Genomic DNA, 48,701 nt, shown 5'->3' on the forward strand with positions numbered 1-48,701 from the left:
GGAGGACACCGCGATGGCCCGCGACATGTCCACCCGGCCATGGCCCTCGCGACGCCAGTCGCGATAGCGCCGCTCGTGCCCCGGTAGCTGGTAGTAGCCACGGGCGAACATCTCGCGCTCGGCAGTGGTGACGTCCTCGTTCAGGGCGGCCAGCCCGACCAGTGGCTTGATCGTCGAGCCTGGCGGGTACTGGCCACTCAGCGCGCGGTTGAACAGCGGGCGGCGCTTGTCATCGCGCACCGCGGCAAAGTCGCCCTGCGATATCCCGTGAACAAAGGCCTCGGGGTCGAAACCGGGGGCGCTGACCAGTGCCAACACCTCGCCGTTGTTGGGGTCAATGGCCACGATGGCGCCGTCCCGCCCGGCCAGCGCGCGGTAGGCGGCCTGCTGCAGGTTCACATCCAGGGTCAGGGTCAGGTCCGTGCCGGGTTGCGGCGGCGTCACCGAGAGCTCGCGGATCACGCGCCCCTGGGCATTCACCTCCACCTGGCGGTAACCCGGCCGGCCGTGCAGCAGCTCCTCGTAATAGCGTTCGACACCGCTCTTGCCGATATGCGAGGTACCGGCGTAGGCACGTCCGTCCACGCGCTGCAGATCCTGCTGGTTGATGCGCCCGACGTAGCCGACCGCATGCGAGAACTTGGAGCCCAGGGGATAGAAACGCAGCGGCCGTGCCTCGATTTCGACCCCCGGCAGTTCATGGCGCGAGACCGCGATGCGCGCCACCGTCTCGTCGTCCAGCCCGGCCTTCAGCAGCACCGGCTGGAACGGACGGCGCTGGCGAACGCCCCGGCGGAAGCGTTCGACATCCGCCTCGCTCAGCTCCACGTAGCCACGCAGCCGGGCCAGCAGGGAATCGAGATCCCCGGCCTGCTCCACCGTGACCTCCAGCTGGTAGGAAGCGCGGTTGCCCGCCAGCAGCACGCCGTTGCGGTCCCGGATCACGCCGCGGGTCGGGGCGATCGGCTCCACCCGCAGGCGATTGTTCTCCGACAGCGTGGTGAAATGCGAATGCGCGCCGACCTGCAGGCCCGACAACCGCCAGCCAAGCGCCAGCAGGATCGCCGCCAGGATCACCAGTGCCAGCAGGATGCGCACCACGAAACGCTCGCGATCCTGCTGTTCCTCGCCATAGGCGTCGCGTTCGGCCATCTCAGCGGGTCACCACGCCACGACCCGGCCGGTCGCCCGCCCACACGAAAACCGAACCGTCCCACAGGGACGGCCCGGCCCTTGCCGACCGCTGCATGCAGCGGGTCGCGGCGTCAGATCTTGCTTTTCTGGTAACGCTTGTAGCTGGCAACAATCTCCGCCTTGGCTTCCTCGGCGCCAACCCAGCCTTCCACCTTGACCCACTTGCCCTTCTCCAGCTCCTTGTAGCGCTCGAAGAAGTGCTTGATCGAGTCGAGCAATTCCTGCGGCACGTCTTCCGGGCCCTGGAATCTCGCGGACTGCGTGCACAGCTTGTCGACCGGTACCGCAAGGATCTTCGCGTCCACGCCAGCCTCGTCGGTCATCTTCAGCATGCCAATCGGGCGCGAGCGCACGACCGAGCCCGGCAGAAGCGGCACCGGGGTGATCACCAGCACGTCCACCGGGTCATCGTCTTCCGACTCCGTGTTCGGGATGAATCCGTAGTTGCACGGGTAGAACATCGAGACCGCCATGAAGCGATCGACCACCAGGGCCCCGCTGTCCTTGTCCATCTCGTATTTGACGGGCTGGCCCTGGGTGGGGATCTCGATCACCACGTTGATGTCGTTGGGGAGATCCTTGCCGGCTTCGATCTGGTTAAGGTCCATGCTTGAGTAGTTTCCGATTGCTTTGAAGAGCGGGGGATTATACAGGGGAGAGCACCCGCAATGGCACCCGTCATCCCACAGCCCCGAGAACACGAATCAAACCCGGCGGTTGCGGCGCATCGGCCTCAGGCGGTATAAGACCGCGCTCGGGGAACGGTTTGCGTTTGTCTGCTGCAACCCGTTCACCAAAGCCATTCACCGCGCCGCTCGATACCCGGCTTGTGCTGCGGTTCGGCGACGCACCGGGCAGCAGGAGTCAGTCATGCGTATCGTCCTGATGGGCGCACCGGGGTCCGGCAAGGGCACCCAGGCCAAGAAGATGGTGGCCACCTTCGGCATTCCCCAGATCTCCACCGGCGACCTGCTGCGCGCCGCGGTCGCCGCCCAGACCGAACTCGGGAAGAAAGTCGAGAACGCAATGGAATCCGGCAATCTGGTACCGGACGACCTGGTCCTCGGCCTGATCCGCGACCGCCTGCAGGAACCCGATGCGCAGAAGGGCTTCATCCTCGATGGCTTCCCGCGCAATGTCGCCCAGGCCGAGGCCCTAGACACCATGCTGGCCGACATCGAGTCGCCGCTGGACCGCGCGATCCAGATCGACGTCCCGTTCGAGGAGCTCAAGCAGCGTCTCACCGGCCGCGTTTCCTGCGGGGACTGCGGCGCGGTCTTCAACACGCATACGTTCCCGCCACAGAAAGAGGGCGTGTGCGACCTGTGTGGCGGCGAACTGATCCACCGCGCGGACGACAACGAAGAAACCGTGGTCAACCGTCTGAAAGTCTACGAGGAACAGACCCAGCCGCTGATCGAATACTACGATCGCCACGGTCTGCTCAGGCACATCAACGGCACCCGCGACATCGAGCTGATCTTCGACGAGATCCGCCAGCTGCTGTCCTGAACCCCGGATGAGCCACCGGCCCGCAAGCCCCGTGCCGCGCCGTCGCCCGATCGCGCGGCAGGCCGCGGTGGGCCTTGGCCTGGTGACGGCCAGCCTGGCCCCAGTGACCGTGCCCGCTGACGACCGCCCGTCGGGATGCGAGTTCGCCCCGGGGGTTGAATGGCCCGAGCTGCGCACCCTCGAGGACGGCCTGACCGAAATTGACGCGGATTACGTCCGTCGGGAAGGCGAACGCGTCTCGGCCTCGGGCGATGTCCAGCTGTTCGAGGCGGGCCAGCGGGTGGATGCCGAATTCCTGGAATACGACCGCGCCTCCGGCACCGCCCGCACCGAGGGCGACACCCGGCTGTTCGACGGCGACCTGCTGCTGCACACCGAGGGCGGCGAGTACCGCCTGGACGCGGAGACCGGCGAATTCCGCAGGATCGACTTCCTGGTGCAGTCCATCCCGGCCCGGGGCAGCGCCGCGCTGGGCGTCCAGCAGGCCCCGCACCTCCACGACTTCGAGGATGCGGAATACACCACCTGCCCGGTCGGCAACGACTCCTGGTGGCTGCGCACCCGCGACCTGGAGCTGAATCGCGAGACCGGCGTCGGCGTGGCCCGCAACGCGACCATCCGCTTCAAGGGCGTACCCATCGCCTACACCCCGTATATCAACTTTCCGCTGGACGACCGCCGCAAGAGCGGCTTCCTGCTACCCAGTGCGGGCACCGGCGGGCGCACCGGGTTCGATCTCGCGACGCCCTGGTACTGGAATATCGCGCCCAACTACGATGCCACCTTCACCCCGCGCATCATGGCCGACCGCGGCGTGATGCTCGGCGCCGAATTCCGCTATCTGCAACCCCGGCACAATGGCGTGCTCGACGTGCGCTACCTGCCGGATGACCGCGAGACCGGGGAGGACCGGCACTTCGCCCAGTGGCGCCACCAGACCCGGATCACCTCCAACCTGAACCTGCGCCTCGACGTCGCGGATGTCTCCGATCGGGAATACTTCTTCGATTTCGGCAACTCCGACCGCTACGCCGGTTCCACGCCCTATCTGCGGCGCTCCGCCGACCTGACCTGGAACCAGCCGGCCTATCGCCTGCGCACGCGTATCGAGGACTACCAGATCGTCGACCCCGAGCTGAGTGCCGCCGGCGAGCCCTACCAGCGCCTGCCGCAGATCACGCTGGAAGCCGGGGAATACCTGGGCCACGGCCTCTCCTGGGACCTCGACACCGAACTGGTGCGCTTCGAGCGCAGTGAAGATCAGTCCGGGCGCCCGCTGGGCACTCGGCTCGACCTGAACCCCGAGGTGCGCTGGCGCCATGACACCGGCGGCTTCTTCTTCGAGCCTGCCGTGGGCATCCGTCACACCCGCTACGAACTGGACCGCCGCGGCCAGGACAACCGTCCCGAATCGATCAACCGCACTGTGCCTCGTGCCTCCATCGACACCGGGCTGATCTTCGAGCGCCCGATGGCCAACGGCCGGCGCCTGCAGACCCTGGAACCGCGCATCTTCTACGGCTACGTGCCCTACCGGGACCAGGACGCCATCCCGATCTTCGATACCGGCGAGGCCGACTTCAGCTTCGACAACCTGTTCAGCCTGGACCGCTTTGTCGGCGCCGACCGGGTGGGCGACACCCACCAGGTCACCACCGCCCTGACCACACGCATCTTCGACCAGCAGACCGGCCGCGAACGCCTGAGCCTGTCCGCCGGTCAGATCCACTATCTCGAAGACCGCGAGGTCCGCCGGCGCCCGGGAGAGGACCCACTATCCGAGTCACGCTCCGATCTCGCGCTGGAAGGCCGGGTCCGCATCGGCGATGCCTGGGACGGCCGCGGATCCATCCTGTACAACCAGGATGCCGGCGAGACCACTCTGGCGGCGGTCTCGGTCGGCTACAGCCCGCGCGAACGCGCCCGGATCAACGTCGGCTACCGCCAGCGCGAGGCCGGCGCCCGCTCCATCGACCAGACCGATGTCTCCGTGATGTGGCCGGTCACCGAGCGCATCGACGCCATCGGGCGCTGGAACTACAGCCTGCAAGAGGAACGCGATCTCGAACTTCTGGCCGGGCTTCAGTATCGTAGTTGCTGCTATGGTATCCGTGTGGTTGCGCGCCGCGCGTACTCCTTCGATGAGACCTACGACAACTCGATCTACTTCCAACTCACGCTGGACGGCCTGGCACGGTTCGATTCCGGCGTGGATTCGCTATTGCGCGAGGGTATTGCCGGATATGACGCACGTCCCTGAACAACGCCGCCGCGGCGGGGTCCGCGCCCTGCTGCTGCTGGCCGCCCTGGTCTACGGCCTCGGCCTGCCGGCGATGGCCCAGACGACCGGGCCCGCGGCCGGCGACCTCTCGCAGGGCGCGGTCGAGGCCCCGGTCACCCCCGGAGCTGCCCGCGACAGCGGCGCCCCGGCCGCCCCCATCACCCCCGAGGGCGACCGTTTCACCGACCGCATCCTGGCCGTAGTGGGCGACGATGTGATCACCCAGCGCGAGCTGGTGGAACGCATGAACCTGGTCGCTCAGCAGATGGTCGAGCGCGGCAACCGCCCCCCGGACCAGGACACCCTGGCACGCCAGGTGATGGAGCGCCTGATCGTCGAGCGCGTGCAGCTGCAGGAGGCCGAGCGCGTCGGCGTCAACATCGACGAGATGACCCTGAACCGCGCGATGGAGAATATCGCCCGCGAAAACCGCATGACGCTGCCGCAACTGCGCCGGGCGCTGATGCAGGACGGGGTGGACTTCAACGCCTTTCGCGAACAGATCCGCCACGAACTGACCGTCAACCAGCTGCAGCGCCGCCAGGTCGATCAGCGCATCCGCGTCTCCGACCAGGAGATCGCCGACCTGATCACCTCCGAGAGCGGTGCCATTGACCGCGGGGTGCGCTATCGCATCGCGCAGATCATGGTCGCCCTGCCGCAAGGAGCCGACGCCCGGCAGATCGCCGAGGCACGCGAGAAGGCCGAATCGCTGCGCGAGCGTGTGCGCGAGGGCGAGGACTTCGCCACCGTCGCGGTCAGTGAATCCGAAGGGCCACATGCCCTGGAGGGCGGCGATCTCGGCTGGCGCTCGGCGGGCGAGATCCCCACCGTGTTCGCGCGCGAAGCCGTGCTGATGCGTACCGGCGAGGTCAGTGACGTCCTGCGCTCGCCCAGCGGCTTCCACATCATGAAGCTGCTGGACCGCGAGGGCGGTGACCAGACCCGCGTGCAGCAGACCCGCGTGCGCCACATCCTGATCAGTCCGGACCAGGTCCGCAGCGACGAGGACGCCCGCCGCCAGGCCCAGTCCCTGTACAACCGCATCCGCGAGGGCGCGAGCTTCGAGGACCTGGCACGCGCCAACTCGGATGACCCCGGATCGGCCGCCCAGGGCGGCACCCTCGGCTGGGTCAGCCCGGGCGAACTGGTGCCCGGCTTCGAGGAGGCCATGGACGCCCTGGAACCGGGCGTGGTGAGCGAACCGGTGGAGAGCCAGTTCGGCTGGCACATCATCGAGGTCCTGGAGCGCCGCGAGGTCGACACCTCGCGCGAGCAGATCCGGGCCCGTGCCCGCGAGATCCTGCAAAACCGCAAGCGCGAGGAAGAACTCGAGTTGTGGCTGCGCCGCCTGCGGGACGAGGCCTATGTCGAATACCGGGTCGACGGCTTCGGCTCCTGATCCGCGCGGGGCCCCTCCGGTCCCGCGCCTGGCCCTGACCGCCGGCGACCCGGCCGGGATCGGGCCGGACCTGCTGATTGCCATGGCCCGGCAGCGCGGCCAGGCTCAGCGTGTCGCGATCGCCGATCCCGGCGTCCTGGAGGCCCGTGCCCGCCAGCTCGGCGAGCCCCTGCGCCTGGTGCACTTCGATCCGGAACGCCCACGCGAGGTCACCCCGGCCCACACCCTCGAGATCCTGCCCGTGCCAGTGGCCCGCCCGGTGGTCGCCGGAACCCTGGACCCGGCCAACGCCGAACACGTGCTGGCCCTGCTCGCCACGGCCGCCGACGGCTGCCTGGACGGACGCTTCGAGGCGATCGTCACCGGGCCGGTCCACAAGGGCGTAATCAATCGTGCCGGGATTACCTTCAGCGGGCACACCGAGTGGCTGGCCGAACGCGCCGGGGCCCCGATGCCAGTGATGATGCTGGCGACCGAGACCCTCCGGGTCGCGCTGGTGACCACCCACCTGCCGCTGCGCGCGGTCCCCGATGCCATCACCGCCGAACGCCTGGAGACCGTAACCCGCGTCCTGCACCACGACCTGCGGCGCGACTTCGGCATCGAGGAACCCGTGATCGCGGTCTGCGGCCTGAACCCGCACGCCGGCGAGGATGGCGTGCTCGGACGCGAGGAAATCGAGATCATCACCCCTACCCTGGACCGCCTGCGGGATACCGGCATGCAACTGCGCGGCCCCCTCCCGGCCGACACTGCGTTCACCCCGCGCGCCCTGGAGGGCGTCGATGCCGTGCTCGCCATGTATCACGACCAGGGGCTCCCGGTCCTCAAGCACTCCGGTTTCGGCGGCGCCATCAACGTCACCCTGGGCCTGCCCTTCATCCGCACATCGGTGGACCACGGCACCGCGCTGGACCTGGCCGGCACCGGGCGCGCCGAGGTCGGCAGCTTCCAGGCCGCCGAACGCCTGGCCGAAACCCTCGCGGCCCGCGCCGCCGCCCGCCGGAGCACCACCAGGGCATGACCCGCATCAAGACCTCGTCGCCGATCCGCAAGCGCTTCGGCCAGAACTTCCTCCACGACGCCAGCATCCTCGGTCGCATCGTCGCGGCCATCGACCCGCAACCGGGCGACGCCGTGCTGGAAATTGGCCCCGGCCGGGGCGCCCTGACCGCTGCCCTGCTGGAACGCCTCGACCACCTCGTCGCCGTGGAGATCGACCGCGACCTCGCAGCCGGCCTGCGTGCGGGTTTCCCGCCCGAACGCCTGGAACTGCACGTGGGGGACGCCCTGGACATGCATCTGACCGAGCTCGGCACGCTGCCCGAACGGGGCTGGCGCGTGGTCGGCAACCTGCCCTACAACATCTCCACCCCGCTGATGTTCCACCTGCTGGAGCAGGTCGGCGCGATCCGCGACATGCACTTCCTGCTGCAACGCGAGGTGGTGGAACGCATGACCGCCGCCCCCGGCAGCAAGCGCTACGGACGCCTGACCGTGATGCTGGCTGCCCGCGCCTCGGCGACCGCCCTGTTCACCGTACCCCCCGGGGCCTTCCACCCCCCGCCCAAGGTCTACTCCAGCGTGGTGCGCATCACGCCCCTGGCCGAGCCACGGGTCGCGCCCGCGCTGTACCCGACCTTCGCCCGGGTGGTGAACCAGGCGTTCTCCAGCCGCCGCAAGACGCTACGCCGCGGACTCTCCGGCCTGGCGGCGATCGCCGATCTCGAGGCCGCCGGCCTGGATCCGGGAGAACGCCCCGAGAACATCGACATCGGCGGGTTCGAGGCCCTGGCCCGACGCCTCCACGACGCCGTCGGCTGAACAGTCGGCGCCCACGATCCGCTACCATGCACCCATGGACCTGATCGTTGCCGATGTCGGCGGGACCAACACCCGCGTTGCCCGCGCCCGCCGCGACGCGGACGGCTGGTCGTTGCACGAGATCCAGCGCTACCCCAGTCGCGAACACCCCGACCTCGCCAGCATCCTCGAATACTGGCGCCAAGAGCAGGCCACGGTGGATACCTTCGCCGCGGCCGGCCTAGCGGTCGCCGGCCCCGCGCATCACGGCCGGGCCCGCGTCACCAACCTGACCTGGCCACCACTGGACGCGGCCGCCCTGGGCGAGCGCCTGGACATGCCGGTCACCCTGCTGAACGACTTTGCCGCCATCGGCGCCAGCCTCGACGCGCTGCAACCCGGGGACACCGCGACCCTGCAGGAGGCCACCCCCGACCCGGCCGGGCTGCGCCTGGTCGCGGGGGCCGGAACCGGCCTGGGCACCTGCCTGGTGGGGCCGCCCGGTACCGCCACCATCTACCCCGGGGAGGGCGGGCATGCCCGATTTTCGCCCAGCGGGCAGGAAGAGGCCGCGCTGGGCGACTTCGTGGCCCGCGAACTGGGATACTGCACCCGCGAGCACCTGCTGAGCGGGCGCGGGATCGCCCGCATCGGACGTTTCGAACTCGACCGGCAACCCGACCCGGACCTGGAGCAGGCCCTGGCCACCCCGGACCCGGCCGCCGCCATCGGCGACCTGGCGCAGGCGGGAAACCCCGCCGCCGGGACCGTGATCGACCGCTTCGTGAGCCTCTATGCCGGTCAACTGGCCGACATGGCCCTGACCGCGCTCCCCACCGGCGGGGTCTATCTGTCCGGCGGCATCGCCCCGCGCTGGGTCGACACCTTTCGCGGGCCCCACTTTCGCAGCGCCTTTCGCAATCGCCCACCGATGACCCACCTGCTTGAGCAATTGCCCGTGGCCCTTATCATGCATCCCGAACCGGGCCTGCTCGGCGCAGCCGTCTGCGCGAGTCGGTCCGTGAAACCCTGAGCCGGGGCTGCCCCGCGCACAGGCGTTTCCCGCTCACGAACCTGGAGCCACAACCGCATGAACCAGCCCCAAGAGCACGACGCCGAAGACCACACCATCGAGATCGAGGTCTCCACTGCCTATGTGGAAGACCAGTCCGAACCCGATGACGACCGCTATGTCTTCGCCTATCACGTGGTGATCCGCAACGCGGGGGCGCTGACCGTGCAGTTGCTCAACCGCCACTGGATCATCCGCGACGGCCGTGACCAGACCCAGGAGGTCCGCGGCGAGGGCGTGGTCGGCGAGCAGCCGAGCATCGAACCCGGGGACAGCTTCGAATACACCAGTGGCACGGTGATCGAGACCCCCGTGGGCACCATGGAGGGCTCCTACGGCATGCGCGACGAACGCGGCAACACCTTCGATGCGCCGATCCCGCCGTTCACCCTCTCCGTCCCGCGCACCCTGCACTAGGCTCGGCCGACACGATGGCACTGTACGCAGTGGGTGATCTCCAGGGCTGCCGGGATCCGCTGGACCGGCTCCTCGAGGAGGTGCGGTTCGACCCGGCCGGGGATCACCTATGGCTGGTTGGGGACCTGGTCAACCGTGGGCCGGACTCGCTGGGCTGCCTGCGCCGGGTCATGGACCTGGGCGATGCCGCCACGACGGTCCTCGGCAACCACGACCTCCACCTGCTCGCCACCGCACAGGGTGTCCGCACGCCCGGCGGCAAGGACACCCTGCGCCCCGTGCTGGACGCCCCGGACGCCGCCGAGGTGCTGGACTGGCTGGCGCGGCGCCCACTGCTGCATTCCGACGCGGCCAGCGGCTGGACAATGGTGCATGCCGGATTGCCGCCGGCCTGGGACGTGGATGCCGCACACGCCGAAGCGCGACGGGTAGAGGCCGAGTTAAGCGACCCGGGACGCCGGCACGCGTTCCTGGAGGTGATGTTCGGCAACGAACCGGCGCAGTGGAACCCCGATCTCGACGGCTATGACCGCCTGCGTTATACCGTCAACGCCTTGACCCGCATGCGCTACCTCACCCAGGAAGGGGCCCTGGAGTTCACCGGCAACGGCCCACCCGAGGAGGCGCCTCCCGGCCTTACGCCCTGGTTCCGGATGCCGGGCCGCGCGGCCGCCGGGCATCCGATCGTGTTCGGCCACTGGGCGGCGCTCGGGCATCGGGTGGGGGCGGACTGGCTGGCCCTGGACAGTGGCTGCGTCTGGGGCAACTGCCTGACGCTTGCCCGCCTGGATGACTCCGACGGCGATCCGACGCGCGTCACCACCTGGCAGGCACCCTGCCCCGCCTGATCCACCCGCTACCGCACACCACCTTCCGGGCACCCGCCTTCCATCCGGCCGCCTGCCTGGTTGTGGCTGGCCATAGTTCGTCCTTCGGTGTTTACGGTGCTTCTGTCCGGCCGCCTGCCAGGCGCTCTCTCGCGAGCGCACCGCGAGGTACTTCTTTGCTCGTGCAAAGAAGTACCCAAGAAACACGCCCGACTGCCGCGACCCCGGCCCGCTGCGCGGGACGGGGTTTCCCTCGCTCCGAGGCTTTTCGCGGGCGGCGCTGAACTCGCTGCGCCTGCGGCTCCGCTCAGACATCCAGCGCCCCCGTTTCTGTTTTGAATCGTCCCGCGAAAAGCCTCTCCACTCGGCGCGACGACAACGGGGAGGTAGGTCCAAACAAGGGCTATCCCAGCGTTCTTGCCAATGGATGATGGCTAGGTCTTCGGACATCTCGGGCACGCTCGGCCTTTGGCCGTTGCGTGCCGCGCCCGCGTAGCGGGCGCCGGGGGCTTTCGGGCGGCAATGCCTCTGGTTAGGCGGAAGCGTAGGGATACGGTCGGTTTTGACCTTCCCCTCCCGTATGGAGCCCCTTGCGGAAGGGTTCTCGGGCCGGGAGAAGGCGCTGGATGTCTGAGCGAAGCGCAGCGTAGCGAGTTCAGCGCCGCCGGCCCGAGGGCCCTGGAGCAAGGTTCCCGGGCGAAATCCGGGTGCCCTTCTTTGGGTACTTTCTTGGGCAAGCAAGAAAGTACCTCGCGGCGCGCTGGCGAGTCAGCGCTCGGCAGGTGGCCGGAGGAAAGCACCGTAAACACCAGATGCCGAACCAGGGCCGGCCTCTCCCGGGAGGCGGGCGAGACGCGGTCAGCGAAGGAAGAGGGAGTAGGCCGGGTTGCTGGTCTCCTCGTGCCACGGATACCCAACCTCCTTCAGGAACTCGCGGAACCGGGCCCGATCCTCGGCCGGGATCTGCATGCCGACCAGAACGCGCCCGTAGGCCGCCCCGTGATTGCGGTAATGGAACAGGCTGATGTTCCAGGTCTGCCCCATGTGGGTCAGGAAGTTCAGCAGCGCCCCGGGACGCTCCGGAAACTCGAAGCGGTAGATCCGCTCGTTGCGGACCTCGCCTCCGTGACCGCCGACCATGTGCCGCAGGTGCAGCTTGGCGACCTCGTTCTCGGTCATGTCGAGGACCTCGTAGCCGGCGTCCTCCAGCGCCTCCAGGATCTCCTGGCGCTCGACATCGCCACCCTCGAGCTTGATCCCCGCAAACACATGCGCGCGCTCGTCGTCCGCATAGCGATAGTTGAACTCGGTGATGCCGCGCTTTCCGATGGCCTCACAGAACTGGCGAAAGCTCCCCGGGCGCTCGGGGATGGTCACGGCGAACAGGGCCTCTCGATGCTCGCCGATCTCGGCACGCTCGGCCACGTGGCGCAAGCGATCGAAGTTGATATTGGCCCCGCTGAGTACCGCCGCCAGGTTCGCGCCCTGCAGGCCCTCACGCTGGATGTACTGCTTCATGCCGGCGACCGCGAGGGCCCCGGCCGGCTCGGCCACCACGCGGGTATCGTCGAAGACATCCTTGATCGCCGCGCAGATGGAATCGGTATCCACCAGCAGGACCTCGTCGACCAGCTCGCGGCACAGGCGGAAGGTCTCCTTGCCGACCTGACGCACGGCCGCGCCGTCCGCGAAGATACCGACCTGCTTGAGGTTGACCCGGCGGTTCTGCTGCAACGCCTTGTACATCGAAGGCGCATCATCCGGCTCCACGCCGATGACCTTGATCTCCGGACGCAGGCGCTTGATGTAGGCCGCCATGCCGGCCGCCAGGCCACCACCCCCGATGCACACGAACACTGCGTCCAGTTCGCCCGGGTGCTGGCGCAGCAATTCCATCGCCACCGTGCCCTGCCCGGCGATCACGTCGGGGTCGTCGAACGGGTGGATGAACGTGTAGCCATGCTTCTGTTCCAGCTCGCGGGCGTGCGCGGCGGCCTCGTCGAAGGAGTCCCCGTGGAGCACGGCCTTACCGCCAAACCGGCGGACCGCGGCGATCTTGATCGACGGTGTGGTCACCGGCATCACGATCACCGCCTTGATGCCCAGATGGTTGGCCCCCAGCGCGACCCCCTGGGCATGGTTGCCGGCGGACGCCGCCACCACGCCCTTGGCACGCTGCTCCGGGGTCAGCTGGGCGATCTTGTTGTAGGCGCCGCGCAGCTTGAAGGAGAACACCGGCTGCAGGTCCTCGCGCTTGAGCCACAACGTGGATCCCAGACGCTGCGACAGGGTCGGCATCGGGTCCAGTGGCGTCTCGCGCGCCACGTCGTAGACGCGCGCCGTCAGGATCTTCTCTAGATAGGGGATTTTCATGGCGAAACCATAGCATGCGCGGGACTCACGGTTCCGCTTGTCCCGGGGGCGGAGCAGTGGGTATCCTCAATGGGTTATGGACCGTACATGCGAGAGACGTTGATGAATCAGGACGAAATGAAAAAGGCGGTCGCCGAGGCGGCGCTGGAACGGATCGAGAGCGGCTGGATCGTGGGCGTGGGCACCGGCTCCACCGCCAACTACTTCATCGACGCCCTGGCCGGCATCAAGGGCAAGATCGACGGTGCCGTAGCCTCCAGCGAGGCCAGCGCCGAGCGCCTGCGCGGGCATGGCATCGAGGTGCTGGACCTGAACTCCGCCGGCCCGCTGCCGATCTACGTCGACGGGGCCGACGAGGCCACCCGGCACCTGCACCTGACCAAGGGAGGCGGCGGCGCGCTGACCCGCGAGAAGATCGTCGCGGCAGCCTCGAAGACCTTCGTCTGCGTGGTCGACGAGACCAAGGTTGTGGACTACCTCGGTGCCTTCCCCCTGCCGGTCGAGGTCATCCCGATGGCGCGCAGCCATGTCGCACGCGCGCTCTCGAAGCTGGGCGGCAATCCCGAGCTGCGCGAGGGCTTCAAAACCGACAACGGCAACCTGATCCTCGATGTGCACAACCTGCGCATCATGAACCCGGTGGAGCTCGAATCCGAGCTGGACCATATCGCCGGCGTCGTGACCAACGGCCTGTTCGCCCGGCGTCCCGCCGATGTCATGCTGGTCGGCTCCGCCGCGGGCGTCGAGGAGATGGTCGCCCGGTAACCACGGGCCGGATCGTTCGCCATGACCGGGACCGGCAAGTGGCTGATCATCATCGGCGGGCTGATCATGGTGATCGGCCTGCTGTGGCCCTGGCTGGGCAAGATCCCCTGGGGACGACTGCCGGGGGACATCGTGATCGAGGGCGAGAACAGCCGCTTCTATTTCCCGGTCACCACGATGATCATCGTCAGCGTGGTGATCTCGATCCTGCTGGCGCTTTTCAGGCGCTGATGATACCGCTGCAACCAAAAGGGCCGGGATCGCGAGATCCCGGCCCTTTTTCTGGACGAGACGGAACGCCCCGGCTCAGGGGCTCATGACCTCGTCATAGAACCGCTGCAGGCCGCCTTCCAGGAAGCGGAAATCCTCGATCCCGCGTTCCTCCAGATGGTACTGCAGCCAGCGGACCTGCTGACCGTTCTGGTCGAAAATCAGCAGCGGGCTGCCGTCGCGGCGGGCCTGATCGACGATGCGATTGAGGCGGTCGATGTTCTGCAACGGAGCGGAGACCTCGCGTCCGGCGAACAGCGAGATCTCGTCACGCTGTTCGTTGCCACGGATGTCCACCACGACCGCGTCATCGTCGTCGCGGACACGACGGGCAAAGGAGTCGGCGTCGAGCAGGCGCGCCTCGAAGGCCTCCTCGGCAATGAGCTGGGACTCGGGATCCTCGATCGGCTCGCCGCGCAGAATGGCCAGACCCGGGTAGCGTTCCGCCCAGTCCTTGACCCCGGCGTCATACGCCTGGGTCGGGCCCAGCCCGGCCGAGTTCGCCCGCGCTGCCGCGCGATAGGACATATAGCTCTCGCGCCCGTTGCAGTAGAACACCAGCGGGCCACCGTGCTGTTCCTCCAGCGCCCGGACCTGATCCTCGAAATCCGTTGCACCCAGCGGGACGTGATGGGCCCCCTCGATGTGGAGGATGTCGTACTCCAGACGCGGACGAACATCGATCAACGTGGAACGCGAGAGCTGGCCACGCAGATCGAACAGGTCCACGGCATCCACACCAAACCGCTCGTACAGACTGCGACCGGGGAACTCGACAAAGGCCTGGGCACTGGCCGCGATGGGGGCACCCGCCAGCCCGACACAAAGGGCCATGGCGGCGAGGCGAGGACTCAAAGAGCGAAAGGTCATGCGAACTCCCTTGCATGTACGGGGTGGACGTGCCGCACGCACTGCCGCGGCCTTGACGGGCGTTTGGGACGATACCGATTCCGATCCCCCCTTTGCGCCCGCTAGGGCGACGCGGGGCGGTAATCCTTTATTCCGCCGCTCGCGTCCGCTGCCCCGATTGTAGCCAACCCGGGCGCGCCGTGTGGAGACCCGCCCCGGGAGCCGCCCACGCCGCTACAGCAGGACCTTCTCGATCCCGCCCTCGCGGGCGCGCTCGATGAAGTTCTTCTGCCAGCCATCGCCCATCAGGCGGTTGGCCATCTCCACCACGATGTAATCGGTGTCGAGGCCCGTGTCCTCGCGATACCGCGACAGGCCCTGCTGGCAGGCCGGGCAGGAGGTCAGCATCTTCACGTTGCCGTCCTTCGCCTTCTCCTCGCCGGTCAGTTCCTTGATGCCCTTGTGCAGCTCTTCCTGCTTGCGGAAGCGCACCTGGGTGGCGATATCCGGGCGACTGATCGCGAAGGTCCCGGCTTCCCCACAGCAGCGGTTGGACTGCAAGACCTCCTGACCCAGCAACTTGGCCGCGACGTCGGTCGGCTTGTGCGACTTCATCGGCGAGTGGCAGGGATCGTGGTACATGTACTGCACCCCCTTCAGTCCCTCCAGGTGCACGCCCTTCTCCATCAGGTACTCGTGGATATCCAGCAGGCGGCAGCCCGGGAAGATCCGCTCGAACTCGTATTTCAGGAGCTGATCCATGCAGGTGCCGCAGGACACCACGACCGTCTTGATGTCGAGGTAGTTGAGCGTGGTCGCGAGGCGGTGGAACAGCACCCGGTTCTCGGTGCTGATCTGCTGGCCCTTCTCGAAATCGCCACCGGCATTCTGCGGATACCCGCAGCACAGGTAGCCCGGCGGCAGCACGGTCTGCGCGCCCACGTCGTAGAGCATGGCGAGCGTGGCCAGCCCCACCTGGCTGAACAGGCGCTCGGAACCGCAACCCGGGAAGTAGAACACCGCATCCGAATCCAGATCGGTCTTCACCGGGTCGCGCAGGATCGGCACGTAGCGCGAATCCTCCAGCCCCAGCATCTGGCGGGTGGTCTGGCTCGGCAGCCCGGCGGGCATCGGCTTTTTCACGAAGTGCACGACCTGCTCGTGCATCGGCGCCTTGCCGGTGGTCGAGCGCGGGGTCTTGCCCTCGCCGGTCAGGCCGAGTTTCTTGAACGACCAGTGGCCCAGACGCTGGGCGGCGTAGCCCATCTGGATCGCACCCTTGCGGATGCCCTTGATGGTGGCCGGGTCCTTCGCGTTGAGGAAGGCCATGGACATCATCGTCGCCGGCGTCGCCTTGCGCTTGCCCTTCTTGCTGAGGATCGAGCGCATGTGCATGGTCACGTCGCCAAAGTCGATGTCGACCGGACACGGATTCAGACACTTGTGGCAGATCGTGCAGTGATCCGCGACGTCGTTCATCTCCTCGAAGTGATTCAGCGACAGCCCGCGCCGGGTCTGCTCCTCGTAGAGGAACGCCTCGACGATCAACCCGGTCGCCAGGATCTTGTTACGCGGCGAGTACAGCAGGTTCGCGCGAGGGACATGCGTGTTGCACTCCGGCTTGCACTTGCCGCAGCGCAGGCAGTCCTTGATCTCGTCGTTGAGATCGCCCAGTTCGCTCTGCTCGAGGATCAGCGCCTCCTGCTTCACCAGGCGCAGCGACGGCGTGTACGCATTGGACAGTCCGGATCCCTCCAGCAGCTTGCCCGCGTTGAACACGCCGTTCGGATCGACCTGCTTCTTGTACTCGGCGAACGACTCGATGCGTTCCGGCTCGAGGTACTGCATCTTGGTCAGGCCGATGCCGTGCTCGCCGGAGATCACCCCGTTGAGCTCGCGTGCCAGGCGCATCACGTCGTCTACCAGCCGTTCGGCCCGGTGCATCATCTGGTAGTCGTTGGAGTTGACCGGGATATTGGTGTGCACGTTGCCGTCGCCCGCATGCATGTGCAGGGCGATGAAAAGTCGGCTGGTCAGCACACGGTCATGGATCGCGGTCAGGCGCTTGCGCACCGGCTCCAGCTGGTGGCCGCCGAAGATCTCGAACAACGGCCGCTCGACCTCGGCCCGATAGGAGATGCGCAGGCTGCGACGCAGCAGCAGGTTCATCAGCTTGTCGTGATCACGGCGGTCGGCCCGGGCCGGCTCGTCCAGCAGCGCGTCGCATTCCGCGGCCTGGGTGAAGAAGTTCTCCGAGATCTTCTCCCAGCGCTTCTTCACCTCCTCCAGGACCTCCACCGCACGCTCGCGCTTGGACTCGAACCATTGCTGGCCCTCGCCGCCGGTGTCGTCCAGCAGCTCGCGCAACTCGGGGTGGTCGCCGCGCATGCACTCCAGCACCTCGTCGACCATGGTCAGCTTGTTCTTCAGTGACTCGCGCACGTTCAGGGATTCGATCCCCTCGGTGTACTCCGCCAGGCGCTCGAGCGGGATCACCACGTCCTCGTTGATCTTGAAGGCGTTGGTGTGGTGGGCAATCGCCGCGGTGCGCGCGCGATCGGCCCAGAAGCGCTTGCGCGCCTCGGGACTGACGGCAATGAAGCCCTCGCCATTACGGGCATTGGCAGCGCGCACCATCTTGGCCGCCAGCTTGCCCAGGGCATCTTCGTTGTCGGAAACGATGTCGGCGACCAGCACCATCTTCGGCAGGTCGCCGCGGGCCCCCTTCGGGGTGTACTTGACCGCGCGCACGTAGCGCTCGTCCAGGTGTTCGAGGCCCGCCAGCAGGACCTCGTCCTCGGCATCCACGGCGTCCTTGATCTCGACAATCGCCGGGACCGCCTGGTGCAAGTCGGTCCCGTAGAACTCGAGGCACACCGTGCGGATGTTGTCCGGCATCCGGTGCAGGATGAACTCGGCCGAGGTAATCAGGCCGTCGCAGCCCTCCTTCTGGATGCCCGGCACGCCCATCAGCGTCTTGTCGGTGACGTCCTTGCCCAGCCCCAGCTTGCGGAAATTCTGCCCCGGCATCTCGAGGATTTCGGGCTCGCCCTTCGGCGTCTTGCCGTCCGGCTGATAGCGGGTCACGCGGAAGCGCACGGTCGCGGCGTCGTGAATCTTGCCGAGGTTGTGATCCAGCCGCTCGATGTACAGCCACTCCGCCTCGGGCGTGACCATCGTCCAGGCGGCGAGGTTGTCCAGTGCGGTGCCCCACAGCACGGCCTTCTTGCCACCGGCGTTCATCGCCACGTTGCCGCCGATGGTCGAGGCATCCTGCGAGGTGGGGTCCACCGCAAACACGAGGCCATTGCGATCGGCCAGTTCGGAGACCCGCTTGGTGACCACGCCGGCCTCCACGCGCACCACCGGCACGTCATGGTCGACGCCCGGCAGCGGCCGACGCTTCACATCACCAAGACCCTCGAGCTTCTCGGTGTTGATGACCGCCGAACGCTTGGACAGGGGGACGGCGCTACCGGTATAGCCGGTGCCGCCGCCGCGCGGGATCACCGTGAGGCCCAGCTCGATGCACGCCGCAACCAGCGGCCCCATCTCTTGTTCGGAATCCGGGGTGAGAACCACGAACGGGAGCTCCACGCGCCAGTCGGTGGCATCCGTTACGTGGGAGACACGGGCCAGTCCGCCGAACTGGATATTGTCCCGATGCGTCAGGCCCTTCATGCGCTTGCGCACCTGATCGCGCAGCGCCACGGTGTCGGTGAACTCCTGCGCAAAGGCGGATACCGCTGCCTGCGCCCGACGGGCCAGCTTGAGCGCCTTCTCGTTGCCATCGGCCCGCGCCGTAATCTGGCCCAGGCGATGCTGCATGGCGTCGATCAGCGCCTTGCGGCGCTTCTTGTCCTCGAGCAGGTCATCCTGGATATACGGGTTACGGGTGACCACCCACATGTCCCCCAGGACCTCGAACAGCATGCGCGCGGACACGCCCGTCCGACGCTCCCCACGCAGTTCGTTGAGGAGATCCCAGGTGTCGGATCCCAGGAAACGAATGACAATTTCGCGGTCGGAGAATGAGGTGTAGTTATAGGGTATTTCTCGAACGCGTTCGGCGGTCATTGAGGCTTGGCCCCCCGATCAGAATGAGGCCAAAGAGTAACGGGTCCGCGCGACCTGCGCACGAACTCGCACTGTTGGTCCATGCTTTTGGGTGCCAAACTATCGCTAGAAATAGGCGAGCAGCCCCAGCACCCCGACCACGATCAGGTAGATGGCAACGATGTAGTTCAGCAGCCGGGGGCGGATCAGGATGAGGATCCCCGCCACCAGCGACAGAATGGCCATCAGCAGGCCCGGTTCGATATTCAGCGTCATTGGCGATCACTCCTTTCGCTCGCGGGGGACGGGGATATCTCAAGCGCCCCCCGGGGAGGCGCCCTGGCTCCCCGGGGCGCTTCCGGAAGAGCCTCTAGAAGAGCTTCTCTTCCATCTCCAGATACACCGCATTCGCATTGCTGCGATTGGTCTGCTCAAAGGCCGGCAGGTCCTCGTACTCGCTCCAGTCCATCGCGGCGTAGGCCTCGTCGAAGGTCTCCATGTTCTCCACGGCCGCGCCCATGTGCTCGCGCAGCTTGACGAGGTAGTCCCGGGTGAACTTCACCGCGCGGCCGGCCTGATCGGTGGCCTCGCCATGCCCCGGCACGAGGAACTTCAAGTCCATCTCCATCAGCTCCTCCAGGCGGTTGACCCAGTTCTCGGAGTCCAGCGCGTCATCACCGAGGAACGGGATACGGCCATCGAAGACGATATCCCCGGCAAACACCACCCCCGTCTCCTCGACCACCATGATGATGTCATCCGGCGAGTGCGCCGGGCCGGCATGGACACAGCGGAAGGTCTTGCCACCCAGGCGGATGGTGTACTCGTCGTCGAAGAATTCGTCCGGCGGAATGATCTGGGTGTCCTCGTCCACCCACGGACTCAGCACGCCGCGGCGCTGCTCCAGCCGCGCCACCGCACCGGCACCGCCGAGATAGTCTCGCGCCCGCGCCTGGCCGATGATCTTGGCATCGGTGTGGTCGGCGAACGCCTGAAGCCCGTAGATGTGGTCCGCGTGGTAATGCCCGGCGATCACGTATTTGATCGGCTGATCGGTCACCTCGCGAATACGGCGGATCATCTCGAACCCGAGCGGCGGGGTACCAAGGGCGTCATAGACAACCACGCCCTCGTCGGTCACCACGAATCCCGCATTGGAGGTATGCCCCTCGTTGTCGGGGTCCGGGATTCCGGAGATCCCGACCATGTACCAGGTGTCCGCGCCCTCGACCTCGTGGGCGGTGGTATCGACGGTCACGGGCTCGTAGGGGTTATCGGGTACCGACATGGTGACTCCTCTCCTTTTGGTTTCTTCTGCATTCAGGCGTATTCGACCCGTTCAATCCGGTCTCTGCGAAATTGGACGGGAAAAGGGCGCGAGAATTCCCTGCATTCCCCGATCCCGGCCAAGGGATTGTAGCGGAGGCGGGGCGGGATTGAGCGAGGGCCTGATGCCGGGACCGGGTCCATCACGAACGGGGGAAGGAAGCGGGTCGAAAGCCGCCTCCTCCGGTAATCGATGAGGCTGGGGGAAACATCGCCATCCACGGGCCACAACGGACTGGCCCGGGAATTGTGCCCCAGGTGGGTGCCCGCTCATGCGAGATGCGGGTGCATCGCGGGGCGCGCACGGCTTGGGGGACCAGGATGATTCGGCAGCTGCGCCGCCTCACCCCTTCGGGGCTGCACGCGCGCCGCGCGTGCAGTGCTCCGCTGCGCTCCGCCGAACCTTCCAGGTTCGAACCCTGGGCCCGCTCAAATATCCATAGAAAAGGGCCCCCTATATATAGGGGGCCCTTTTCTATGGATGGCTGGGGGACCAGGATTACTCGGCGCTATGCGCCTCGCCCTTCGGGCCAGCGCCGCAAACGGCGCTGTTCGGCTCGGCTACGCCTCACCGTCGAACCTTGCAGGTTCTCATCCTGAGATCTTCCAACGATTCATGAAAAAAGGCCCCACAAGGGGGCCTTCCTCCATAAATGGCTGGGGGACCAGGATTCGAACCTGGGTTGACGGAGTCAGAGTCCGTAGTCCTACCGCTAGACGATCCCCCAGTAAACCGGGTCGGGTGCAGCCCGAAACTCGGCGCGTATTTTAACGCTTCGAGTACTGGGTTGCACGACGGGCCTTGCGCAGGCCGATCTTCTTGCGCTCCACCTCGCGAGCATCACGGGTCAGGTGACCCCCGCGACGCAGCGGCGAGCGCAGCTCTTCGTTGTACTGCACCAGGGCACGGGCGATACCCAGACGGATCGCGCCGGCCTGGCCGTTGCCGCCACCGCCTTCGACGGTTGCGATCACGTCGAAGTTGTCGGTCGACTCGGTCGCCTCCAGCGGCTGGCGCACGACCATGCGCGAGGTCTGGCGGCCGAAGAAGTCGTCCAGCGGCTTCTCGTTAACCGTGATGTTGCCCGTACCGGGGCGCAGGAAGACACGCGCCGAGGCGGTCTTGCGGCGGCCGGTGCCGTAATACTGATTGGTAGCCATTCGGATCGATTCCCTTGCTGATTCTGGCGGCTCAGACTTCGAGCGGCTGCGGCTGCTGGGCCGTGTGCCGGTGTTCGGTACCGGCGTAGACCTTGAGCTTCTTGAACATGGCCCGGCCAAGCGGGTTGCGCGGCAGCATGCCCTTCACGGCAAGCTCCAGCACCTTCTCCGGATGACGCTCGATCATCTGGGTGAAGTTGGCTTCCTTGATGCCACCCGGGTAACCGGTGTGGTGGAAGTACTTCTTGTCCATGGCCTTGTTGCCGGAGACGCGAATCTTTTCCGCGTTGATCACGACGATGTAGTCGCCGGTATCGACATGCGGCGTGTACACGGGCTTGTGCTTCCCGCGCAGGCGGCGTGCGATCTCGGTGGCGAGTCGGCCGAGGGTCTTGCCGTCGGCGTCGACGAGAAACCAGTCGCGTTCGACTTCGGCCGGCTTGGCGCTGATGGTACTCATGATGTTCGATGCTCCGAGGTCGGGGCGATTCAGAAAGCGCGCAAGAATAACGCTTCCCTTCACCCGATTCAAGCAAAAGGGACAATTCGCGAGACAGGCCGCACCCACTCGGGCGACGTGGTGGGCCGGCGCCTGCGCGAGCATCCCTGCATACAATAAAGGGGCCGCCCCGGAGAGCGGCCCCCTGCACCCCGGGCGCCAGGGCCCGGGGAGGCTCGCGTTACCCGCTTACAGCTGGGCTTCGGCGCGCTCCTGCACTTCCTGCATCAGCTCCGGGTCGTTCTGCAGGGCCATGGCGACTTCGTTGTACTCCTCGACGCTCATGCCCGCATCTTCGACGGCGTTGACCATTTCATCCTGCGCTTCCTGCTGCATGGACTGCGCCTCGGTCTCGTCCTCGGCATTCTGCAGGCGATCGGCGAAGTCCTCGCGCACTTCCTGCACCGCGACGAACGCGGTCACGAAGGTGTCGATGTCCTCTTCGCTCAGGTCAACCTCGGGGGCTTCCTGCATCGGGGCCCCGCCCTGGGCCGCGCCGCCCTGGGCACCACCCTGCGGCGGCTGACCACCCTGGGCACCGCCACCGGCGCCGGCACCGCCTTCCTGGGCCGGCGGCTGGCCACCCTGGGCACCGCCCATGTCGCCACCGCCAGCGCCGCCTTCGGCACCGCCGTACTGGGCGGAGGCCGCGCCACCCACGGCGAACAGCGAAGTCAGGGCCATTGCGAGCATCGTCTTGCGCATATTCATCATCTTGCTCCTTTGTATCCTTTGGATCGTTCGGATCTTGGAGTGAGGCGGCCGGCGACCCGGGGGTCCGTGGCGATTCGCCCACTCCGCGCAACCGTGTGTGGAGGAATGGATACGGCATCGCGTTTCCGCTTCCTCGATTGCTGCCCAGAGGAGGAGCATACGCCGTGCCAGAACACGGAAGGCCAGACAAAGATCTTCCATAACAGACAGTTAAGGATGATCGACGCGCCTCCGGCACGCGCGCAGGGTAGCGGGAAAGAGGGTCAAAATGACACATGAGTCAGACCGACCCGGGTCAGGATGTCACGAGGGATCGGATTCCCCGAGCTTGCGATACAGCGTCTTGCGGCCGATGCCGAGGATCCGCGCGGCGCGCTGCTTGTTGCCGTTGACATGTTCCAGGACCCGCTGAATGTAGTCGCGTTCGCGCTCCTCGAGGGTGGGCCACTGCCAATCGTCGCCGATCCCCGGGACCGGTGCGCCTGCCTCCGGCCCGTCACCACCCGCCGCGCCGGGACTCGCGCCCCCACCCTCGAACACGCGCTCCGGCAGATCGCGGGTCTCGATCACCTCGCCCGCGGCCAGGGTGGCGGCGCGCTCCATCAGGCTCGCCAGCTCGCGCACGTTTCCGGGGAAGGAATAGCGCACCAGTGCACGCAGGGCCTCCGGGCTCAGGCGCCGCTCGGGCAGTCCGCGCGCGAGCGCCTGCTGCTGCAGGAACTGCAGGGCGAGCTGCTCGATGTCGTCGCCGCGCAAGCGCAACGGCGGGATCTCGATGCGAAAGGTCTCCAGGCGGTAGTAGAGATCTTCGCGGAAACGACCCTCGGCGATATGCGCCTGCAGGTCCTGGTGAGTGGCGGCGACGATCCGCACGTCCGTCTCGATCTCCTCGTTGGCCCCCACCGGGCGCACACGCCCGTCCTGCAACAGGCGCAACAGCTTGCTCTGCATGGCCACCGGCATCTCGGCAATCTCGTCCAGGAACAGGGTTCCGCCATCGGCCTCCGTGAACAGGCCGCGCCGTGGGCCCTTGGCGCCGCTGAAGGCGCCCGCGACGTGCCCCAGCAGTTCCGACTCCAGCAGGGCCTCGGGGATGCCGGCACAATTGATCGCCACAAAGGGTCCGGCGGCGCGATCACTTTCCGCGTGCAGGGCTCGCGCCACCAGCTCCTTGCCGGTCCCGGACTCGCCGGTGATCAGAACACTGCCGTCGGCGGCCGCGATCCGCCGGATCAGGTCGAACAGCTGCAGCATGGCCGGACTGCGTCCCTGCATGCCGTGGAAACCATCGGACTGCGCCAGCACCTCGCGATACCGGCGCACCTCGTCCTTCAGGCGCCTTGCCTCGGTCACCCGGTCCGCGGCCAGGCGCAGATGATCGAGATCCACCGGCTTGGTCAGGAAATCATCGGCCCCGGCCTTCAGCGCGGCCACCGCCTGGTCGATAGTTCCGAACCCCGTGAGCATGATGAACCCGGGTGCCGGCACCCGGGCGCGGGCATCGTGCAGCACCTGGAAGCCATCGGCGCCGGGCAGGCGCAGGTCGCTCACCACCAGGCTGAACGCCTCCTGCGCGAGCGCCTGCGCGGCGTCCTCGGCGCTGCCGACCGCCGTGACGGCGTATCCCGCCTCGGTCAGTTCCTCGTTCAGCAACTCGCGATGCCCGCGATCGTCCTCCACGACGAGGACCGCCTCGCGCGACACGGCGGGGGCATGCTCGGGCGCATTCAAGGGTTCGCTCATGGGCTCGGCTCCTGCGGGTCATCCGTGGTGAGCGGAAGGGACACGACAAAACGGGTCTCGCCGGGCACCCTACGATCCAGCATCACCGTACCGCCGTGATCCTCCAGTGCCACCTGGACAACGGCCAGCCCCAGTCCGGTTCCCTCGCCGGTGGGCTTGGTCGTAAAGAACGGCTCGAACAGGCGCGCGGCCTGCTCGTCGCCGATCCCGCGCCCGGCAGAGGGGCCGTCGTCGGCCACCACCACCACGGCCCGGTCCTCTTCCATCTGCCAGCGGACCCGGACCTCCCCTGCCGCCGCCTGCGCCGCGTTTTCCAGGAGATTCTCCAGCGCCTGGCCCAGACGCAGCCGGTCGGCTGCCACAACCAGAGGCCCGCCCTCGACATGGAACCGCACCGCGCGCGCCGCATGGCGATCCCGCACCCGCTCGACCAGATCACCGACCAGCTGCGCGAGGTCCAGCGGGCGTTCCTGCAGCGGATTGCGACGGGCAAAGTCCAACAACTGCCGCACGATGGTCTCCACCCGCTCGAGCTCGGCCTGCAGTGCCTCCATCTCCTTGCGGGCGGGGTCGGCCTCCGGCAGGTGCCGGACAGCGCGCTGTACCCGCCCGGCAATGATCCCGAGCGGCGTTCCCAGTTCATGCGCCACGCCCGCCGCCAGCTGGCCGATCGCCGCCAGCTTCTCCGAGTGCCTCAGCTTCTCTTCCAGGCGCACCTGCTCGCGCCGCTGCGCCTCCAGTTCCGCCTCCGAGGCCTCGCGGCGCTCCATCATCTGATTCATCGACACCGCCAACCCGCGCAACTCCGCCGGCCCGTCCTCCGGGGCGCGCAGGCCACGCTGGCCATCACCGATCGCGTGCATTGCGTCCATCAGCCGCGACACATGCCGGCCGACGGCGCGGTGGTATCCCAGCAGCACCACCATCAGAAACAGGACGCTGACCGCGAGCATCAGCAACACGCCCTGCCACTGGAGCTGGGTCACGAAGGCACGGAACGGGGTGACATCACGGGTTACCTGCAACAGCCCCACAATCCGCCCGGCCGGATCGGACAGCGGCAGAAAGAAGGAAAAGGTCTCGCGACCCTGATGCTCGCCAAAGGCACCGAGACTCCCGGTCTCGCTGATGACACGGGCCTCTCCGCGGCGCTGCAGGGTCGGGCTGGGCGGCCCGCTGGCGGCCACCATCCGGCCTTCGGCGTCGTACACGTACACCCCGAACACCTCCTCGATCTGGAACAGCGAATCCAGCGACTGCTGCACGCCGGAGACATCATCCTGCAGCATCGCACTGGATACCGGCAGCCGGATCGAGCGCGCCACCAGCTCGATATCCTCCTGCATGCGGTTCTCCATCTGGATCTGGAATTCGCGCAGACCCAATGCCACCACCGCCGCCATCAGCAACAAGAGCGGCAGCAGCACGAAAGACAACACCGCAGTGCGCAGGCTGTTCAGGCGTCGGGGCATGGCAGGTTGGCGATCCGCAGGATGTCCGGGGAGGGGACATGGTAGACACGCCGGGACGCGCGAGCGAATTGCAGGCAAAAAAAAGCGCGGGTCGAAGCCCGCGCCAAGAAAACCACCAAAGGAGGATGGAGGAGTCCACTAACCGCTGACAGGGGGGACAGCGATTAGCGTATGCAAATCTTCTAATATGACGATATTGTTGTCAACTGGTGAAAGCGCAGGGGGTCGCAAATTTCACCATCTCGTCACATCACGTACTCTTGAAGACCTGCATACCCCTTAAGACGCGCTTGTGCCAAATCTATTCCCGGGTGCGTACACGAGCCGCCGGGGACTCGCCAAAAATCGATTGCGTTCACGGATTCACCGCCATGCTTCGTCACCTGAGCCACCCCGTCACACCACTGGCGCAGAACGCCACCCTGATCTGGTGCGACCACACCGGAGCGGCGGCATGGGTCGATCCAGGCGCGGATGCCGAGACCCTGGAACGCCTTGCCCGGGACCAGGGCGTTCACCTGGAGAAGATCCTGCTGACCCACGGCCACCTGGACCACGTGGGGGCAACCGCCGAGCTGGCGGCGCGCACCGGCGCCCCGGTCATCGGGCCGCATCGCGACGACGCCTTCTGGCTGGACCAGCTCCCGGCCCAGGCACAGATCTTCGGCTTCCCGGAGATCCCGCCGCTGGTGCCCGACCAGTGGCTGGAAGACGGCGACTCCGTCGAACTGGGGCAGACCACGCTCCGGGTACTGCACTGCCCCGGCCACACCCCCGGCCACGTGGTCTTCCACGACCCCGAGAGTCGGCTTGCCCTGGTGGGGGACGTCCTGTTCCACGGCGCGATCGGGCGCAGCGACTTTCCGCGCGGCAATGGCCGCGCGCTGATCGCATCGATCACCGACAAGCTCTGGCCGCTGGGTGACGACACCCGGTTCGTGCCCGGCCACGGCCCGGAGTCGACCTTCGGCGAGGAACGCCGCAGCAATCCGTTCGTCGGCGACGCGGCCCTCGCCGGCGGCGGCCAGCCCGGGCGCGGCCGCTACTATTGAGCGAAACCGATGCGTTTCGCTCTGCTCAACGCATCCTACGATGCTACTGAGCGCAGCCGGGACGCCCCGGGCGGGGCGCTTGGAAGTCTTGCAGGGTGTGAGCGAGCACCGCGAAACGCAGCCTCCCGCGTCACACGGCACCCGGATCCATGGCCGCCATCCGGATTCGGACCGGCTGAGACCTGTCTGACTGCCGAGGCCGCCCACGAAAAAGGCCGCCCCGAAGGACGGCCCTTGTATTGCACCCGAACGCGGTTGCTCAGCCGTTGGCACGCAACGCGGCAATGCGCTGCTCGATCGGTGGATGGCTCATGAACAGCTTCTTCAGGCCCTGGGCCATACCGCCGCGGATCCCGAAGGCGGCCATCTGGTCGGGCATGTCCACCGGGCGGCCCGAGGCCCGTGCCAGCGACTCCAGCGCCCCGATCATCTTGTCACGACCGGCCAGCTCCGCCCCGGCCTGGTCGGCGCGGAACTCGCGCTGCCGCGAGAACCAGAACACGATGATCGAGGCCAGGATCGCGAGGATGATCTCGGTCACGATGGCGGTGATCCAGAACGCCGGCCCGTGACCGGACTCGTTCTTGAAAATCACCCGGTCCACGAAGTGACCGATCACGCGCGACAGGAAGATCACGAAGGTGTTCACCACGCCCTGGATCAGCGCCAGCGTCACCATGTCGCCGTTGGCGACGTGGCCGACCTCGTGCCCCAGCACGGCCTCGACCTCGCCCTGCCCCATGTTCTGCATCAACCCGGTGCTCACGGCCACCAGGGCATTGTTCTTGCTCATGCCGGTGGCGAAGGCGTTCGGATCGGGCGAGTCGTAGATCCCCACTTCCGGCATGCCGATCCCGGCCTGCTTGGCCTGACGCTGCACCGTCTCCAGCAACCACTGCTCGGTGGCATTGCGCGGCTTGTCGATCACATGGACCTTCATGGTCTTCTTCGCCATCCACTTGGAGATGGCGAGCGAGATGAACGAGCCGCCGAAACCGAACACGGCGGCAAAGATCAGCAACGCGGTCAGGTCGAGATCGACCCCCTGCTCGTCGAGGATGCTTTCCACCCCGAGGATGCGAAGGGTGATGCTAAGGACAATCAGGATGGCGAAGTTGGTCGCCAGAAACAGCACAATACGTTTCATGAAGCTTTCCTGTACTCCATCAATAATGACCAGGGGTTGACGCAACAATCGGGACAGCGCGGGCGAATTCAAGCGCCACCCGCTTCACTGACCACCGGCAGGCCTCTCGGTTCAGGCCGGACGCACTTCCAGGCGATCCGCGTTCTGGTAACCGCGCGGGAGCTGGCGCCCACGCCGCGCCCGCTCGCCGACATACTCCGCCCATTCGGCCGGTGCCAACGCCTTGAAGCGTTTGCCGGCATGCACCATCAGGGTGTCCTGCGGGCCCAGCACGGCCACCCCGAGCACCCGCTCGGAGCCGTCCTTGAGCGCGGCCGACGGGATACCGACCAGCTTGTTGCCCTTGCCGCGCGCCAGTTCGGGAAGACCGATCACCGGGAACACCAGCAGGTAGCCGCGAGTGGTCACCACCGCGATGTGATCCTCGTGCGGATTGCGCACCGACGCCGGCTGCAGCACGGCCGCCCCGGCCGGCACACTCAGCACGCTCTTGCCGGCCTTCTGACGACCCAGCAAATCGCCGAGCCTCGCAATGAAGCCGTAGCCGTAATCGGAGCCCAGCAGCCAGCGATCTTCCTCCGCCCCGGTGGCCATACCGACGAAGCGCGCCCCCTCCGGCGGGTTCACCCGGCCGGACAGCGGCTCGCCCTGGCCACGCGCCGACGGCAGGGTATGCGCGGCGATGGTGTAGGTGCGGCCCGTGGAGTCGATGAACACCACCGGCTGGTTGCTGCGTCCGGTGACCGCGGCCTGGAAGGCATCCCCCGCCTTGTAGTTCAAACCGGTGGCATCCACGTCGTGGCCCTTGGCCGCGCGTGCCCAGCCCTTCTCCGAGAGCACGATGGTCAGGGGCTCGGTGGGCACTAGCGCCGACTCGTCCAGCGCCTGCGCGGCGGCACGCTGGACCAGCGGCGAGCGGCGCGCGTCACCGTAGTCCTCGGCGTCCTTCTCGATCTCGCGGCGCACCTGGGTGCGCAGGCGGCGCTCGGAACCCAGGGTCTTCTCCAGCTGGTCGCGCTCCTTCGCGAGCTCGTCCTGCTCGCCACGGATCTTCATCTCCTCGAGCTTTGCCAGGTGGCGCAGCTTCAGCTCCAGGATCGCCTCGGCCTGGATGTCCGAGAGGCCGAACCGGCTCATCAACTCGGGTTTGGGCTGGTCGTATTCGCGGATGATCGCGATCACTTCGTCGATGTTGAGATAGGCGATCAGCAGGCCTTCCAGCACGTGCAGCCGGGCCTGCACCTTCTCCAGGCGCCACTGCAGGCGCCGGCGCACGGTCTCGATTCGAAACTCCAGCCACTCGCCCAGCAGCCCCGCCAGGTCGCGCACCTGCGGCCGGCCGTCGAGGCCGATCACGTTCATGTTCACGCGGTAGGTCTTCTCGAGGTCCGTGGTCGCGAACAGGTGCGCCATCAGCGCCTCGACGTCCACCCGGTTCGAACGCGGGGTGATCACCAGGCGGGTCGGGTGCTCGTGATCGGACTCGTCGCGCAGGTCCTCGACCATTGGCAGCTTCTTGGCCCGGATCTGGCTGGCGATCTGCTCCAGAAGCTTGGCCCCGGAGACCTGGTGCGGCAACGCCGTCACCACGATGTCGTCGCCTTCCCGCTCGTAGCGCGCGCGGGCTCGGATCGAGCCCTGCCCGGTCTCGTAGACCTTCCGCAAGTCGGCCGGCGGGCTGATGATCTCGGCCTCGGTGGGGAAATCCGGCGCCGGCAGGTGCTCGCACAGCTCGGCCACCGTTGCCTTCGGGTGCTCCAGCAGGTGCACGCAGGCGGCGGCGACCTCGCGCAGGTTGTGCGGCGGGATGTCGGTGGCCATGCCCACGGCGATCCCGGAGCCGCCGTTCAGCAGCACGTTCGGCAACCGTGCCGGGAGCATCTTCGGCTCCTCCAGTGCCCCGTCGAAATTGGGCACCCAGTCCACCGTGCCCTGCCCCAGCTCGGAGAGCAGCAGCTGGGCATAGCGCGACAGGCGCGACTCGGTATAGCGCATCGCCGCGAACGACTTCGGGTCGTCGGGCGAGCCCCAGTTGCCCTGCCCGTCGACGAACGGATAGCGATAGGAGAACGGCTGCGCCATCAGCACCATCGCCTCGTAGCACGCCGAGTCCCCGTGCGGGTGGAACTTTCCAAGCACGTCGCCCACGGTGCGCGCGGACTTCTTGTACTTGGCGGTGGCGGAGAGCCCCAGCTCGCTCATCGCATAGATGATCCGCCGCTGCACGGGCTTCAGGCCGTCGCCGATATGCGGTAGCGCACGGTCCAGGATCACGTACATGGAGTAGTCCAGGTACGCCTTCTCGGTGAAGTCCTTCAGTGGCAGCTGCTCGCCGCTGTTGGCGAACAGGCTGGGGGTCTCGATATCGGTCATCGATGGTCTCGCGAACGTGGAGGGGCCGGGGTTTTACCCCGGACCGGGCCCGCGTACTGTAGCGGGCACGCGCCCGACGTTCCACGGGGCGATCCGAAAACGCACACAAGGAGTCCGTTCGTGCCCGATACAGGCTGGATCGCCAGTATCGTCGCCGCCGCCGTTTTCGCCTTGGCGGCGATCAGCGTAGTGCATGCGCTACTGCAGCGACGTGACACCGGGACCATCATCGCCTGGGTCGGTCTGATCGTGTTGCTGCCCCTGGGCGGCTCGCTCCTGTACTGGCTTTTCGGGGTCAACCGCATCCGCCGGCGGGCCCACGCGCTGCGCGAGGGCTACCTGATCGCCGATCCCAGTGCCGGCGAGGCCACCCTTGCCGAGCCCCCGGAACGCTGGCGGCGCCTGCTGCATTCCGGTGATCGCCTGAGCCCGTTTCGCCTGGCGGGGGGCAACGCCATCGAACCGCTGTTCGACGGCGACCGCACCTATGCCCGCATGCTCGATGCCATCGACGCGGCCCGCCACAGCATCACCCTGGCCACCTACATCTTCGACTACGACCGGGTGGGCGAACGCTTCGTCGCCCATCTGCAGCAGGCACAGGACCGGGGCGTGCAGGTGCGCATCCTGATCGACGCTATCGGGGCCCGCTACAGCCGCCGCAACACCCTGCGCCAGTTGCGCCGGGCGGGGATCCCGGCCGCCGCGTTCATGCCCGTGCACCTGCCGCGCAGCCTGGCCGCGTTCAACCTGCGCAACCACCGCAAGATGCTGGTGATCGACGGTACCCGCGCCTTCACCGGCGGCATGAACATCCGCCGCGGTCACAGCCACACCGACCCCGGGCCGCGCCCCATCCACGACCTCCACTTCGAGCTGCGCGGGCCGGCCTGCAGCCAGCTGCAACGGGTCTTCGCGGAGGACTGGCTGTTCGCCACCGGGGAACGCCTGGACGGTCCGCGATGGTTCCCGGAGAACACCGAGAGCGCAGGGGCCCGCGCCTGTCGCGGCCTGCCCGACGGCCCGGACGAGGACTTCGAGGTCCTGAACTTCACCCTGCAGTCAGCCCTGGCCGAGGCGCGCGAACGGGTCACCATCGTCACCCCGTACTTCCTGCCGGACGTGGCGCTGACCGGCGCCTTGAAGGCCGCGGCGCTGCGCGGCGTGCGTGTCGACATCCTGATCCCGGCGCGCAGCAACCTGCGGCTGGTGGAATGGGCCAGCCGCCCCCAGCAGGCCGAACTGCTGGAGCGCGGCTGCCGCCTGTGGCTGACGCCGCCCCCGTTCAACCACGCCAAGCTGATGCTGGTAGACGGCGAATGGGCCCTGGTCGGCTCCGCCAACTGGGACCCGCGCAGCCTGCGCCTCAACTTCGAGTTCAACCTGGAATGCCTGGATGCCGGGCTGGGCGGGGAGCTGGCCACCTGGGCCGACCATCTGCGCGAGCAGTCGCATCCCCTGACGCTCGACGAGGTACGCGCGCGTCCGCTCCCCGCGCAGTTGCGCGACGGCGCCGCCCGCCTGCTCACACCCTATCTGTAGTCCGAGCCTGCAGGCCCATCCGCCGACGTAGAGACCGCGTTAGCCCGACGCGGTCCGGCCGGCTGCACGAACCTGGGCGGACGCGCGTGGTCTTTTGTACTGTACTGTAGCGACAGGGCACACGAGCACCGGACCAGGCCCGGATCGCTTCGCCGCAGGGGAGTAAAGGGATGTTACGACACGCGGAAACCGCTCCGGAGAGCCAATGAACGGCGTCCTGGTTCCCTCGCTCTATCTGGCCGCCGGTCTGGCGGCCTACGCCACCCTGAGCCACCTGCTGCACAGCCGGCAGAGCGCGCGGCGTACCGAGCACCGGCTGTTCGCCGCGATGTGCGCCCTGATGGTTCTGCTCGCCATCGGGTCGGCCCAGACCTACCAGGCCGACAGCATCGAGGCCTACACCCGCGCACTCACGCTGAATGTCTATCTTCTGGGCCCGTTCTACGTGCTGTTTGCCGCCTTCGTCGCGGCGCATACGCGCACCTCCGCCCGCTGGCTGATCACCGGGTTGCTGGTCCTGCTGGCGATCACCTGGATCGTCAACACCCTGCAGCCCTACAGCATGCAGTTCCGCAGCATCGACGAACTCCGCATCCTGGAACTGCCCTGGGGCGAGACCGTGGCCCTGGCCGTGGGCACTATCAGCCCCTGGTTCAGCTTCGGCGTTGTCGCGGTCTTCCTGGTGTTCGGCTTCGCGCTGGCCACGCTGATCCGGCATTACAGACGCCACCGCCAGGTCACCACCCTGCTCCTGCTGGGCGGGATCGGGGTCTTCGTGCTGTTCACCGTACAGGGCGTACTGGCCCGTGCCGGCGCGCTCGAGATGCCACCACTCGCGCCGTTCGGCTACGTGGTGATGGTGGTCATGATGAGCCTGATCCTGAACCGCGAGACCGGCGAACGCCTGCGCGACTCGGAGGGCCGTTTTCGCGCACTGGTGGAACAATCGCCCATCGGCATCCAGGTGCTCACGCCCGAGGGCGAGATCCGCCAGAGCAATCCTGCCTGGGCGCGGATGCACGGCGCCCGTGCCGCCCGTCCGGGCGGCAATGTCCTGGAGCGACCGGATGCCATTGACCGCCAGCTCCGCGAACCGCTCGAAGACGCCCTGCGCGGGCAATACCGCGAGATCGGCCCCCTGCCCTACACCCCCCCGGACACCCCCGACGGGCGGCTCGACGAAGACAGCCCCGCCCCCGTCGGCGAGCGCTGGCTGAGAGGCTGCGTCTACCCGCTGCAGGACGCGCGCGGCGAAGTCCAGGACGTGATCGTGATGCAGGAGGACATCACCGCCGCACACCGCAGCGAGGATGCCCTGCGTCTGATCGCCGAGGGCCTGCAGGCGCGTTCCCGCGAGGAGTTTTTCCAGCAGCTGGTGCTCAAGTTGAGCAATCTGTTCGAAGCCGACTATGCCCTGATCGGCACCGAGGCCCCGGACCAGCCCGGAGTGGTCGAGACCGTTGCCCTGTGCGCCCAGGGGCGCATCGTGGAAAACTTTCGCTACGACCTGGCCGAGACCCCCTGCGAACGCGTGCTGGATATCGGTGCCTGCATCTATCCCTGCGACGTACAGCGCCGCTTCCCGCGCGACGAGATGCTGGTGGAAATGGAGGCCGAGAGCTACCTCGGTGCCCCGATGCTCGACAGCCAGGGCACGCTGCTCGGGCATATCGCGATGGTCAACCGCCGCCCGGTCGAGGATGTCGACAAGGCGATGGAGATCCTCGGGATCATGGCCGACCGCGCGGGCGCCGAACTGGAACGCCTGCATACCGAGGAGCATATCCATGCCCTGGCCTACCACGACGCCCTGACCGGACTGGCCAACCGCACCCGCCTGCATGATGACCTGACCCGGCACATCGAGGAGGCCGTCGCCGGTGGGCTGCACGGCGGGCTGATCCTGATCGACCTGGACCACTTCAAGACCATCAATGACGCCCTCGGCCACGCGGTGGGCGACACCGTGCTCGGCGCGGTCGCCGACCGCCTGCGCGGCCACGCCCCCGAGGACGCGCTGATCGTGCGCCTCGGGGGCGACGAGTTCGCCGTGGTACTGCCCCCGCGCGACCAAGCGCGCGAGGTGCTCGAGTCCGAGCTCCTGGCCATTGCCGAACGCATCCTCGAGGCCCTGCAACGCCCCATCGTTATTGGCGAACGCACCTTCGGGGTCGGGGCCAGCCTCGGGTGCGTGTGCTACCCGGATGCCGGCGAGAGTTCGGCGGATGCCCTGCGCCACGCCGATATCGCCCTGTATCAGGCCAAGCGCGCCGGCCGCGGCGGCGTGCAGTTCTACCGCCATGCCCTGCAGGACGAGGCGCATGCGCGCCTGCAGATCGAGGACGGCCTGCGCCAAGCGGTGGAACGCGGCGAACTGGACCTGCACTACCAGCCACAGGTCGACGCCGCCGACCGCCTGATCGGCATCGAGGCCCTGCTGCGCTGGAATCACCCGGAACTGGGAAGGGTCGCTCCGGATCTGTTCATCCCGGTGGCGGAGGAGACCGGCCTGATCCACGGGATTGGCAACTGGGTCCTGGATCACGCCCTGGAGCGGCTCTCGCAGTGGCAGGCCGAGGGTCTGCGCCCGCCGCGACTAGCCCTGAACCTGTCACCCTGGCAGCTCTCGCGCCCCGACTTCGTCGAGCAGTTCCATGCCCGCCTGCGCCGATACCGGCTGGACGGTCACGCGCTGACGCTCGAGGTCACCGAATCCGGCCTGCTGCGTGACCTGCCGGATGCCATGGCCAAGCTCGGCGCACTGCGCCGGCTGGGGATCCGCATCGCGCTGGACGACTTCGGCACCGGCTACTCCTCGCTGGCCTACCTGCGCGACCTTCCGGTGGACGAGCTGAAGATCGACAAGTCCTTTGTCCAGGAACTGGCGGTGGGCGGCGACCGGACGCTGATCGAGAACATCGTGGATATCGCGCGCAACATGGAGCTGGACGTGATCGCCGAAGGCGTCGAACACCCGGAGCAGCGGGAACAGCTTCTGGCCCTGGGCTGCACGCACTTCCAGGGTTTCCTGTTCAGCGAACCCCTGCCCCACGACCAACTGGTCGCGCGGCTGGACACGCTGTGAGCCGTCAGTCGCCGGCGGACGGGTCCTCGAGCCCGCAACCCAGCGCGCCGCGCCGACGCAGCGCCAGATCGGTCTCGCGCCGCGCCGCATCCGGGCACTCCTGGTAGAGCACGATACGGCTGCCGCCCTCTTCCTTGGCCAGGTACATCGCGCGATCCGCGCGCTGCAGCAACGCCTCTGCATGGTCGCCGTCACCGGGATAGAGCGCCGCCCCCATGCTGAGCCCGACCCGGACCGACTCGCGGTTCACCTCCACCGGCTCCTCGAAGCGCTCGATCAGCTTGAGCCCGATACCGGTCACCGCATCCGGATCGCGGACGTTCTCCAGCAGCAGCACGAACTCGTCGCCGCCCACGCGGGAGACCACGTCGCTGTCGCGCACCCCCTCGCGCAGGCGCCGCGCCACGGTCACCAGCATCACGTCGCCGGCGTCATGCCCCAGGCGGTCATTGATTGGCTTGAAGCCATCGAGATCGCAGACCACCAGGGCAAGTCCGGCGCCGGAACGCTGGGCCCGACGCAGGGCCTGCTGCAGATGCTCCTGCAACAGGCTGCGATTGGGTAGCCCGGTCAGGGAATCGTGATGCGCCTGGTGCCACAGGCGCTCCTCCGAGGCCTTGTCGCGGGTGGTATCACGCACCATTCCCAGCACCTGTACCGCCCGTCCCTCGGCATCGCGATCGATCTCGCCTTCCACCCGGACATGGCGGATCCCGCCGTCCCGGCGCACCACGCGATGATCCACCCGGTAGAAGGTCTCGCGGTCCAGGGCCTCGTTGGTCGCACGCCGCACCCGGGTGCGGTCCTCCGGATGAATGGCGCTCATGTAGGCCTCGAAGCCCGCACTCTCGGTCTTGGGGTCGAGACCTAACAGCTCGTAGACATGTGACGACCAGTTCATGCGCTGCCCGCGAATATCCCAGTCCCAGTACCCGGCCCCGGCAATCCGCTGGGCTTCCTCCAGGCGCTCGGTGGTCTCCTGCAGTGCCGCGGTGCGGCGGGCCACCGCCGCCTCCAGTCCGGCCTGCGTCTCGCGCAGGCGCGCCTCGACCTGCTGGCGCCCTTCCAGCTCCTGGCGCAGTGCGTCATGGTCGCGCCAGATCCGTCGCCTCACCCGTATCCACATCAGCAACATGATCAGCACGGTCAGGGCGGTCGCGACCAGCGTCACCTGCTGCGCCTGTTCGTGGCGCTGCGCCATGGCGGTCACCGCCTCCTCGTTGTCGCGCTCGAAGGCCCGGAGGATGGCCTCCATCTGTTCCAGCACCTCTTCCTGCACCGGCATGGCGTCGGCATACAGGATCGCCAGTGCCTCGTTGCGCCCGCCCGCGAGGGCAATGTCCACGAGTTCGGAGAGGATCGGGGCGCCGGTGGCCGTCAGTTCGCGCAGTTCCGCGAGCAACGCGGCGTCACGCGGCGTCCGGGCCAGCAACTCGGCCCCCGCGCGCGCTTCCAGGAAGCGCTCGGCCAGTTCGCGGAATTCCCGGTGGTAACGATCCTGCAGGGTGGGGTCCTCGGCGCTGATCACCAGCGAGGCGCGCAGCATGCGTTCGCGCACCAGGCTGCGCATGCGATGCACGCGGTCCACCTTCTGCACGTATTCTTCGGTGAGCGCCTGGACGTCGTTCTGCAGCTGCTGCACGCGCAGCCAGCTGGCCACGGCGACCACCGCCACCAGCAGCAGCACCACGACAAAGGCACTGGTCAGGCCGGGAACGAAAGGACGCGGAGGCATCGCGGCTCAAGCCCCCCGGGGTGCGGGCGGGACGACGGATGCACGCGCGACGGCTGCCAGCCAGGCACCACCAACCGCTGTCACATCCTTGACGCGCATCCCGTTACCCCGGTTTGATCGATCGCATCTGCACGATCCAGCCGCGAGGGTGCCGCGAGATGTCTGTCAATACAAGAGAGGGCCGCAACCGGAAAGGCCGCGAACGCACGGAAGCACCCCCGTCAGGGCGGCGGCTGGCAGAACTGGAGCGGGCCTATCGAAGGGCCGACTACGAGCTGGATACCGGAGACGGCCCACTCAGCCTGCAGATCGGCCGGCCGGCGGAGGATGCCGCGGCCTGGATGGCCGCTCGCGGCCTGCAGCGGCTGGTGCTGCTAACCGCCTGGAACCCGAGCAGCCGGCCGCTCACCAACGCGGAAAACACGCAACGCCAGCGCCGGCTGGAAAAGGCCGTGGCCGAAAGCGGTCTGCGCGTCTGGCCGGCCCGCAATCGCGACCCGGACGGCCAATGGCCGGACGAACCCGCGCTGGCGATCGCAGACCTGCCCGACGATCTACTCGCAGACTGGCTGGAGGCCTTCGGCCAGAACGCGGCCGTCCTGCTTGAACCACCCGCCACGCCCCGGCTCGTGTGGCACCCGGCGCTTGCGCGTTGGTAGCGCACTTACAGCGGCAGGCGCCCGCCCGAGGCCACCACGATGGTCGCCAGGCCGATCACGGTGTTGATCCCGACCAGGATGCGGATCTGCCCCAGCCGGCGCAGGCCTTCCTCGGTGTCGTTCGCGGCGATGGCCTGGCGCATGCGCCGGAACGGCGCGAAAAACACGTGGGCGAAAATCGCCATCATGATCAGGCCCAGCAGCAGCATGGTGTGCACGCTGGGGTGCACGTCCCCCATGCCGCCGAACACCCCGAAGATCATGTAGAAGCCGGTCACCAGGATCACCAGGACCGAGGCCCAGACCCAGGGGAAAAAGCGCGCGAACACGCCCTCCCACAGCTTTAGCCGCGCCGCGCCCTCGAGCTGCTGCCCGGCCACCGGCCGCAGGAACATGTAGGCGAAGAACATGCCCCCTACCCAGATCACCACCGCCAGTACATGCAGCACGTTTGCCAGTGCGTATCCCGTCATTGCCTGCTTCCTCTGTCACGTTGTCCGATGGGTCCGCAGTGTATCCATCCTGACGCCACGCTGCCGAGGCCCCGCCACCCAGGAGGGGCGAAATCATCGGCGTCGCCCGCGGGAAACCCGGGTTGCCCCCGCGAATGTGTACATTAATCAGCGTTTCCCTAGAATGACGCGTCAGCAACAGGCCACTCGCCTGTTCGAGCCCCCGAACCCGCCTGCACGAGGAGCCCGCATGTCGCGCGAGATTATCCAGACCGAAAACGCCCCGGCCGCCATCGGCCCGTATTCGCAGGCCGTGCGTACCGGGGACACCCTGTACCTCTCCGGCCAGATACCGCTGGACCCAGCCACCATGGAACTGGTCGGCGGCGGTATCGAAGACCAGATTCGCCAGGTGTTCGCCAACCTCCAGGCGGTCCTCGAGGCGGCGGGCGCGAGCACCGCCGACATTGCCAAGCTGAACATCTTCCTGACCGACCTGACCCACTTCCCCCTGGTCAACGAGATCATGAGCGAGGTCTTCGGCGAGCCCTACCCGGCGCGTGCCGCGCTCGGCGTGGCCGCCCTGCCCAAGGGCGCCCAGGTGGAGATGGACGCCATCGCCTGGTGCCCGCGCGGCTGATCGCGCCGCGCGAGCGCGACCGGTGGATTTGCAGGCCCCGCTGACCACGCTGAAGGGCGTCGGTCCGGCCGTGGCCGAGCGCCTCGAACGCCTGGGCCTGGAACAGGCCGGGGACCTGCTGTTCCACCTGCCCCTGCGCTTCGAGGACCGCACCCGGCTCACCCCGATCGCCGCCCTGCGCCCGGGGCTGGCCGCGCTGTTCGAGGGCCACGTCACCCAGGCCGAGGTGATCCACCGCCGCCGGCGCATGCTGGTGGTGACCCTGGCCGACGCCCAGGCCCGGATCCTGCTGCGGTTCTTCCACTTCGGCGCCAACCAGCAACGGCGCCTGAGCCCGGGCACGCGGATCCGCGCCTTCGGCGAGCCACGCGGCATGCCCGGCGCGCTGGAATGCGTGCATCCGGAGGTCCAGACCGTGGGCGATACTCCGCCCGCGCTGGAGTCGCACCTGACCCCGATCTATCCGACCACCGAAGGCGTCTCGCAGAAGCTGCTGCGCCAGCTGGTCGCGCACGCCCTGCCGGGCATGCAGGCCCTGCCCGACCTGCTGCCCGAGCTGACCCGGCAGGGCCTTCCCGGCCTGCACGCCGCGCTGGAACAGTTGCACCACCCGCCGGCACAGGCCGAGGCCCTGGGCGCCCTCGACACCCCGGAGAACCGGAGTCCGGCGCGCACGCGGCTGGCCCTGGAAGAGCTCTGCGCCCACCAGCTCGCGCGCATGCAGCAAAGCCGGATGCCCGAGGACACACGCCGCGCCCCGGTTATCCAGCCACCCGGCCGGCTGTGGCAACAACTGCGCGACCAGCTCCCGTTCGAGCCCACCGGGGCACAGGAGCGCGTCACCGGCGAGATCCTCGCCGATCTCGCCCGGCCACAACCGATGAACCGCCTGGTCCAGGGCGATGTCGGCTCCGGCAAGACCCTGGTTGCAGTCGCCGCCGCCCTGGCGGCGGTGGAGGCCGGCTATCAGGTCGCCTTCATGGCCCCGACCGAACTCCTGGCCCGCCAGCACGGACGCAACCTCGCCCAGTGGCTGGAACCGCTGGGGGTGGAGATCGCCTGGCTGGGGGGGCGCCAGACCGCCGGCGAGCGCGGCCAGCTGCTCGCGGAACTGGCCGGGGGCCAGCGCCAGGTCGCGATCGGAACCCACGCCCTGTTCCAGGAGGAGGTCCGGTTCCACCACCTGGGGCTCGCGATCATCGACGAACAGCACCGCTTCGGCGTGCACCAGCGCATGGCCCTGCGCGACAAGGGCAACGGCCGGATGCCACATCAGCTAATCATGACCGCCACCCCGATCCCGCGCACCCTGGCCATGGCCCTGTACGCGGAACTGGCCAGTTCGGTCATCGACGAGCGCCCTCCCGGGCGCACCCCGGTGCGCACCGCGTTGATCAGCCACGAGCGCCGCGACGAGGTCATCGAACGCATCCGCGCCGCCTGCGGCTCCGGTACCCAGGCCTACTGGGTCTGCCCGCTGGTGGAGGAATCGGAACAACTGGAGGCGGAATCCGCCGAGGCCACCGCCGAACGCCTGCGCGAGGCGCTGCCGGAGCTGACCATCGGACTGGCCCACGGACGCATGAAGGGAACCGAGCGCGACACGGTGATGGAGCGCTTCCGCGCGGGCGCGATCGACCTGCTGGTGGCAACCACGGTGATCGAGGTCGGCGTGGACGTCCCCAACGCCAGCCTGATGATCATCGAGAACGCAGAACGCATGGGGCTTTCACAGCTGCACCAGCTGCGCGGCCGGGTCGGGCGCGGCAATACGGCCTCCGCCTGCGTGCTGCTCTACCGCCCCCCGCTGGGCGAGACCGCCCGCGAACGCCTGGAGGCGATGCGCCGCACCGACGACGGCTTCGAGATCGCGGAGGTGGACCTCAAGCTGCGCGGCCCCGGCGAGCTGCTGGGCACCCGCCAGACCGGCGATCGCAGCTTTCGCGTTGCCGACTGGGCCCGCGACCAGGACCTGCTGGACGAGGCCACCACGCTGGCCGCACAGGTCGAGACCGACCCACCCCGCGCCGCCGCCCTCATCGAACGCTGGCTGGGCACCGCAACCCGCTACGCCACCGTGGGATAACCGAAAAGTGATTTCCTCCACGCAGGCACCAAGGGAAAAAATATCGACAGGAAGACGGGAAGATTGGAAGGGGTTGAGGGCACCGCGATTACCAGCGGAGTACTCAACAAGAATTTCTTCCTATCTTCCCACCTTCCTGTAAATCGCTCTTGAACTTTCTTGCGCCTTGGCGCGCTTCGGGATGGAGGATTCAGGGTCTTAGCAGGGGGCGTTCGACGGCGTCGCGGGCCTCGCGGCCGGCAAGCTGTTCGATCAGGGTCAGGGCGAAGTCCATCGCGGCACCCGGACCACGCCCCGTGACCAGTCGCCCGTCGACCTCCACCGGGGCCCCGGTGGACGGGATACCGGCATCGTCCAGCGCCCCGGTGAAGGAGGTCACCCTGCGACCTGCCAGCAGTCCGGCCTCGGCCAGCGCCTTGGGCCCGGCGCAAACCGCGGCCAGGTAGCCGTCGCGTTCGGCCTGCGCGCGCAACATCCCTTGAACCCGGGCATCATCGCGCAGGTGATTGGCCCCGGGCAGACCTCCGGGCAACACGATCAGGTCAAAGGCGGTATCCAGCACCTGGTCCATGGTGGTATCCGGCTGGATCACCGTGCCCCGCGAACAGGTCACCGGCCCGGGCTCCAGCCCGGCCACGGTGACCTCGAATTGCGCCCGCCGCAGCAGGTCGATGATGGTGACTGCCTCCAGTTCCTCGGCCCCGGCAGCCAGGGGCACCAGTACGTTCGGCATCAATCCTCCGTCGGTCGCGCTCAGCGGCGGTTGTAGAAGTCCAGCCCCTTCAGGAGGTTCAGCGCCTCGCTCAACCCATAGTCGCGCTCGGCCAGGGCCTCGTCATCGTCCCCATCCACGGCCTCCGGCAGGCCATCGCGGCCCATGCGGGCACCGCCATTTTCACTGTCGGAGCGCTGCACCACGAGCTGTTGCAGACGAATGTCCGGATCGATTCCGTCTTCCTGGATCGAACGGCCCTCGGGGGTAAAGTAACGCGCGGTGGTCAGCTTGATCCCGGTGTTCTGGGTCAACGGCAGGATGGTCTGCACGGAGCCCTTGCCGAAGGTGTTCTGCCCCATAACCACGGCCCGCCGGTGGTCCTGCAACGCACCCGCCACGATCTCGGAGGCGGAGGCCGATCCGCGATTGACGAGGATGACCATCGGCGCGCCCTTGAGAACATCCCCCGGCGAGGCCTGGTAGCGGAACTGCGAATCCTCCAGCCGACCTTCGGTGTAGACGATCAGGCCTTCTTCGAGGAAGGCGTCGGATACGCCCACGGCCCCGTTCAGGATGCCGCCGGGATTGTTGCGCAAATCCAGCACCAACCCCTTCAGCTCGCCCTGCTCCTGCAGGTCCTCGATCGCCCGCACAAGGTCGCGCGCCGTGCGCTGCTGGAAGTTGCTGATACGCACGTAGCCGTAGCCGTCCTCGAGGACCTCCGAACGCACGCTCTGCACCTGGATCACGTCACGGGTGATGGTGATCTCCATCGGTCGGTCCTCACCATCGCGCAGGACGGTGAGGGTGATATCCGAGCCCTTCTCGCCGCGCATCTTGGCGACTGCGTCGGACAGCGACATGCCCTTCACCGACTCGCCATCCAGGCGGATGATCAGGTCGCCGGCCTCGATGCCCGCGCGGCTGGCCGGGGTGTCGTCGATCGGCGCGATGACCTTGACGAAGCCGTCTTCCATGCCGACCTCGATGCCCAGACCGCCGAATTCGCCGGAGGTCCCGACCTGCATGTCCTCGAAGTCCTGCTCGTCCAGATAGGCCGAGTGCGGATCCAGGCCGGACAGCATCCCCTGGATCGCGTTGTCCAGGAGCTCCTTGTCATCGACCTCGGTGACGTAATTGCGCTTGATGCGCATGTAAACGTCGGTGAAGCGCTGCAGATCCTCTACCGGCAGGGCGGACTGCGCGCCATTGTCGCGGTCGGCATACACGGCCACCGAGACACTCAACATGACCCCGACGACCAGTCCGACGATCAGGGCGTATCCGGTGCGACAAGACTTGCTCATTACCTTTCCTCGTTACATGAGGTGACTAGTTGTGAAGATGGTAGCACCGGCACTGTGACGGGTGCCCGAATGCACGCCGACGACCGGCCTTTTGCCGGAACGGAGTCACATCCCATCCCCTACTGAGAGGGCCACCAGGCCTCAGGGTTCAAAGGCCCGCCGTTGTGACGGATCTCGAAGTACAGACCGGGCGCGATCGCCTCGCTGCCCTCGCCGGCCACGGCCAACTGCCCGCCGGCGCCGACCGTCTCGCCTTCGGCCACCAGGATTTCCTCCACGTTGGAGTAGAGCGTCAGGTAACGCTCGCCGTGATCCACGATCACCAGGAAGCCGTAGCCCTGCATCCAGTCGGCGTAGACCACCCGCCCGTAATGCACCGCACGCACGGCTGCGCCGTTCTCCACGTCCAGCACGGCCCCGCGCCAGCGCGAGCGCAGCCGGCTGCCCCGGGAATCATTGAAGCTGCGGATCACCCGGCCCTCCGCCGGGCGCGGGAGTTCGCCCTCCAGCTCGGCGAAGGCCACATCCGGGCGCGGGGGGGCCGACTCACCCGGGGCCTCGGCACGTGCCGCGCTGCGCGCCTCGACCTCCTCGATCACCGCCTCCAGCGTCTCGGCATTGCGTTGTAGCCGTTCCAGTTCCAGGGCCTCGTCCTCGATGGCCGCCTCCAGTTCCGCCATCGCCTGGCGCTGGCGCGCCTCCTCGCGCTCCAGGTCGGCAACCGCCGCACGGGCCTGCTCTTCCTGCTCCGCCAGCACCGCGCGTTCGCGCGCCAGGGCCTCGCGCGCCTTCTCCAGGGCCTCGATCCGGTCGCGCAGCACCTCCAGCGCCTGCTCCCGCGCCTCGCGGATGCGCGCGGCGAATGCCGCCTGGTGACGGTCCGCACCGGACTGCCCGTCGATGCGCCCGGGATGGCGCTCGCGCTGCCACTGGTCGCGCACCAGCCGGGCTGCCGCGCGACGCTCCTCCTCGAGGCGCTCGCGGGCTGCCGCGACGCGCTCCTCCTGGTCGGCGACAACCGCCTCCTGACGCGAACGGGCCTGGGCCAGCTCGCGCAACTCCCGGCGTGAGGCCTCGGTCCCGCGGGCGGCATCCGCAAGCAGCCCTTCCAGCTTCTGCAGGGCCACCTGGCGTTCGTCCTGGCTGCGCTCCAGATCCTGGATCGCCTCGCGGGTCTCGCGCAGCTCCGCCTCCGGCTCCAGGGCCGCGGCCCCGGACGGGAGCAGACAGGCGACCAGGAACACGCACCAGAACGGGGCGCGGAAACCGCATGGGTGACTCAAGATTGCGCAGATTCGCATATCGGGGTACGTTTAGGTTCTTATATTCTGACCCGGTTGCGAGGATTCCCCTCGCTCGCAAGAGAGGTGTGCCGTGAGCAACGAAACGGTTGAAGACGATCTGTACGTCGAAGACGGCCTGATGTCCCAGGACGAGGACATCGAGCGTGCCTCGCGCTCGCTCAAGGCCATGTCCCACCCGCTGCGTCTGAAGATTCTCTGCATTCTCGGCGATCGCGAAATCAGCGTACAGGAAATCGTCGATCAGGTCGGGACGTCCCAGAGCAACATCTCGCAGCACCTGGGCATCCTGCGCGACAAGGGCATTCTCGCCACGCGCAAGGACGCCAACCGGGTCTACTACCGGGTGGGGGACTCCCGGACCCTGCGCCTGATCGGTATGATGCAGGACGTTTTCTGCAGTTCCTGACAATCACCCCTCCGATCCGGTCTCCCGAATGCTTGAACGCCTGCCCGAATTTCTCGCCAATCACCCCATCCTGACCGGCGCCCTGCTGGCGGTGATCGGGATGATCCTGTTCGTCGAGCTGCGGCGCCTGAACCGCAAGTACCGCTCGCTCTCCCCCGCCGAGGCGGTGCGCGTAATCAACCAGGACGACGCCCTGGTGCTGGACGTACGCGAGGACAGCGAGGTCGCCGCAGGGCGCATCGGCGGTGCCAAGCACATTCCGCTCGGCAGCCTGAAAAAGCGCATGGGCGACATCGAGAAATACAAGGACAAGCCGGTGGTGGTGTACTGCCGCAGCGGCAACCGATCGGCCAGCGCCGCCCAGCAGCTCACGGCGGCCGGGTTCCAGGACGTGGTCAACCTGCAGGGCGGCATCCAGGCCTGGCAATCGGCCAACATGCCCATCAAGAAGAAGTAATGCAGTTCGAGGTCTACTCCAGCGGGCGCTGCCCGTTCTGCCTGCTCGCCCGGCGCCTTCTCAACCAGCGCGGCTACCCGTTCGCGGAGTACGCCGTCGACCGCGAACCGGGCCTGCGCGCCGAGATGGAACAACGCGCCGACGGTCGCACCTCGGTCCCGCAGATCTTCCTCGGCGAGACCCACATCGGCGGCTTCGATGAACTGCAGGCGATGGACGCCAGCGGCGAACTGGCGCGTGTGGTCAGCGACGCCGGAGTCGAGCCGAAGGCCGACCACACCCCGGGATAACCGGCGGCGCGCGCCACTCCGGCCCCCGGCGCCACATAGCGCCCGCACGGCACCTGCCCATCCCCCTTACAATGCTTCGATTCAAGACGACTGCGAGACAACACCATGGCTGAAGAAAACTCCCCGAACAGCGGCAACGGCGCGGCCCAGGGCGAACAGAACGATCGCCCCGACTTCTCCATCCAGAAGGTCTTCATCAAGGATCTCTCGTTCGAGGCCCCGGATTCCCCCGAGGTATTCATGCGCGAATGGAAGGGCGAGACCAACATCCAGCTGAACACCAACGCGCGCCCGATCGACGAGGCGGCCGGGGCCTTCGAGGTGGAACTGGGCCTCACCGTGACCACCGAATCCGACGGCAAGACCGCCTACCTGGTGGAGATCAAGCAGGCGGGCGTGTTCATCGTGCGGAACTTCCCCGAGGACCAGCGCAACCACCTCCTCGGCGCCTACTGCCCGAACGTGCTGTTCCCGTTCGCCCGCGAGACCGTCGCCGATCTGGTGCTGAAGGGCGGGTTCCCGCAGCTGCTGCTGCAGCCGGTCAACTTCGAATCCCTGTACGCCCAGCACCTGCAGGAGCAGAAGCAGCAGGCCGGCGGCGAACAGGCCGCACCCAGCCAGCAGGCCTGACGCGAGGCGCCGAGGGAAACACTGATTCATGTACACACTCGCGTTGGTACTCCAGGTTTTCCGAGACAAGGCGCGTCGCGCAGCGGGTAGTGGTTCTACCCGCAAGCGACGCAACGCAGGATCGGGGAACCTGGGGTGCCATTCCCACAAATCCATAAACGAAGGGGCTCGGCCGCCCGTTGTTGACCAAAACGGGCGTGGGAACGGCGTTGCGGTTCCCTTGTGCAGAATGACTGCACGGCAGTCACCGCGCCTTGTTCGCACGCAAAAGCAGCTCGAACGCGAGCGCGAGCGTGTACATGAATCAGTGTTTCCCTAGGATGCGCATCGCGGTCCTCGGAGGTGGCTGCTGGGGCACGGCGCTGGCGCTGCATGCGGCCCGCCTGCATGGCGACGTTGCCCTGTGGGTGCGCGATGACGGCACCGCCGCGCGGCTGGAACACGAGCGCGAGAACGCCCGCTACCTGCCGGGCGAACGCTTCCCTGACAGCCTGCGCGTCACCGCCGACCCCGCGAGCGTCGATGACCGCGATCTGGTTCTGCTCGCGGTCCCCTCCGGTGCCTTCCGCGAGACCCTGCGCTGGCTCGCCCCGCGGCTTGGGCGCGAGCAGGTGGTGGCCTGGGCCACCAAGGGCCTGGAGACCGCCACCGGTGCCTGGCTGCACGAGATCGCGGAGCAGGAACTGGGACCGGAGCGCCCGCCGGCCCTGATCTCCGGCCCCTCGTTCGCCGCCGAAGTCGCGCAGGAACAGCCGACGGCGTTGTCCGTCGCTTCCAGCGACGAGGGCCACATGGACTGCCTGGTCGAAGCCCTGCACGGGCGTTCACTGCGCCTGTATCGCAACACCGACGTCATCGGTGTGGAACTGGGCGGGGCACTGAAAAACGTGCTCGCGGTGGCCACCGGAATCGCCGATGGTGCGGGTTTCGGTGCCAACGCACGCGCCGCCCTGATGACCCGCGGGCTGGCGGAAATCCAGCGCTTCGGCGCGGCGGTCGGCGCCCGTCCGACCACCCTCACCGGCCTTTCCGGGCTGGGGGACATGATCCTCACCTGCACCGACAACCAGTCGCGCAATCGGCGCCTGGGCCGGATGCTGGGCGAGGGGCTGGACCTCGAAACCGCGCGCGCGCGGGTGGGGCAGTCGGTGGAGGGCGTGGAGACCGCCCGGGTCGCCGTCGCGCGGGCCCGTGCACTGGAGGTCGAAATGCCGATCTGCGCCGAGGTCCACGCGGTGCTCTACCAAGGCCGCCCGGTCCGCGAGACCGTACGCCGTCTGCTGGAGCGCGATCCCACCCGCGAAGAGGACTGAGCCCCCGGGGATTGTCGCCCCGGGCCGCGCCCACGGGAGAACGGCGCTCCCCACGCGGATCCGCGTGCAGGACCCGCAACCCCCGAAAACCCACGCGCGGCACCCGCACAATCGCCCGGCATCACCGGATGCCGCTACCGTGGGCCCATACGCGAACGCAACGGAGACAGGGATGAGCAAGGCCTGGAAGGAGCTGGACCTGGAAGGCGGCGGACTGCAGTCCGTCAACGCCAGACTCGCCCGCGAGATGCGCACCCGACCCGCGGCCTACGCCGCCTGGGTCCTGTTCCCGCTGGGGCTGCACCGCTTCTACCTGCGCGAGCCCCTGGGGGGCGCCGGCTTTCTGCTGCTCGGTGCGGCCACCCTCGCCTCCGTTCTTTTCGCGCCGGCCTCTTGGTGGCTCGTGCCGCTGGGCATCGGCGTGCTATGGGCGCTGGTCGACCTGTGGTGGATCGACCGCCGGGTCACCGACTACAACAAGGAACTGCGCAAGCAGGTCTTCCTGCGCAAGGGCCACAAACCACCGCAGGATTATCGCGGACGCTACACCAGCGATGAGGATGCCCGCCGCGAACTGGACGAATACCGGCAGATCAAGGAAGCCGAAAAGCCCGGCCAGTCCGGGCTGGCCGGGGCCAACGACCGGGACCGCGACGCGGGGGGCAAGCGGCGCATGCCCAGCTTCAACGAGCAGGAGGCCATGCTGCGCCAGATGCGCAAGGACCGCAACGAAGGCGACGACAAAGGCTGACCGCCGAACCCGGCGGGCCGCCCGGTTCTCCCAGCCGATCGGCGACCCGCCAGCGCTCCCGGTCAGTTGTCGCCGGGGCGCCACACGCCGCTGGCTTCCTGCGGCGGTGGGGCGGCCTGCTTGCGGCTCTCGACGTCCACGAACACCGACTCGGTGAACTCGGACAGCTGCTTCAGGTATTCCTTGCGCTCGTTCACCGACTCGGGCATCTGCGCCACCATGAACCCGGTAATCGCACTCAGATACTGCACGGCCACGATGGGCTGCTGCGCCTTCGGATCCACCTCGGTCAGCACATCCTGGACCTTCTGGATCAGTTCGCCGGACAACTGCAGGGTATCGCTCATGGGGTTCCTCTCGCGGTTCGTAAACTAGTCGCACACAGGCTACGGCATGCCCCGCCACCCCGAAAGTGGACGCAAGATGCGCGGGCCTTTCCTGCTGCTCACCACCAAGCGCCCGAAAAACCAAAGAGCATTGACAGGAAGATGGGAAGGTCGGAAGGATTTCTTTGGATGAAGGTGCATTGGATGCATGTAGTGGTCAAGCGATTTCGGACACCTCGATAGGAGGTTCGGCTGTCCATTTTCGCTCGTAGGCGTTGGGCGACAGGTAGCCCAAGGTCGAGTGCATTCGGCGCTCGTTGTAGAAGCCGACGATGTAGTCGGTGATGTCCCGGGTGGCCTCGACATGGTTGGCGTAGTCCCGCCGCCAGACCCGCTCCATCTTCAGGTTCAGGAAGAAGCGTTCGGCCACCGCATTGTCCCAGCAGTTACCCCGCCGGCTCATGCTGGCCCGGGCGCCGTGCTGCGCCAGCACACGCCGCCAGGCGTCGCTGGTGTACTGACAGCCCTGGTCGGAGTGGACCAGCAGACCGGGCTCGGGTTGCCGGCTCTGCAGCGCCATGCGTAGCGCACTGCAGGCCAACTCGGCATCCAGCCTTCGGCTCATGGACCAGCCCACCACCTTGCGGTTGAACAGGTCCAGCACCGCCGCCAGATACGTCCAGCCGGTGCGGGTC

The 48,701-nt window shown here is 67.5% G+C and carries 43 protein-coding genes, 1 tRNA gene, 1 other RNA gene and 1 pseudogene (1 of these 46 only partly in view); 23 read left to right on the forward strand and 23 right to left on the reverse strand.

All coding sequences use genetic code 11. From position 1 onward, the window contains the following. A protein-coding gene (gene mrdA / locus F817_RS0108035) for a penicillin-binding protein 2 (RefSeq protein WP_024327161.1) crosses the window boundary here: on the reverse strand, positions 1-1,152 show its 5' portion. The gene continues 726 nt to the left of window position 1, outside the view; 1,152 of the gene's 1,878 nt are visible here — the first part of the coding sequence; it begins with the start codon at positions 1,150-1,152; its stop codon lies off the left edge, out of view. A 113-nt stretch (positions 1,153-1,265) separates the two neighbouring features. Further along, positions 1,266-1,802, reverse strand: coding sequence for an inorganic diphosphatase (gene ppa / locus F817_RS0108040; protein WP_024327162.1), 537 nt, complete (start codon positions 1,800-1,802; stop codon positions 1,266-1,268). A gap of 262 nt (positions 1,803-2,064) precedes the next feature. Here ppa and F817_RS0108045 point away from each other — a divergent pair, with 262 nt between their 5' ends. From F817_RS0108045 to F817_RS14715, 9 genes and pseudogenes are all read left to right on the forward strand, one after another. Beyond that, positions 2,065-2,706: an adenylate kinase gene (locus tag F817_RS0108045; RefSeq protein ID WP_024327163.1), complete on the forward strand. Its 642-nt coding sequence runs from the start codon at positions 2,065-2,067 to the stop codon at positions 2,704-2,706. A 7-nt stretch (positions 2,707-2,713) separates the two neighbouring features. Beyond that, on the forward strand, positions 2,714-4,966 hold the full coding sequence (locus F817_RS0108050) for an LPS-assembly protein LptD (RefSeq protein ID WP_024327164.1): 2,253 nt from the start codon (positions 2,714-2,716) through the stop codon (positions 4,964-4,966). Further along, positions 4,950-6,389 carry a peptidylprolyl isomerase gene (locus tag F817_RS0108055; protein WP_024327165.1) on the forward strand — a complete coding sequence of 480 codons (1,440 nt, stop codon included), beginning with the start codon at positions 4,950-4,952 and terminating at the stop codon, positions 6,387-6,389. Before F817_RS0108050 ends, F817_RS0108055 begins: the two co-directional genes overlap by 17 nt. Then, positions 6,355-7,413 (forward strand): 4-hydroxythreonine-4-phosphate dehydrogenase PdxA, encoded by a 1,059-nt coding sequence (gene pdxA / locus F817_RS0108060; RefSeq protein WP_024327166.1) that lies wholly within the window; start codon positions 6,355-6,357, stop codon positions 7,411-7,413. Before F817_RS0108055 ends, pdxA begins: the two co-directional genes overlap by 35 nt. Then, entirely contained in the window at positions 7,410-8,213 is an 804-nt protein-coding gene (rsmA, locus tag F817_RS0108065) for a 16S rRNA (adenine(1518)-N(6)/adenine(1519)-N(6))-dimethyltransferase RsmA (RefSeq protein ID WP_024327167.1), read from the forward strand. Before pdxA ends, rsmA begins: the two co-directional genes overlap by 4 nt. Positions 8,214-8,247: 34 nt before the next feature. Further along, positions 8,248-9,225, forward strand: a complete 978-nt coding sequence (locus F817_RS0108070) for a glucokinase (protein ID WP_024327168.1) — start codon at positions 8,248-8,250, stop codon at positions 9,223-9,225. A gap of 57 nt (positions 9,226-9,282) precedes the next feature. Further along, a complete protein-coding gene (apaG, locus tag F817_RS0108075) occupies positions 9,283-9,681 on the forward strand; it encodes a Co2+/Mg2+ efflux protein ApaG (RefSeq protein ID WP_024327169.1) in 399 nt (132 codons plus the stop codon). A gap of 14 nt (positions 9,682-9,695) precedes the next feature. Then, entirely contained in the window at positions 9,696-10,529 is an 834-nt protein-coding gene (locus F817_RS0108080; protein WP_024327170.1) for a symmetrical bis(5'-nucleosyl)-tetraphosphatase, read from the forward strand. Positions 10,530-10,935: 406 nt separating this feature from the next. Continuing rightward, positions 10,936-11,142 (forward strand): annotated as a pseudogene (locus F817_RS14715) (hypothetical protein). Positions 11,143-11,366: 224 nt separating this feature from the next. Here the strand turns inward: F817_RS14715 and ilvA are convergent. After that, complete coding sequence (ilvA, locus tag F817_RS0108085) at positions 11,367-12,881, reverse strand: threonine ammonia-lyase, biosynthetic (RefSeq protein ID WP_024327171.1); 1,515 nt, start codon at positions 12,879-12,881, stop codon at positions 11,367-11,369. 102 nt (positions 12,882-12,983) lie between these two features. On the opposite strand from ilvA, the gene rpiA reads away from it, so the two are divergent. Then, on the forward strand, positions 12,984-13,646 hold the full coding sequence (gene rpiA / locus F817_RS0108090) for a ribose-5-phosphate isomerase RpiA (protein ID WP_024327172.1): 663 nt from the start codon (positions 12,984-12,986) through the stop codon (positions 13,644-13,646). Between the two features lie 21 nt (positions 13,647-13,667). Next, positions 13,668-13,877, forward strand: coding sequence for a DUF2905 domain-containing protein (locus F817_RS0108095; protein ID WP_024327173.1), 210 nt, complete (start codon positions 13,668-13,670; stop codon positions 13,875-13,877). Between the two features lie 75 nt (positions 13,878-13,952). Here F817_RS0108095 and F817_RS0108100 read toward each other — a convergent pair whose 3' ends face one another. From F817_RS0108100 to F817_RS0108145, 11 genes are all read right to left on the reverse strand, one after another. Further along, the gene (locus F817_RS0108100) at positions 13,953-14,786 is read right to left on the reverse strand and encodes a rhodanese-like domain-containing protein (RefSeq protein ID WP_024327174.1); all 834 of its coding nucleotides are present in this window, start codon (positions 14,784-14,786) and stop codon (positions 13,953-13,955) included. Between the two features lie 213 nt (positions 14,787-14,999). Further along, complete coding sequence (locus F817_RS0108105) at positions 15,000-18,842, reverse strand: DUF3683 domain-containing protein (protein ID WP_024327175.1); 3,843 nt, start codon at positions 18,840-18,842, stop codon at positions 15,000-15,002. 105 nt (positions 18,843-18,947) lie between these two features. Then, entirely contained in the window at positions 18,948-19,097 is a 150-nt protein-coding gene (locus tag F817_RS14175) for a DUF3096 domain-containing protein (protein WP_017940368.1), read from the reverse strand. Positions 19,098-19,191: 94 nt separating this feature from the next. After that, positions 19,192-20,109: an MBL fold metallo-hydrolase gene (locus F817_RS0108115; RefSeq protein WP_024327176.1), complete on the reverse strand. Its 918-nt coding sequence runs from the start codon at positions 20,107-20,109 to the stop codon at positions 19,192-19,194. Between the two features lie 520 nt (positions 20,110-20,629). Next, positions 20,630-20,765, reverse strand: a non-coding RNA gene (locus F817_RS14180) — RtT sRNA. Between the two features lie 36 nt (positions 20,766-20,801). Continuing rightward, positions 20,802-20,875: transfer RNA gene (locus F817_RS0108120), tRNA-Gln, on the reverse strand. Positions 20,876-20,915: 40 nt separating this feature from the next. Further along, complete coding sequence (gene rpsI, locus F817_RS0108125) at positions 20,916-21,308, reverse strand: 30S ribosomal protein S9 (protein ID WP_024327177.1); 393 nt, start codon at positions 21,306-21,308, stop codon at positions 20,916-20,918. A 31-nt stretch (positions 21,309-21,339) separates the two neighbouring features. Further along, positions 21,340-21,768: a 50S ribosomal protein L13 gene (gene rplM / locus F817_RS0108130; protein ID WP_017940583.1), complete on the reverse strand. Its 429-nt coding sequence runs from the start codon at positions 21,766-21,768 to the stop codon at positions 21,340-21,342. Positions 21,769-21,996: 228 nt separating this feature from the next. Continuing rightward, a complete protein-coding gene (locus F817_RS0108135; RefSeq protein WP_024327178.1) occupies positions 21,997-22,518 on the reverse strand; it encodes a DUF4168 domain-containing protein in 522 nt (173 codons plus the stop codon). Positions 22,519-22,824: 306 nt separating this feature from the next. Then, entirely contained in the window at positions 22,825-24,264 is a 1,440-nt protein-coding gene (locus tag F817_RS0108140; protein ID WP_051132336.1) for a sigma-54 dependent transcriptional regulator, read from the reverse strand. Further along, complete coding sequence (locus F817_RS0108145) at positions 24,261-25,736, reverse strand: ATP-binding protein (RefSeq protein WP_024327180.1); 1,476 nt, start codon at positions 25,734-25,736, stop codon at positions 24,261-24,263. Before F817_RS0108145 ends, F817_RS0108140 begins: the two co-directional genes overlap by 4 nt. Positions 25,737-26,107: 371 nt before the next feature. Here F817_RS0108145 and F817_RS0108150 point away from each other — a divergent pair, with 371 nt between their 5' ends. Next, complete coding sequence (locus tag F817_RS0108150) at positions 26,108-26,788, forward strand: MBL fold metallo-hydrolase (RefSeq protein ID WP_024327181.1); 681 nt, start codon at positions 26,108-26,110, stop codon at positions 26,786-26,788. A gap of 259 nt (positions 26,789-27,047) precedes the next feature. Here the strand turns inward: F817_RS0108150 and htpX are convergent, their stop codons facing one another. Together htpX and parC are read right to left on the reverse strand one after the other, a co-directional pair. Continuing rightward, a complete protein-coding gene (gene htpX / locus F817_RS0108155) occupies positions 27,048-27,935 on the reverse strand; it encodes a protease HtpX (protein ID WP_024327182.1) in 888 nt (295 codons plus the stop codon). Positions 27,936-28,046: 111 nt separating this feature from the next. Continuing rightward, positions 28,047-30,308 carry a DNA topoisomerase IV subunit A gene (parC, locus tag F817_RS0108160; protein WP_024327183.1) on the reverse strand — a complete coding sequence of 754 codons (2,262 nt, stop codon included), beginning with the start codon at positions 30,306-30,308 and terminating at the stop codon, positions 28,047-28,049. A 120-nt stretch (positions 30,309-30,428) separates the two neighbouring features. On the opposite strand from parC, the gene cls reads away from it, so the two are divergent. After that, the gene (gene cls / locus F817_RS0108165; protein WP_024327184.1) at positions 30,429-31,850 is read left to right on the forward strand and encodes a cardiolipin synthase; all 1,422 of its coding nucleotides are present in this window, start codon (positions 30,429-30,431) and stop codon (positions 31,848-31,850) included. Positions 31,851-32,055: 205 nt separating this feature from the next. Next, positions 32,056-34,935, forward strand: a complete 2,880-nt coding sequence (locus tag F817_RS0108170) for an EAL domain-containing protein (protein WP_024327185.1) — start codon at positions 32,056-32,058, stop codon at positions 34,933-34,935. 4 nt (positions 34,936-34,939) lie between these two features. Here the strand turns inward: F817_RS0108170 and F817_RS0108175 are convergent, their stop codons facing one another. Then, positions 34,940-36,670, reverse strand: coding sequence for a diguanylate cyclase domain-containing protein (locus F817_RS0108175; RefSeq protein ID WP_024327186.1), 1,731 nt, complete (start codon positions 36,668-36,670; stop codon positions 34,940-34,942). Positions 36,671-36,828: 158 nt separating this feature from the next. Between F817_RS0108175 and F817_RS13760 the strand changes: the two genes are divergently transcribed. Next, the gene (locus F817_RS13760; RefSeq protein WP_042799116.1) at positions 36,829-37,329 is read left to right on the forward strand and encodes a DUF3293 domain-containing protein; all 501 of its coding nucleotides are present in this window, start codon (positions 36,829-36,831) and stop codon (positions 37,327-37,329) included. Between the two features lie 5 nt (positions 37,330-37,334). On the opposite strand, the gene F817_RS0108185 is transcribed toward F817_RS13760, so the two are convergent. Beyond that, on the reverse strand, positions 37,335-37,802 hold the full coding sequence (locus F817_RS0108185; protein WP_024327188.1) for a CopD family protein: 468 nt from the start codon (positions 37,800-37,802) through the stop codon (positions 37,335-37,337). A gap of 229 nt (positions 37,803-38,031) precedes the next feature. On the opposite strand from F817_RS0108185, the gene F817_RS0108190 reads away from it, so the two are divergent. Beyond that, positions 38,032-38,421 (forward strand): RidA family protein, encoded by a 390-nt coding sequence (locus F817_RS0108190; protein ID WP_024327189.1) that lies wholly within the window; start codon positions 38,032-38,034, stop codon positions 38,419-38,421. Continuing rightward, entirely contained in the window at positions 38,342-40,507 is a 2,166-nt protein-coding gene (gene recG / locus F817_RS0108195; protein ID WP_304412456.1) for an ATP-dependent DNA helicase RecG, read from the forward strand. The genes F817_RS0108190 and recG overlap by 80 nt, the downstream gene beginning before the upstream one ends. 190 nt (positions 40,508-40,697) lie before the next feature. On the opposite strand, the gene F817_RS0108200 is transcribed toward recG, so the two are convergent. The 3 genes from F817_RS0108200 to F817_RS0108210 form a co-directional block, all read right to left on the reverse strand. Continuing rightward, on the reverse strand, positions 40,698-41,240 hold the full coding sequence (locus F817_RS0108200) for a DJ-1 family glyoxalase III (RefSeq protein ID WP_024327191.1): 543 nt from the start codon (positions 41,238-41,240) through the stop codon (positions 40,698-40,700). Between the two features lie 20 nt (positions 41,241-41,260). Continuing rightward, entirely contained in the window at positions 41,261-42,529 is a 1,269-nt protein-coding gene (locus tag F817_RS0108205; protein WP_024327192.1) for a S41 family peptidase, read from the reverse strand. 119 nt (positions 42,530-42,648) lie between these two features. After that, a complete protein-coding gene (locus F817_RS0108210) occupies positions 42,649-43,830 on the reverse strand; it encodes a murein hydrolase activator EnvC (protein WP_024327193.1) in 1,182 nt (393 codons plus the stop codon). Between the two features lie 73 nt (positions 43,831-43,903). Between F817_RS0108210 and F817_RS0108215 the strand changes: the two genes are divergently transcribed. From F817_RS0108215 to F817_RS0108240, 6 genes are all read left to right on the forward strand, one after another. Then, positions 43,904-44,239 carry a helix-turn-helix transcriptional regulator gene (locus F817_RS0108215; RefSeq protein WP_024327194.1) on the forward strand — a complete coding sequence of 112 codons (336 nt, stop codon included), beginning with the start codon at positions 43,904-43,906 and terminating at the stop codon, positions 44,237-44,239. 28 nt (positions 44,240-44,267) lie between these two features. After that, the gene (locus F817_RS0108220; RefSeq protein ID WP_024327195.1) at positions 44,268-44,696 is read left to right on the forward strand and encodes a rhodanese-like domain-containing protein; all 429 of its coding nucleotides are present in this window, start codon (positions 44,268-44,270) and stop codon (positions 44,694-44,696) included. Further along, a complete protein-coding gene (gene grxC, locus F817_RS0108225; protein WP_024327196.1) occupies positions 44,696-44,986 on the forward strand; it encodes a glutaredoxin 3 in 291 nt (96 codons plus the stop codon). The genes F817_RS0108220 and grxC overlap by 1 nt, the downstream gene beginning before the upstream one ends. A 105-nt stretch (positions 44,987-45,091) precedes the next feature. Next, positions 45,092-45,616 (forward strand): protein-export chaperone SecB, encoded by a 525-nt coding sequence (gene secB / locus F817_RS0108230; protein ID WP_024327197.1) that lies wholly within the window; start codon positions 45,092-45,094, stop codon positions 45,614-45,616. A 320-nt stretch (positions 45,617-45,936) separates the two neighbouring features. Continuing rightward, entirely contained in the window at positions 45,937-46,929 is a 993-nt protein-coding gene (locus F817_RS0108235) for an NAD(P)H-dependent glycerol-3-phosphate dehydrogenase (RefSeq protein WP_081644470.1), read from the forward strand. 172 nt (positions 46,930-47,101) lie between these two features. Next, positions 47,102-47,680: a TM2 domain-containing protein gene (locus tag F817_RS0108240; RefSeq protein ID WP_024327199.1), complete on the forward strand. Its 579-nt coding sequence runs from the start codon at positions 47,102-47,104 to the stop codon at positions 47,678-47,680. A 62-nt stretch (positions 47,681-47,742) separates the two neighbouring features. Here the strand turns inward: F817_RS0108240 and F817_RS0108245 are convergent, their stop codons facing one another. Together F817_RS0108245 and F817_RS0108250 are read right to left on the reverse strand one after the other, a co-directional pair. Further along, positions 47,743-48,027, reverse strand: a complete 285-nt coding sequence (locus F817_RS0108245) for a hypothetical protein (RefSeq protein WP_024327200.1) — start codon at positions 48,025-48,027, stop codon at positions 47,743-47,745. Between the two features lie 196 nt (positions 48,028-48,223). After that, positions 48,224-48,701 (reverse strand): IS3 family transposase (locus F817_RS0108250; RefSeq protein ID WP_024327201.1); only part of this gene is annotated, 478 nt, incomplete at its 5' end.

Origin of the sequence: Thioalkalivibrio sp. AKL19, from assembly GCF_000420165.1 — a bacterium.
Lineage (GTDB): Bacteria > Pseudomonadota > Gammaproteobacteria > Ectothiorhodospirales > Ectothiorhodospiraceae > Thioalkalivibrio.

What these genes read in the sequence shown, in the direction of transcription:
- F817_RS0108170 (WP_024327185.1), top strand. Translation starts at nt 32,056, where the DNA reads ATGAACGGCGTCCTGGTTCCCTCGCTCTATCTGGCCGCCGGTCTGGCG.
- F817_RS0108135 (WP_024327178.1), bottom strand. Translation starts at nt 22,518, where the DNA reads ATGAATATGCGCAAGACGATGCTCGCAATGGCCCTGACTTCGCTGTTC.
- rplM (WP_017940583.1), bottom strand. Translation starts at nt 21,768, where the DNA reads ATGAGTACCATCAGCGCCAAGCCGGCCGAAGTCGAACGCGACTGGTTT.
- ilvA (WP_024327171.1), bottom strand. Translation starts at nt 12,881, where the DNA reads ATGAAAATCCCCTATCTAGAGAAGATCCTGACGGCGCGCGTCTACGAC.
- apaG (WP_024327169.1), top strand. Translation starts at nt 9,283, where the DNA reads ATGAACCAGCCCCAAGAGCACGACGCCGAAGACCACACCATCGAGATC.
- F817_RS0108205 (WP_024327192.1), bottom strand. Translation starts at nt 42,529, where the DNA reads ATGAGCAAGTCTTGTCGCACCGGATACGCCCTGATCGTCGGACTGGTC.
- F817_RS0108220 (WP_024327195.1), top strand. Translation starts at nt 44,268, where the DNA reads ATGCTTGAACGCCTGCCCGAATTTCTCGCCAATCACCCCATCCTGACC.
- F817_RS0108050 (WP_024327164.1), top strand. Translation starts at nt 2,714, where the DNA reads ATGAGCCACCGGCCCGCAAGCCCCGTGCCGCGCCGTCGCCCGATCGCG.
- F817_RS0108200 (WP_024327191.1), bottom strand. Translation starts at nt 41,240, where the DNA reads ATGCCGAACGTACTGGTGCCCCTGGCTGCCGGGGCCGAGGAACTGGAG.
- F817_RS0108245 (WP_024327200.1), bottom strand. Translation starts at nt 48,027, where the DNA reads ATGAGCGATACCCTGCAGTTGTCCGGCGAACTGATCCAGAAGGTCCAG.
- pdxA (WP_024327166.1), top strand. Translation starts at nt 6,355, where the DNA reads ATGTCGAATACCGGGTCGACGGCTTCGGCTCCTGATCCGCGCGGGGCC.
- F817_RS0108095 (WP_024327173.1), top strand. Translation starts at nt 13,668, where the DNA reads ATGACCGGGACCGGCAAGTGGCTGATCATCATCGGCGGGCTGATCATG.
- rpsI (WP_024327177.1), bottom strand. Translation starts at nt 21,308, where the DNA reads ATGGCTACCAATCAGTATTACGGCACCGGCCGCCGCAAGACCGCCTCG.
- F817_RS0108175 (WP_024327186.1), bottom strand. Translation starts at nt 36,670, where the DNA reads ATGCCTCCGCGTCCTTTCGTTCCCGGCCTGACCAGTGCCTTTGTCGTG.
- F817_RS13760 (WP_042799116.1), top strand. Translation starts at nt 36,829, where the DNA reads ATGTCTGTCAATACAAGAGAGGGCCGCAACCGGAAAGGCCGCGAACGC.
- grxC (WP_024327196.1), top strand. Translation starts at nt 44,696, where the DNA reads ATGCAGTTCGAGGTCTACTCCAGCGGGCGCTGCCCGTTCTGCCTGCTC.
- F817_RS0108140 (WP_051132336.1), bottom strand. Translation starts at nt 24,264, where the DNA reads ATGAGCGAACCCTTGAATGCGCCCGAGCATGCCCCCGCCGTGTCGCGC.
- F817_RS0108045 (WP_024327163.1), top strand. Translation starts at nt 2,065, where the DNA reads ATGCGTATCGTCCTGATGGGCGCACCGGGGTCCGGCAAGGGCACCCAG.
- F817_RS0108235 (WP_081644470.1), top strand. Translation starts at nt 45,937, where the DNA reads ATGCGCATCGCGGTCCTCGGAGGTGGCTGCTGGGGCACGGCGCTGGCG.
- htpX (WP_024327182.1), bottom strand. Translation starts at nt 27,935, where the DNA reads ATGAAACGTATTGTGCTGTTTCTGGCGACCAACTTCGCCATCCTGATT.
- F817_RS0108105 (WP_024327175.1), bottom strand. Translation starts at nt 18,842, where the DNA reads ATGACCGCCGAACGCGTTCGAGAAATACCCTATAACTACACCTCATTC.
- rsmA (WP_024327167.1), top strand. Translation starts at nt 7,410, where the DNA reads ATGACCCGCATCAAGACCTCGTCGCCGATCCGCAAGCGCTTCGGCCAG.
- F817_RS0108070 (WP_024327168.1), top strand. Translation starts at nt 8,248, where the DNA reads ATGGACCTGATCGTTGCCGATGTCGGCGGGACCAACACCCGCGTTGCC.
- F817_RS0108210 (WP_024327193.1), bottom strand. Translation starts at nt 43,830, where the DNA reads ATGCGAATCTGCGCAATCTTGAGTCACCCATGCGGTTTCCGCGCCCCG.
- parC (WP_024327183.1), bottom strand. Translation starts at nt 30,308, where the DNA reads ATGACCGATATCGAGACCCCCAGCCTGTTCGCCAACAGCGGCGAGCAG.
- rpiA (WP_024327172.1), top strand. Translation starts at nt 12,984, where the DNA reads ATGAATCAGGACGAAATGAAAAAGGCGGTCGCCGAGGCGGCGCTGGAA.
- F817_RS0108150 (WP_024327181.1), top strand. Translation starts at nt 26,108, where the DNA reads ATGCTTCGTCACCTGAGCCACCCCGTCACACCACTGGCGCAGAACGCC.
- F817_RS0108185 (WP_024327188.1), bottom strand. Translation starts at nt 37,802, where the DNA reads ATGACGGGATACGCACTGGCAAACGTGCTGCATGTACTGGCGGTGGTG.
- F817_RS0108080 (WP_024327170.1), top strand. Translation starts at nt 9,696, where the DNA reads ATGGCACTGTACGCAGTGGGTGATCTCCAGGGCTGCCGGGATCCGCTG.
- F817_RS0108190 (WP_024327189.1), top strand. Translation starts at nt 38,032, where the DNA reads ATGTCGCGCGAGATTATCCAGACCGAAAACGCCCCGGCCGCCATCGGC.
- secB (WP_024327197.1), top strand. Translation starts at nt 45,092, where the DNA reads ATGGCTGAAGAAAACTCCCCGAACAGCGGCAACGGCGCGGCCCAGGGC.
- ppa (WP_024327162.1), bottom strand. Translation starts at nt 1,802, where the DNA reads ATGGACCTTAACCAGATCGAAGCCGGCAAGGATCTCCCCAACGACATC.
- F817_RS14175 (WP_017940368.1), bottom strand. Translation starts at nt 19,097, where the DNA reads ATGACGCTGAATATCGAACCGGGCCTGCTGATGGCCATTCTGTCGCTG.
- F817_RS0108055 (WP_024327165.1), top strand. Translation starts at nt 4,950, where the DNA reads ATGACGCACGTCCCTGAACAACGCCGCCGCGGCGGGGTCCGCGCCCTG.
- F817_RS0108115 (WP_024327176.1), bottom strand. Translation starts at nt 20,109, where the DNA reads ATGTCGGTACCCGATAACCCCTACGAGCCCGTGACCGTCGATACCACC.
- F817_RS0108145 (WP_024327180.1), bottom strand. Translation starts at nt 25,736, where the DNA reads ATGCCCCGACGCCTGAACAGCCTGCGCACTGCGGTGTTGTCTTTCGTG.
- F817_RS0108100 (WP_024327174.1), bottom strand. Translation starts at nt 14,786, where the DNA reads ATGACCTTTCGCTCTTTGAGTCCTCGCCTCGCCGCCATGGCCCTTTGT.
- F817_RS0108240 (WP_024327199.1), top strand. Translation starts at nt 47,102, where the DNA reads ATGAGCAAGGCCTGGAAGGAGCTGGACCTGGAAGGCGGCGGACTGCAG.